This is a genomic window from Bacillus sp. JFL15, assembly GCF_001184225.1.
GTDB classification, from domain to species: domain Bacteria; phylum Bacillota; class Bacilli; order Bacillales; family Bacillaceae; genus Bacillus; species Bacillus siamensis.
On the sequence record NZ_KQ236689.1, the window covers coordinates 1,549,503 to 1,591,199 of the forward strand.

Genomic DNA, 41,697 nt, shown 5'->3' on the forward strand with positions numbered 1-41,697 from the left:
GGCAGCCTTCGAATTGATAAAAAACATTTCAAGTATCATGATAAATACATGTTCTAAAGCTACAATTCCGACGAAAACAGCTGCAATAATGTCCACTGTCTCTCTCCCCTCAGCTTCACTTCAACCTTATTTCCATTGTGCGATCGTTTCGATAGGAAGACGGTAGGAAGCATATCCTTCGTCCGCCGCTTTTCCGATTGATAACAGCATGACCGGTACATAACGCTCTTTATCCATTCCGAAAACCTCGGCGATCTTTTCTTTATCGTAGCCGCCGATCGGGTTTGTGTCATAGCCGTGCGCGCGTGCCGTGAGCATCAGCTGCATGGAAACGAGGCCTCCGTCGATCAGAATCGTTTCACGGTTCACTTGCTCCGGAAGTTTTTCAAAATGTGCCGTCAACGCAGCGATTTGTCTGTCTTTTACTTCCTGCGGCATATAGCCCAGTTCGACCGCTTTTGAATAAATTTCTTCTAAATAGTCATCACTGTTCATATCTGCAAAAACCGCGATCACCGCAGATGATGTGCTGACTTGTGTTTGGTTAAAGCTGGCGAGCGGCGCGAGTTTTTCTTTTCCTTCAGGGCTGTCAATGACAAGGAAACGCCATGGCTGCGCGTTAACTGAAGACGGCGCTGTCGTTGCTTCTTCCAAGATTTGAGTCATTTCTTCTTTGCTGATTGTTACAGCCGGATCGTAATTCCGAATGGAACGGCGGCCTTTCATAATGTCCATAAAGTCGTTTGTTTTCAGTTCTGTTTTCATGTGTAATACACTCCTATGCTTTCATATTTTCTATATTATTCTGCATCTGCGACAATACGTTTTTTAACATACTGCGTTCTTCCGCGCTGACACCGGCAAGCATTTCCTTTATGAAACGCTCCTTCTCTTTTTTGGAAGTCTCAATTCTCTCCCGCCCCTGTTCAGTAAGCCGGACAAGTATAATGCGGTTGTCCTCAGGTTTGCGTCTTCTTGTGACCATTTCTTTGGTTTCAAGCTGTTTCAAGTGTCTTGTCACAGCCGCCCCATCAATATTCACCTTTTTCTGAAGATCGCTTTGACTGATCTCGTCGACGTGAAAGAGCACGGCGAGAAGCTCAAGACGGGATTGGCTGATTCCGGTGCACGCTTCAAACTTCGCTCCGATTACTTTATGCAGTGATTGAAGCTGATATAAAATCTCGCCTTCCTCTGAACAACATGCTGTCAAAACCCATCCCTACTTTCTTTTGCACAATTAATTGACTAGTCAATGTTTGATATATCAATAATATACATCCGTTATTCTTTTTTTGCAAGTGTTTTCTCCTTTTTAAAAAAAGCTGCCGGTGAACGGCAGCTCGCTTCTTAATGATTATGAACTTTTCTGAAATTACTGCCTTTTACTTCAGCCACATCATATACCGTTACAAAGGCGTGCTTATCAATGTCATTAATAATTTCCTTCAGTTTGGTCTCTTCCAAACGGTTGATGACACATGTGATTTCTTTGAACTTTTCATGAGAAAAACCGCCATATGCTTCTTTATACGTAGCGCTTCGGCCTAATTCCTCACGAATGGTTTCGACCATTAATGCAGGCTCGTTGGTGATAATCTGAAATGTTTTCGAACCGCTTAAGCCTTCCTCAACCACATGAATCACCTTAGACGCAATGTAGTAAGCAATCACGGAAAGCAAAGCGCCTTGCAGCCCGAATACAAAAGAAACAAAAATAAACACAAAGATATTTAAAAATAAAATGAGATCGCTCGTGCCGAACGGCAATTTCCGTGACAGCAGCACGGCCAGCATATCAATTCCGTCTAATGCGCCGCCGTTGCGCAATGCCAAGCCCATTCCCAAGCCGAGAATAATCCCGCCTACAACGGTGATTAACAGGGTGTCTCCCTCGATGATAGCCGGCGTGTGATGGAAAAAGCTTGTACCCGCGGCAAGTGAGACAATGCCGATAATGGATAGAAACGCAAAGCCTTTCCCGATTTGCTTATATCCCAACCAGACAAACGGTATATTGATCACCGCAATTAAGATCCCAAGAGGCAAATGAAACAGCTGCGAACCGACAATGCTGAGTCCGGTCACCCCGCCGTCAGATACACTATTCGGAATCAATACGGTTTCCAGCCCATACGCGGCAATAATACCGCCGATGATGACCATGATGGCCCGTACGATGGATTTTGCTCTGAATTTCTTGCGTTTTTGTTTTTCGATTGTATTCATATCATTCCCCGCTTCAATTATTTTGTCTTATTTAAATATACCATAATTGATACTTTTCGTTAAAAATAAGCCTATCAGCCGATTGTGAAGCAGGAACCGAGGAAGGTGATTTTACAGATAAAGTATCCATTTACGGCTTTAATCATTCAAAACATAATCACTCAGCAAAAGGAATTATTATCCATTAATAATCCCTTTTGTTTCCCTTCTTCACATATTCCCAATCATGTTCTATATTTTTTCTCACCCGCTGAAGAAGGCTGAAAATGGTTTCTTTTTCTTCAGATGTAAAGCCGGCCAAGGCTACTTCCGCAGAGTGCTCTCCTTCTCTTTGCAATAACGGATAAACCTTTCTTCCTTTTTCGGTCGGGAACAGTTTTTTTATTTTTTTATTTTGATCATCAGGACGCTTTTCAATAAACCCTTGTATTTCTAGTTTTTTTATCGCTCTCGCCGCTGTTGTTCGGTCAACTTTAATCATTTCCGCCAATTTTTCCTGTATCATTCCCGGGTTTTCACATATACGAACAAGATAGAGATATTGCCCTTTTGTTAAGTCTAATTCTTTAAATTCAATATTGCTGATGGAATCCAATGCCCGTGCAATCATGCCGATTTCCCGCAAAATATCAGTCATATCTTTTCAAACCCTTCGTATTTTTGTTGCATTTACAATATAATTGTTTTATCGTTACTTCTATAAGACCACAAGCAAGCCGTGCAGTCCAGACTAATATGTGAAAAGGATTGGTTAATGATGAGGATAAAAAGAATAACGACGGAAATTGATTTACAAGCAGCGCTCGAGATTAGAAAAGCAGTATTCATTGAGGAACAGCAAGTACCCGAATCCGATGAGTTTGATCAGTTTGATACGCTTCAGGAACAATGCGGGCATGTCTTGGTTTATCATGAAAATCAGCCTGCCGGCACAGGACGCGTCCGCATCGTAAACCATACAGGCAAGCTCGAACGAATCTGCATCCTGAAGCCTTACCGCAAATACGGGTTGGGCAAAGTAATCATACGCGAATTAGAAAACATGATAAAAGAAAAAGGCATCACCCAATGTAAACTGCATGGACAAACACAAGCGGAGGGCTTTTATCACAAACTGGGATATCAGACAGATTCACCGGAATTTATGGAAGACGGCATCCCGCATGTCTTAATGACAAAGGAGTTGGCTTAACCGAATAACAGCAAAACGGCTGTATGAATTATTTACCGAAAGCCTTCTATAAAGGCTTTTTTTCTTATCCTGAAACCCACAACTAAAAGGAATGTATTCGCAGCCGGTGCTTGTCACAAATGGCCGCCCCAACGGTTATCCCATACTTTGCACTTGCATACGTCACTTCAATCGTCGGCGCTTCAGAAGCAGCCATTTCACTTTACGCAACACCCGCTTTATCCTTACTCATTTCCTGGTTTTGGATAGGCGAAGCGCCTGCCTTTATTTCTCTTTTAGGCGGAACAGTTACAGTCGTCGGGGTGTATTTTATCTATTTGGAAGCAAATAAAATCAGGCTTAACTGAATTTTTCAGAATTGTGATATGTTAAGTATATCAATATTAAAAGGAAGAAAATCCATGATGCGATAGGTTGCAGCTTCTTTGCCATGCTTGGCGCATAAAAGGGTTGTAAGGAAAATGAAGATAACAGATAGTATTTATGGCGATTATGTTGTAGATGGAATTCTTGAAGAACTTATTTTCAGTCATCCAGTACAAAGACTAAAAGGTATTTACCAAGGAGGAGCAAGTTATGTTGTGAATCAAAAGTGGAATGTCACGAGGTATGAACATTCCATAGGCGTAATGCTTCTCATAAAAAAATTGGGCGGCTCTTTAGAAGAACAAATCGCAGGTTTACTACACGATGTATCTCATACTGCATTTTCACACGTTATTGATTTTGTATTTAACAATAAAAATGAGGATTATCACGAAAACATTTATCATCAAATCATAACTGTTTCAGAAATCCCCCATATTCTCAGTACATATGGATTAAATTACAAAGACATTCTATTAGACAACTCTAATTGGAATTTGCTCGAACAGCCAGCTCCTGAGTTATGCGCTGACAGAATCGATTATACCTTAAGAGATATGTATCGGTACGAAAACATCACAATGGAGGAAGTTGATCATTTCTTAGATCATCTAATAATTAAAGAAGGAAAAATATACTTAAAAGATATAAAAACTGCTGAATGGTTTGTAAGAATTTATTATAAAGAGGTTATTGATTTCTTTATGAATCCTCTTAATATTTACGGTTATGATTATTTGGCTAAGACTTTAAAAACCGCCTTGGATAAAGAAATCATTAACATAAACACACTGCTCGGAACAGATGAAGAAGTAATGGACATCTTGCGTTCTTCCGGGGATATAGATGTGAAAAATCTTGTAAGCCGCTTACATCGACGAGTCATTGTTAAAGAAGATAAGGCTGATTATCATTTGCATCGTAAGAATAAAATGAGGATTATTGATCCGTCTGTATTCTATGATGACAAACTTATCGCTTCCTCTGCATTATCAAAAGAAATTAAAACGATGAACGAAAATGCTAAGAAAAAAGCTGAGGAGGGGATGTATGTAAAAATAATTTCAAACTGATTTACCTCTTGAGCCTGCTTGATAAAAAAAAATACAGTGTGACAAAGCAATCATTAGGCATGCGCAGGGAACAGTCGATCGTTACTTAAAAAGCAAAACACGAAAACAAGCCGGTCCTTGTCAGCATCGGCTATTTCGACTTGTCATTGACGCCACGCAGATTACCATATAATCCTCTCCAATTCCCTCCATTAAAATTTTTCTATCCAGAGGGGATGCTTTATCTTTAAATTGCTGAATATTATAATGTTGATAAAACCATTTTTTACAGGTTTATTAAGACAAATGAAATCAGAAGGATTATGATCATGAAGAATTTTTTCTCTATCGGAGAGGTATCCAGGTTATTTCACGTCAAAATATCCACTCTCAGATATTATGATGAGATCGGTCTTTTGAAACCTGCATACAAAGACAAGCAAAATAACTACAGATACTATTCTACAGAGCAGTTTGAGAGACTGGATACAATCAAATATTTGCGGGCTTTAGGCTTGCCAATAAACAAACTCCTAGATTTTTATAATTCCCACAATGCAGATACCTTAATTCAATTACTGAAAAACCAAAAAACCGAAATCGATCGTAAAAAAAGGGAATTAGAGCTTATTGAAAAAAAGATCACCCGCCGTTTAAACAAAATAGAAGATGCCGTTAATAAACCGTTAGACAAAATTACAAAAATCAAACTTCCGGAGTTGCGTGTCGCTTATTTACAGCATGAGTATATTCTAGGTCATGATATTGAACACTCTCTAACAGAATTGAGAAATGATCTTACTATTAAAGAAGACATATTTTTAGGAAAGATTGGATTATCGATTTCAGTGTCAAACCTAAAAGCGCATAAGTTTGATCGTTACTCCAGTATTTTTATGATCTTAGAAGACGAGCATGATTTGCCCCCATCAGTAATCACCTTACCATCAAATGAATATTTACAAATCAGGTTTAAGGGGTCGCATAAAGAGGCCAAACAATATTATAAAAAGTTACTGACATATATGAAAAAGCATCATCTGGAGTTAGCGGCCGACTCCATTGAGATAACGTTAATTGATTATGGTGTTACTAATAATCCGGATCATTATGTGACCGAAATCATGCTGCCCATTAAATAATCCCTTGACTCTCTAGTTACTGGAGAGTTTATTTTTTTAAAAGCACACTTTATTGGGGGAGAAAGCACATGATTGGAACAATTTTTAACACATTTATGATCTTCGCAGGATGTTTACTCGGAGGGCTATTCAAGAAAGGAATGAAAGGTGAATATCAAGATATTCTTATGCAAGCGATGGGGTTTGTTGCAGTTGGATTAGGAATAAACGCCATTACACAGCATTTATCGGATAGTAAATACCCTATTCTTTTTATTGTAAGTTTAGCTGTTGGCGGACTACTTGGACAGTTTGTAAATTTGGAACTTAGATTCAACCATCTAGTCAGCAAGTTCTCTAAAAATAACTTAGCTGAAGGCTTATCAACTGCAATCTTATTGTTTTGCATGGGATCATTGTCGATATTAGGGCCCATTGAATCCGCGATCCATGATGATTCCACTTATCTTCTTACAAACGGTATGTTGGATGGCATCACTTCTATTGTTCTCGCATCAGCGTTTGGCTTTGGAATAGCCTTATCTGCTGTTGTGTTATTTGCCTGGCAAGGCTCACTCTATTTATTTGCAAAAGTAATGGAGAGTGCATTAAGTGCAGACATGATTAATGAAATAACAATTGTGGGCGGAATACTGATACTAAGCTCGGGGTTAAGCATTTTGGGAATTAAAAAATGTAAAACCTTAAATCTTCTGCCGTCACTTATCATTCCGCCTGTTGTTATCTTTGTTATGAAAGCTTTTGGATTAGGCGCATAGCTCTATATCAGTTGTCAGGCACCTTGTCCATTCTGTCAACTACAGACTAGTTTTCTTTAGACAGAAACAAATAAAGAATAGACTGCACATCTTTATGGTACAGTAAAGATATATCAACGGTAATACGAACGAAAGAAGGTGATCCCATGCCAAATAAAAAAGTACCCAATAGATTAATCGACGAGAAGTCACCGTACTTACTCCAACATGCTTATAATCCCGTGGATTGGTATCCTTGGTGCGATGAAGCATTTGAAAAAGCGAAACGAGAGAATAAACCTGTTCTCTTATCTATTGGGTACGGGTAGCTTAGCGAACTTGTCATTGGTGTCACGTAATGGCTCACGAGTCCTTTGAGGACGAAGAGGTCGCCGGTATTCTAAATGATAAATTTATAGCCATCAAGGTTGATCGTGAGGAGCGGCCTGATGTCGATTCCGTGTATATGAGAATCTGCCAGCTGATGACGGGGCAGGGCGGGTGGCCGCTGAATGTGTTCATCACACCTGATCAGAAGCCGTTTTATGCGGGGACATATTTTCCGAAGACGAGCAAATTTAACCGTCCGGGCTTTATCGATGTGCTTGAACATCTGTCCGAAACGTTTGCAAACGACCGGCAGCATGTCGAGGATATTGCTGAAAACGCCGCCGCTCATCTTGAAGTCAAGGTTCACCCGGCTGAGGGCATGCTTGGCGAACAGGCGGTTCATGACACGTATCGCCAGCTGGCCGGCGGGTTTGATACGGTATACGGCGGGTTCGGCCAGGCTCCGAAGTTTCCGATGCCGCATATGCTTATGTTTCTGCTTCGCTACTACAGCTATACGGGTAAGGAACAGGCATTGGCAGGCGTAACCAAGACACTCGACGGCATGGCGAACGGCGGTATTTTTGACCACATCGGGTTCGGCTTTGCCCGCTACTCGACTGATAATGAATGGCTCGTGCCGCACTTTGAGAAAATGCTGTATGACAACGCCCTTCTCCTGACCGCATATACCGAAGCCTATCAAGTCACGGGCAATGAGCGCTACAAACAGGTTGCGAGGCAGATCGTGACGTTTATTCAGCGGGAAATGATGCATGAAGACGGCAGCTTTTTCTCAGCCTTAGACGCTGATACCGAAGGCCGTGAGGGGAAATATTACATATGGTCAAAAAAAGAAATCATGGATCTTCTCGGTGATGAACTCGGCTCGCTTTATTGCAAGGTATATAACATCACAGATCAAGGCAATTTCGAAGGAGAAAACATCCCGAACCTTATTTTCACGCGGCGTGAGGCCATCCTCGAAGAGACCGGCCTCACCGGACATGAGCTGACCGAACGTCTTGAAGGCGCAAGAAAAAAATTGCTGGAGGCGCGGGAAAACAGAAGCTATCCGCACACAGATGACAAAGTGCTGACCTCATGGAACGCGCTCATGATTGCCGGGCTGGCAAAAGCCGCAAAGGTATTTCACGAGCCGGTCTTCCTCAGCATGGCGGAAACAGCGATCCGCTTTCTCGAACGTCACCTCATGCCGGACGGGCGCGTCATGGTCCGCTACCGTGAGGGCGAAGTGAAAAACAAAGGATTTATCGATGATTACGCTTTTCTCCTCTGGGCTTACCTTGACCTGTATGAAGCGGATTTTGATGCGTCTTATCTGCAAAAAGCGAAAACGTTATGTACAAGCATGCTGGATCTGTTCTGGGATGAAGGACACGGAGGTTTCTTCTTTACGGGGAATGATGCCGAGACTCTTCTTGTCAGGGAAAAAGAAGTTTATGACGGGGCCGTGCCTTCCGGAAACAGCGCGGCTGCCGTACAGCTGCTTCGCCTCGGCCGCCTGACGGGTGATGTATCACTGATCGAAAAAGCAGAAGCTATGTTTTCTGTTTTCAAACGGGAAATAGAGGCCTACCCGAGCAGCAACGCTTTCTTCATGCAAAGCGTACTGGCGTATACAATGCCGCAAAAAGAAATCGTTGTGTTCGGAAGCAAAGATGATCCGGACAGAAAGCGTTTCATTGAGGCGCTTCAGGAACATTTCACTCCCGCCTATACGATTCTCGCCGCGGAACATCCGTCAGAGCTTGCAGGCATTTCTGATTTTGCCGCGGGTTATCAAATGATTGACGGTAAAACGACGGTTTACATTTGTGAAAATTTTACCTGCCGCAGGCCGACGACGGATATTGATGAAGCGATGAACACATTACAAATCAGCAGCAGAGCCTAGGCGGCCTGCTGCTTTTCTTTTTTCACAAAACGGAACGCGAGCCATGCGAAGATGACATTGATCACCAGAGTCGATATGCAATCATATATTTCATAGCCGCCGGCTGCTGTTGCAAATAGCGACGGAATGCCGCTGTACACCGAATGATCCTCTGTGAGAAAGATAAATAAAAACATATTATTGGCAGCGTGACCGCCCAAGGACATCTCCAGACTGCCTGTTTTAATCGTGATAAAGGTCCAGATCATGCCGATGGTGACATATCCGATTCCCGCCCAGAGCGCCCCGTTTTCCATCTCCGGATTTCCGAAATGAAGTGCGCCGAATAATCCGCCGACGATGACAGTCAAAACCACCGCATTTGCCGTCAGTTTTCCGGCGAACTGAAGCAGAAAACCCCGAAAGAGAAATTCCTCCGCGGAGGTTTGAATCGGCACCAAAAAGATGGATGCCGCTAACAGCAGCAGGAAGCGTGAAGCATGGAATTCCTGAAGCGAGAAGCGACCCGGATGGATTGAAAAATCAATCAGCCCCGCCATAAACATCAACAAAAAGTAAGTGCCGAATCCAAAGAAAATCCGCTTCCAGTTCAGCGACTGATTCGGTGTGATGATGGATAAAAACCGCCGTTTCATAATGAAACGAACTGCTATCCAAATGCCCGGGATGGCTATGAAATAGACGATATGCTGTAAATAAATATCCGCCAGCGGGTCACTTAATGCCCCTTCATCCCAATCTATTGTCAATGAAGGATTGAACTCGGACGTGAGAAACATATAAAACACGGTCAATATGCTTCCAAAAAAGAACAAACCCGCAATGACCAACAGAGAAAGGAGATATCTCCACACACTATTTCTTCCTTCTGCGGGCCTTATAAACATATTCATTTTTATGCATCAACTTCCTTTCCTTCAACATTTTACAATATAAACAGAATCAGATATAGAAAATGTTATATATTTTTAAGAAGAAAGCGCTATGCCGTTTCCTTCGGCTCTGGTTATTTGCACTCTGTTTTTGCCATAAAAAGACCTTTATAATGTATTTGTCAGATGAATTTACAGTATTTTCTGATTACATTTTGCCAAGTCAGGGGGTTTTTTATGAAACATCAGACATTCTCAAATGTGGCGAACCGATTAGACCGTCTCCCCATTTCGAGTGTGCACTATCAAGTATTAACCGCTCTCGGAATCATCTATTTTTTCGATCTCGCTGATCTGTTTACGCTCAGCAACGTCGCTCCTGCGCTGATTGAGCATTGGGGCGTGAAGCTGTCCACCATTGCCGACATCACGGCTGCATCCTTCCTGGGCATGTTTTTAGGCGCCTCGCTCGGCGGCAGGCTGTCCGATCGGATCGGCAGGAAAAAAGCGCTGAATTGTTTTGTTCTTATCTTTTCGATCTCATCTTTTCTGAATGCGCTGGCATGGGACATTCCTTCCTTAATGATTTTCAGGTTTTTGACAGGTCTCGGCGTCGCGGCCGCCATGATTGTCACTAACAGCTACTTGGCGGAATTCTTCCCATCCTCCGTTCGGGGAAAATACATTTCCTTTTGCGCCATGATCGGCTTAATCGGCGTTCCCGTGACAAACGTCGTATCCGCTTTTGTCATTCCGTTAGGCTCAGGGGGGTGGCGGCTCGTTTTTGTATGGGGCGCGGCCGGTCTCATTTATTTCTTTTTTATCCGCCGGCTTGAGGAATCGCCGCGCTGGCACGAAAATCGGGGGGCATATGATCAGGCAGACGCCATTATGAATCGGCTTGAAGCCCGCGTAGAGAAAGAAAAAGGTCCGCTCCCCGCGCCAAAAGAAGCAGCAGAAGTACATACAGTGAAGCACGCCGGCTACTTAGGGCTGTTTCAGGGCAGGAACTTAAAGATCACCATCATCCTGTCTGCAGTATGGATTCTTGAAACCTTTGGCTTTTACGGCTTTGCCTCATGGGTGCCCAGCCTGCTGAAAAGCAACGGCATCACCATGGAAAAAACGCTGTGGTACAATGTGCTTCACTCTGTCGGCGCCCCGCTTGGCGCGTTGCTCGGTTCCATGATATCCGAGACGTTCCAAAGGAAATGGATTCTGGCCGCAAGCGCTTTTCTGACTGCCATTGCCGGACTGTTGTACGGCATGACGTTTATTCCCGTGATGATTATTGTGTTTGGATTTGTCGTCAACGTCACGGAACGGGTTTTCACCTCAAATTTATACGCATACACATCAGAGCCGTATCCGACGGAATATCGTTCGGCGGGCAGCGGGCTGGCGTACGGGCTCGGCCGTTTTTCCAACATATTCGGTTCCCTGCTCGTCGGATTTATTGCCGTAAAACTCGGATACATCAGTGTCTTTTTGTTCATCGGCGGCTGCTGGCTTCTATGTTCCGTTCTGTTAATCCTCTTCGGTCCGAAAACAAATGCACAGCAAATTTAATCAATAAAACAGTGCGGGTTCACCCCGCACTGTTACACTGTGATTTCTATCAAATTGCCTTCCCCATCCTCTATCACGCTCTCATAATATCCGTCACCCGTTACGCGCGGGCCGCTTACAACCTGAAATCCGTCATTTTTAAACGTCTCCGTCAGTTCATTCACCCGCTCCTTGCTGCCTGTAGAAAACGCGAGATGCGCCCATCCGGTCATATTCTGTGACGGAGTTTCATCAACGCCGCCTTTTTTCATAAGTTCCAGCCTGCATCCGGAGTCAAATGAAAGAAAGTACGATTTGAAATCCTTTTTCTCATTATGGTAAAGGTCATTGGCCTTTGCCCCGAAGTATTTCTCATAAAATTCTTTCATCCGTTCTAAATCTTTCACCCATATCGCTGCATGTTCAATTCGCATATGTCCGCCTCCCTTTTTTCCTCAATCTAGTTATAAGGCATGAAATCCATTTCAGCTCAAGACTTTTTCCTCTGAAATTGGTGCATAATTTGTTTTTTAGCGGTTTCTCCGTGCAAAAACAGCAAAAATGCTTCTTTTCCGACCCGTTCTAAATGAAGTTCCAGGGATGGAATATTCAAAACCCGGCTGACGCTCAAATTTCCTTCACCGATGATCTCCGCATCCCACCTCTGTTCTTTCGCAAATTGGTACAAGCCGGCAGCCACATCATCACTATGCGCATAGACGGCCGTCGGCGGCTTGCTGAAACCCCAGAAATGCTCACCCGCACGCTTTCCATCGTCCATATCATGGCAACCGACCAGAATGCGGGTTTCATCAAGAGAACCGAAAACCGCCTTATATGCATTTACCTTGTCGGCCGTACTCGGGCTTTTTTCCGCTTCCCGCACACATGTAAAAGCAACGTCTTGATGCCCGCGGTTTTTCAAATACATAAAGCTCTCTCTGTAAGCCGCCTGCCTGTCATTATAAGCGCAGGGAATCTCTTCGTGCTGTGTATATTCACAAGCGACAATGGGGCCGTATTCAAGGTAAGGCACGGCTGTTTCCCATTCATTCGCGCGGGAGGTGACAATCAGCCCGTCAATCTTTTTCATTTTCAGAAGTTCGAAATACGTCATCTCTATAGCGGGGTCATAATTGGTGGGGAGAAGGGTTGTCACGTAATCATGAGCAAACGCTTCCTTCGTGATACCGTTTACAATTTTGTCAAAGCAGGGATGGTCACTGTACGGCAATATCACACCGATCGTATTGGTCTTTCCGCGAATCAGATCAATGGCAGTTCGATTAGGAGTATAATCCAGCTCCTTCATTACTTGATTCACAAGACGCCTTTTCTCCTCAGATACATACGGGTGTTGGTTTAACACGCGTGATACGGTGGCCACCGACACATTCGCCAGTTTCGCAATCTCTTTTATATTTGCCATGTGCTCCTCCATTTTCGATAATAAAAAAGCAGCAAGAGTGGATTTCTCTTACTGCTATCTCATCATAAATCCACTGTCATTTCAACAGGGCAATGGTCAGAACCCATGATATCGGCACAAATGGCCGCTTGGCTGATCCGGTGCTTCAGCCTGTCTGAAACAATAACATAATCGAGCCGCCAGCCGATATTTTTCTCGCGTGCATTCGTCCTGTAAGACCACCAGGAATACGCGCCTTCCTGATCGGGATATAAATAGCGGAACGAGTCGGTAAATCCCGCGTTCAGCAGAGCGCTGAACGCTTCCCGCTCCTGATCCGAGAAACCGGCGTTCTTTCGGTTGGCTTTCGGATTTTTCAAGTCTATCTCCCTGTGTGCGACATTCAAATCGCCGCATAAGATCACGGGCTTCTTCCGGTCAAGCTTCTGCAGATAATCCTTAAAATCCGCTTCCCATTGAAGACGGTAATCAATTCGCTCTAATCCGCGTTTGGCATTTGGCGTGTAACAGTTGACGACGAACACGTGCTCAAATTCAAGCGTGATCACCCGCCCTTCTTGATCATGGCTGTCAATTCCCAACCCATAGGACACGTGCAGCGGCTCTTCTTTCGAGAAAACAGCCGTGCCTGAGTAGCCTTTTTTCACCGCATAGTTCCAATAGGCGTGATATCCTTCAGGCTGTAATGATACTTGTCCGTCCTGTACTTTTGTTTCTTGCAGACAGAGAATATCGGCTTTCGTTTCCTGAACGTAAGTATTGATATCTCTTTTTTTCATCACGGCACGCAGGCCGTTTACATTCCAAGAAATCAGTTTCATGTGTTCCCTCCCGCCGGCTCAGCCGGTATTACATTCAGCATGTGTCTATTTCCATGTTTTATTGTGCCTGTCCTCTAATGCCAACAGCTGTTTTTTCATTTCTAAACCGCCTCTGAATCCGGTCAGTTTTCCGTTTTTCCCGATGACACGATGGCACGGAACCGTAATCAATACCGGATTTTTCCCGATTGCGGCGCCCACGGCTCTTACGGCTGACGGTTTCCGGATCATTTCTGCTATATCCGAATAGGAGTATGTCTCGCCATACGGTATGTCCATAAGCGCTTTCCATACAGCAAGCTGAAATTCCGTCCCATAAAGATCGAGCGGGACGGAAAATACCGATCTGTCATTTTTGATGTACTCGGACAGCTCTGCTGTGTAAGACGCCAGTTTTTCATCATCACGCACCAATCGGTATTCCGGCATGGCTTTTCCTGCCCACTGCGCAAGTTCTTCAAAGTCACCATGATTTGAACCTATGAAGCAAAGCCCCTTGGAAGTAGCGGCTGTATACAGGCGCCAATCATTCCATGTGAAGCGTGTCCAATAGATCATCGTCTCTTTACTCATAATGAACCTCCCTGTCTCGTTCCGGCAGTTTTTCTGTATTCTGTGGGCGAACTTCCGGTTCTCTTTTTGAAAAGGGTCGCAAAATGCGCTGTGTTTAGAAATCCGACAGTCAGAGCGATCTCCATTACTGTCTTTTCAGTATGCATTAAAAGATCCCCCGCCTTCGCGAGTCTTTTTTTCTGTATATACTCAATCGGGGATATCCCTTTGATTTTTTTAAATGTCCGCTGTAAATGATAGGGGCTGCCGTGACACATATCTGCCAGTACGCTCAGAGTCAGGGGTTCGTGATAATGGCCGTCAATATACTCAGTGATTTGCGCAACCCATTCTTCATCTGGGAGACGAAGGCCGTTCGGCCGGCACCTTTTACAAGGACGAAAATGTCTCTTTAGCGCTGCTTCAGCCGTAGCAAACACCAGTACGTTTTCCTTATTCGGAACCCTCGATTTACAAGAAGGGCGGCAGAAAATCCCCGTCGTTTTTACCGCATAATAAAATACCCCGTCATAGGAAACATCATTGTGTATGATTGCGTTCCACTTCTCATCTGTCAGCATGTTTCTTTCCGTTTCCATCTCAGTCACCCCCTGTTCTTCAGTATAAACAAATTCATTTTATAAGTACGCATATTTGAATAGGCAAGCAAGATAACAAAGATGGGTGTAAGAAGCCCTTCCATGTTTCATGTGAAACATTTCGGCAGGATGGGGACGGAATGACATAAAAAAAGAGCAGGAGCCCGCAGGCTCTTGCTCTTTTCTTTCGGCTTACTCGCCAGTTACGTATGGAAGTAAAGCCATTTGACGTGCGCGTTTGATCGCGATAGTCAATTTACGTTGGTATTTCGCATTTGTTCCAGTTACACGGCGAGGTAAGATTTTACCACGCTCAGAAACAAACTTTCTAAGAAGATCTACATCTTTGTAATCGATGTGCGTAATGCCGTTAGAAGTAAAGTAACAAACCTTACGGCGTTTCGCACGACCGCCTCTGCGTCCTCCTGCCATTGTCATTTCCCACCTTTCTTGTTATGAATATAGCGATAATCTATTAGAACGGAAGATCATCATCCGAGATGTCAATCGGCTTGCCGTCGTTGGCAAATGGATCATCATTAAAGCTGTTCCCTTGATTTCTTCTCTGGCTGTTCTGATTTCCGCCGAACGGATTATCATTTTGGCCTCCGCCAAAGTATTGGCCTCCGCCGCTGTTTCCTTCGTTGTATCCACCTGAACCAGAACCGCCGCTTTTAGGCTCAAGAAATTGAACACTTTCAGCTTGGACTTCTGTCACGAAGACACGCTGTCCCTGCTGGTTTTCATAATTTCTTGTCTGGAGTCGGCCGTCTACGCCGGCAAGGCTTCCTTTTTTAAGAAAGTTTGCAACGTTTTCGGCTTGTCTTCTCCAAGTGACACAATTAATGAAATCGGCTTCACGTTCTCCGGACTGGTTCGTGAAAGTACGATTCACAGCAAGAGTAAACGTGGCGACAGCCGCACCGCTTGGCGTATAACGAAGCTCTGGGTCTTTTGTCAGTCTTCCGACTAATACAACTCGGTTAAGCATATGAAAGACCACCTTTTAACATTATATATTTCAAATTGCTTATTCTTCTTCTTTAACAACGATGTGGCGAATGATATCGTCACTGATCTTAGCTAAACGGTCGAATTCAGCAACCGCTGCAGCTTCAGACTGAACGTTTAAGATTTGGTAGAAACCGTCACGGAAATCGTTGATTTCGTAAGCAAGACGACGTTTACCCCAATCTTTTGTTCCAGTGATCTCCGCTCCGTTAGAAGTCAAAACGTTGTTGAAACGCTCGATAACTGCCTTCTTTGACTCTTCGTCAATGTTTGGACGGATAATGTACATAACTTCGTACTTTTTCATCTGTTTGCACCTCCTTTTGGTCTAAGCGGCCCTTAAATGGGCAAGGAGCAATAATTCTATTACTCACAAGTTTATATTATACCAAAGCTCTTGTCCCTTTACAACTGTGTCCTATACATTAAATCGGAAATGAATGACATCTCCGTCTTGGACGATATATTCCTTACCTTCCAGACGCACTTTTCCGGCTTCTTTGGCTCCGGACATTCCGCCGCCTGCCAAGAGGTCTTCATAAGCAACCGTTTCAGCGCGGATAAAGCCGCGTTCAAAGTCAGTGTGGATGATACCCGCACACTCAGGAGCTTTCATGCCTTTTCTGAATGTCCAAGCGCGCACTTCCTGTTCACCCGCCGTAAAGTATGTCGCGAGACCGAGAAGAGAGTATGACGCTTTAATCAGCTGATCGAGGCCTGACTCTTCAATGCCGAGCTCTTCTAGGAACATTTGCTTTTCTTCGCCTTCCAATTCAGCAATTTCAGACTCGATTTTCGCGCAGACGACGATGACTTCGGCATTTTCATCCGCGGCGTACTCACGGATTTTCGCAACGTATTCATTGTCTGAAGGATCAGCCACTTCATCCTCGCTTACATTCGCCACATAAAGCACGGGTTTTGACGTAAGCAAATGAAGCTGCTTCACAAGCTTTTGCTGTTCTTCCGTAAATTCAACGGAACGTGCAGGCTTTTCTTGTTCGAAAGCTTCTTTTAATTTAGACAGAATGTCAAATTCAAAAACCGCTTCTTTGTCTTTTTGCTTCGCAAGCTTGCTTACCCGTGTGATGCGTTTTTCGACTGTCTCCATGTCGGCAAGAATCAATTCAAGATTGATCGTTTCAATATCATCAATCGGATCGACTTTCCCTGACACGTGCGTAATATTGTCATCAGCGAATGCCCGTACAACGTGACAGATCGCGTCTACCTGACGGATATGAGAAAGAAACTTATTTCCCAGCCCTTCACCTTTAGATGCGCCTTTTACGATCCCCGCGATATCAGTGAATTCAAACGCAGTCGGCACCGTTTTTTTCGGGTTCACCAATTCAGTCAGCTTTTGCAGACGTTCATCAGGCACTTCCACGATTCCCACGTTCGGATCAATTGTACAGAACGGGTAGTTGGCTGATTCGGCACCAGCCTGGGTAATTGCATTAAATAACGTCGATTTTCCCACATTCGGCAAACCGACAATTCCAGCAGTTAAAGCCATTCTTTCATCTCCTCTATATCAAACCATCATCGTATTAAACGTATTGTAAACCTAGAGCAATTATAAGGAGGTTCATAGGAAAAGACAAGCTGAGAAAAAAGCATTTCCCGCCCTCTCTCTCCTTAGATTATCCTTTTTTAACCGCTACCAGACAGTCAAAAAGCGTACTTCCCATTCCATTATCGGAATTTGAATCTTTTGTAAGCATGTTGACCGAGCCTCCGAATGCCGACCACATGCCTTCATCTATATTCACCGTCTTCGGGTGAGCCTGCTTCATGATTTTCACCCTGCCGCGCAGACGTCCGCGGTCATTGTATACCTCTGCCATATCTCCGTCCTGAAGAGAAAGCTCCTCGGCGATATCCGGCGACAGATCCACCTGAATCTGCTGAAGCTTTTCAATAAACGGCACGTGCTGTGAATGATTGGAGCGCTGCGGGTGAATGGACAGCAGCGTATACGGATATTTCCCGGCCAGCCCGGCGTCGTGATAAACGGATTCTTCCGGCACTTCCAATTGAGGGAGGCCGCTGTATCCTTTCTGTTCTGCCAATGACGAGACGAATTCAAACTTTCCGCTCGGGGTTAAAAATTGGAAATCATTCCACGGAACCTGTTTGACCGGAAGCGGCATATGGCCTTTTTCCTTTAATCGCTCAAGGGTGATTCCTTCTTTCTCCAAAGAAGAAAGCCCCATTTTCAAGAAATCTTCCGTACTGTAATCAAACAGCTCTCCGAATCCGAGACGCTTGGCGAGCTCCGTCCAGATCCAGCGGTCTAATTTCGCCTCTCCCTGCGGTTCCGCAAGCTTTCTGCCATACTGAACATAGTGATGGTACATGCTGGAGTAATAAATATCTTCTTCTTCAAAAACAACGGCCGTCGGCAATACATAGTCACAGAGCTTCGCCGTATCGGTCATGACCGAATCAATGGCCACTGTGACCGGTGTTTTTTCAAACGCTTCCTTCACTTTTTTTGTATTCGGCACCTGTGTCAGCGGATTGCCGCACGTCACGATAATCATCTCAATCGGCGGATCGGCTGCGTTCAGCGCCTCTTCGGCCTGTGTCATCATCGAAAACGTTCTCGTGTTTTTCTTCAGGTCAGGACGGGTGAGTTCGGTCTTTGCAAAGCTTTCACCGACTTGGACATTTCCAAAGTTGGCTCCGCCGCCTTTAATACCGACATTTCCGCTCGCTGCCGCTAAAGCGTCAATCCAGCGTATCGTCCCGCCGCCGTTTTTATATCTCTGCATCCCAAGACCCATAAAAGTAGAAGCGGGACCGTCAGCATATCGATCAGCAAGATATTCAAGCACTTCTAAAGACGTTTCGGTTTTCTCAATGATCTCATCCAAAGAAATCGTGTGCAGCAGCTTTTCCATTTCTTCAAAACCGATCGAATGCTTTTGAATGAAATCGGCATCCGTTCTGCCGGTTTGGCATAATATTTTCAAAACACCCGCCGCAAGCCAGCCATCCATTCCGGGTTTAACGGAGATATACCGGTCGGCAAGCTTTGCAGTCGGGTTAAAAATAGGGTCAATGACCGTCAGTGTCGCTCCTTTTTTCTTCACCTGCTGTAAATGATGATAGAGGTGCATATTCGTCCGTGACACGTTTCTGCCCCATACGATCACATGCTTGCTGTGATAAATATCAAGCGGTCCATGCCCGTAAGAACGGCCGAAATCCCAGCGCTGCGCCTCAATTCCGGATCCCCAGCAAATGCTGCCCGCAATCTCCGTCACACCGCCGTATCCATTGAAAAAACGCTGGTCGAGCGCTTTCAAAAGACCGTTATTGGCATAGTCATGACTGTGCAGCACAGCGGCCGTGCCCAGCGTTTCCTTAATCTCCGCCATTTTTTCCGCAATTTCATCTAACGCCTGCTCCCAGGAAATGCGGACAAATTCGCCGTCTTTCTTTTTTAAAGGAAAACGAAGCCGCTCCGGTGCATTCGTTTTCGTCTCCAGCATTCTGCCCCGGCCGCAAATTTTCCCTTCTGTGATGGGGTGATTCGGGTCTCCGTCTACTTTCGTCACCTTTCCATCCTCAACTGTCACCAAAAAGCCGCAGCTGTCCCAGCAATTCAGCGGACACGCTGACTGATGCACTTTGCTCATCTGGCCTCTTCCTCTCCTCTATATGAAAAAGCATGAGCGTCAGCCTTATGATGTAGGCTCCTCATGCTTGACGAGTACTTTTTTCAGCTTTCTCTCAAAATCTCTTCTCGGAATCATGACACTGTGGGAACAACCCGTGCATTTGATCCGAATATCCATTCCCATCCGAATGATTTTCCATCTGTTTTCACCGCAAGGGTGCGGCTTCTTCATTTCAACAATATCATTCAGGCCAAAGTCTTTATCCGCCAAGACCCTTCACCTCTCTCCATAGACTGCTTTATTCATTGTACAAAAAAAGTCAGGATAAGAGCAACGGCCGCACTCAAAATGAGCATTATACTTTTTTCCATCTCCCTAATACAGGGTAAAGAAGAAGACATACCAGCAAATAAAGACTTAAGAGCCCGTAAATGGGATACAAAATGGCGATTAAATCTGAAAAGCCGATTGTCGTAAAAGGCACCATCACAGCTAAAAGAAGAAGAACAAGCGTCCATCTCGGCAATTTCACAAAAACAAGCATGCGGCTGGACAGCCCGAACAGACCAGTCACGGTTGTCGTATAAATGGCTAAAAAAAGCACGGCTGTCATACAAAGAAACAACGGATAAGGAGCACCTTCAAGTACAGCAAAGAGAGGAATCTCATAATGTGTAAGACTGCCTGAGAGCTGTACAAGCGTTTCATTGTAGACAAATGAAATCACACCGAAAATCAGCCCGCTGACAACACTGGCGATTTTCGCTTCCCCAAGTCCTTTCATATCCTTCCCGACAGAAGAAAGAACTGCCACAACAGAAAGGATATTTAATGACGTAAAGGTAATGCTTGCCGGCCAATTATATTGACGGGTCAAATCTATCGTCCACGTATAGTGATGGGTTGTCTGAAAAAAGATCAATGCATATAACAGCCCCGCTACAAGAATCGGTATCAAAATGCTATTCAGAGATAATATTCCTTTTATATCCCAAAAGAATAAACAGATGGTCACAATGCACAGAAGAAAAATACCGATCCAAAACGGCAGCTTGTACATTTGCAGCGTCACACCGCCGCCGGCAATCATGACCGTCGTCGTTGAAAACAAATAAAACATGATAAGAATATCATAGATTTTGGCAAGAGCCGGCCCCATCAAATGCTCAAGCACAGGTAAAAAGTGCGTTGATTGGACCTGATAGCTGATCTTCAGCACAATATAAGCCGAAATGGTGAACATGACTGTAAACAATACAATGGCCAGTCCGCTTTCAACACCGAAAAACTGCCATATTTCCTGCCCGCTTGCATACCCGGCTCCAATCTGGCTGCTTAATATGAGCAGCATCCACCTCATTCCGGCTCTCCACAACCTTATCACCTCATAAAATTTCTGATAATCTCCGCATATTGCTACTATATTGAGCGACAGCGGCAATCATTCATACAAACGGGACAAATATGGTACGATAAAGATGATTGACTACTCAGAAAATTCATTCGTGTAAGGAGCTCAAATCATGTACATCAGGCGTTTAACCGCAAGTGACACCCAGCTTTACTCCAGCATCAGGCTCAAAGCATTAAAAGATCACCCGGACGCATTTGCGGTCAGCTATGATGAGGAGAAAGAATGGCCGCCCGAAAAATTCAAAGCCAGGCTTGAAGCCGACAATGCTATAGTGCTTGGCGCCATTGAGAAAGGCAGTCTTGTAGGCATCATTAAAATATCCAATCACCCGCTTTATAAACTAAGACACATTGCAGTTATCGGTTCTATGTATGTTTCTCCTAAACATCGAGGATCAGGCGCAGGAAAAGCCTTAATGACTGAAGCCATCAGCCAAGCAAAAAAGATGAAAGATACGGAACAGCTCCACCTCTCGGTTACTTCAACCAATGAACCTGCAAAAAAACTCTACGCTCAGTTAGGTTTTATCCTCTTCTCTACAGAAAAAAGAGCGCTGAAATTAGATCACCAACAATATGTCGATGTAGATCATATGGTCTTATACCTTTCATGAACTTGAAGAACAACAGCTTCAGGTTCATTTTTTTACCCGGCAGATTGATTATGACATAAGCATAAAAAAAGACAGTGCTGGATATACTGTAAACAACCATACATCACCACAAACATCAGTGTAATACTCGTATGACATGACAAGGAAGTGAACCCTATGAATCGAAAAGGCGGGCTTTTTTCTCAGGAACGGGCAAAACAATATGTGTCCCACACGGATTCCTCTGCCGCGAATCAAATACAAGCGATCCTTGCTTCATCTTTACGTAAAGCAGGCGGCAGGCCGTTAGTCACCGTGTGTATCGGTACAGATCGATCAACCGGAGATTCATTAGGTCCGCTTGTGGGAACAAAGTTAGAAAACATGAAGTTAGGCAGATTACACGTTTACGGAACACTGTCAGACCCCGTTCACGCCGTAAATATGAAAGACAAACTGAAACATATTCAACATATACATAAAAATCCGTTTATTATAGCGGTTGACGCTTGTTTAGGCCGCGTTAAAAGCGTAGGGTCATTTCAAATCGGCGATGGACCGCTGAAGCCCGGAGCCGGTGTTCAAAAAGACCTTCCTGAGATCGGTGACGTTCATATTAATGGAATCGTCAATGTCAGCGGGTTTATGGAGTATTTTGTCCTGCAGAATACGAGGCTTCATCTTGTGATGAGCATGGCGAATGTTTTGGCAGAGGGATTACAGCTGACGGATAAATCAGAAGGACGGCAGGAACGTCTCAGTCCGTTTCATAAGCTGACAAGACGTATATAAAAAAACCATCTTTTATAAAAAGATGGTTTTTATGCTTCTCTTTCTGACAACAGTTCGAGGATACGTTCAAGGTCTTCATTTGAGAAAAACTCAATCTCAATTTTCCCTTTTTTCTTTTGTCTCTTAATATTGACTGTTGTTCCGAAGTAATTTTGCAAATATGATTCCCGCTCTTTTAACACCACGTCTTGTACAGGTTCTTTTTTCTTTGTTTCACGTGGAACATTATTGTTTAACTGCTGAATGAGCTGTTCAAGCTGACGGACGTTCAGCTGTTCTTCAACCACTTTCTTCACCAGCGGTTCAAGCTTGTTTTTATTTTTCAAACCGAGCAAGGTCCTGCCGTGCCCCATGGATAACGTACCTTCTGCAATAAGGTTTTGGATGCTTTCAGGCAGTGTCAGCAGTCTCAAATGGTTGGCAATATGAGGTCTGCTTTTCCCGAGCCGTTTAGCGAGCTGTTCCTGGGTAATATCCAAATGTTTCAGCAGTGAATCATATGCCAGAGCTTCTTCAAGCGGTGATAAATCTTCACGCTGAAGGTTCTCCAAAAGAGCGATTTCCCGCATCAGCGATTCAGATAACTCCCGCACGATAGCCGGCACTGTTTCTTTGCCGGCAAGCTTTGCAGCGCGATAACGGCGTTCTCCGGCTACAATATCGTAGCCTTTCAGTGATTTTCTCACGATAATGGGCTGAAGAATGCCATGCTGAATGATGGATTCCTTCAGTTCAGCTAATGACTCATCATCAAATTGTTTTCTTGGCTGATAAGGATTGGGGCGCAAATCACTGATTTTAATCTCTTCCACTGTCTCTTCAGACAAATCAACTTGATTAAACAACGCATTAATCCCTTTTCCGAGCCCGCCTTTAGCCATTCGCTGCCACTTCCTTTGCTAAATCTAAATATACTTCCGCACCTCTCGAACGCGGATCGTATAATATGATCGGCTTGCCGTGACTCGGCGCCTCACTTAAACGGACATTACGAGGAATAATGGTTTGATACACCTTATCTCTAAAGTATTTCTTCACCTCTTCTATCACTTGAATGCCGAGATTCGTTCTGGCATCAAGCATCGTCAGAAGCACTCCTTCTATCATTAAGTCTGTATTTAAATGTTTTTGCACAAGCCGAACTGTATTTAATAATTGACTCAATCCTTCAAGAGCGTAGTATTCGCACTGAACCGGGATAACAACTGAATCTGATGCGGTAAGCGCATTAATCGTTAATAACCCGAGAGACGGAGGACAATCAATAATCATGTAGTCGTAATTTTGTTTCACTGATTCTAATGCTCTTTTCAGCCTTACCTCCCGTGAGATCGTCGGAACCAATTCGATTTCCGCTCCCGCAAGCTGGATCGTGGCTGGAATGACATCTAAGTTCTCTACTGAAGTCGGTTTAATAATATCTGTTACATCTGCGTCATCTACTAAAATGTCGTACACACAATGATCCACATCGGCTTTTTCAATCCCTAATCCGCTCGTTGCGTTGCCCTGCGGATCAATATCAACAAGAAGAACCCTTTTACCTATGTAAGCTAAGCAAGCCCCCAGATTAACAGAAGTCGTTGTTTTCCCGACTCCGCCTTTTTGGTTCGTAATTGCTATGATTTTTCCCACGATGTCACCTACCTTCACATGAACATGTACTGTCTTGTTTCTATCTTATCAAAAAAAGAGTAAAGCGTTTTATTTTTTTCATAATTTGTTTATCAGCAAGTGAAAAAAATGCAAACAAAAAAGACACTTTCTCTTATAAATTCTCCGATAAAGTGACTTTTTTGACTGTAAAAAGACAATTCGCGACACAAAAAGATAAATTTTTACATTTATAATACATAGTTCAGAATACATCTATTATTATCTTAAAATAGTTTTTTGACTAAAAATAAAAACTCCCCTGCTGATCAGGAGAGTTTTTATTTAGGTATCCGAATGGTAAGCTGAATGTACTCTTCGAATTCTTCTTCCTCAGTATTCAGTCTGACGCCGCTGTCTTCCACCATGGACAGGGACTGGCGAATCGTATTCATCGCAATTCTTGTATCCCTGCTGAACGCTTTGCGTCTCGGCTTCGGTTTCTGCTTATTCTGTTCAAGCATTTTCACCACTCGGTCTTCCGTCTGCTTGACGTTTAAGCTTTTCTCGATGATTTCCGCAAGCAATGTGACCTGAAGCTCCGGCTGTTTGAGCGGGATCAGGGCTCTTGCATGGCGTTCCGTGATTTTTTTCTCCATAATCGCATCCTGGACGGGTTCAGGGAGCTTTAACAATCGGAGCTTGTTCGCAATCGTTGACTGGCCTTTTCCTAAGCGTTGCGCCAAGGCTTCCTGTGTTAAATCATGAAGTTCTAACAGCCTTGCGTATGCATGAGCTTCCTCAATGGAGGACAATTCTTCTCTCTGCAGGTTTTCAATCAAAGCGACAGAAGCTGTTTCCGTATCAGAGAAGTTCTTTATAATTGCAGGGATATTTTCCCATTCAAGCGTCTGTACCGCTCTCCAGCGCCTTTCACCCGCAATGAGCTCATATTGTCCTTCATCTTCTGTATGTCTGACAACAATCGGCTGAATGATGCCGTGTGTATGGATAGTCATTGCTAACTCTTTGATCTTTTCATCTGAGAAAATGGTGCGTGGCTGAAAACGGTTGGGAACGATAGCATGTACCGGTATTTCGAGTATCTCTTCTTTATTTGTATCATGCTCTGCTATCTCCGGTTCCTCTTCCTTCTCACCAAACCCGAAGAAACGAGAGAATGAATGCTTCATGTACCTACACCACCTTTAAAAACTGCCATTTTTATAATTCTATTTTCTCATGGTTTTTCCTGCTGTATCTTCATCAATTTTGCAGAAAATATGATGGAATTGTCACATCAGGCTGTCTAAATTACCCTTCAATTGGCGATTTATTCGGAGTACCCGGTTTTCTCGGATATTTTTTCGGAGTGCTTTTTGTCTTGCGAATGATCATAATGTTCCGTTCACTTTCTTCGACGGGAAGTGTAAAGGAATGAACTTGTTCAAGTTCTCCTCCCAATACTTTAATCGCCTTTTGCCCCGCTTTCAGCTCTTCATCAGCGGCTGCTGCTTTTAGTGCCGCAAATACGCCGTTTTTCTTGACAAGCGGCAGACAAAGCTCACTCAGGACTGACAGACGCGCCACCGCACGAGCGGTCACGAGATCAAAGCTTTCCCGGAAGTCCTTCCGCTGTCCGAATGTCTCTGCCCTGTCATGGACAAATGTCGTATGCTCTAATTGTAAAGCATCAGAGAGAGTTTCCAAAAACGTAATCCGCTTATTCAGTGAATCGACGATGGTGACATGCAGATGCGGGAAGCAGATTTTGACGGGCAGGCTTGGAAAACCGGCACCGGCGCCAACGTCACAAAGGGTGGTGATCTTTTCAAAATCAATATAAAATGCCGCCGTAATCGAATCATAAAAATGCTTTAGATATACTTCCTTTTTCTCAGTGATGGACGTCAGATTCATTTTTTCGTTCCATTCCACGAGCATCTGGTAATACAACTCGAATTGCTCCAGCTGGCGGTCAGAAAGGGAAATCCCTTTCTCCGCTAAACTGGATGTAAATTCCTCTATATTCATGCCGTCATCCTTTCTATTCAGCTACCTTGGCAATACGGCCCTGCTCCAGGTAAACCAGCAGGATTGAAATGTCTGCCGGATTGACTCCGGAAATACGGGACGCTTGAGCAACTGATAAAGGACGCACTTCTTTCAGCTTTTGACGGGCTTCAGTAGCAATTCCTTTAATGGCGTCATAATCAATCCGATCAGGGATTTTTTTATTTTCCATTTTCTTCAGCTTCTCCACTTGCTGCAAGGATTTTTCGATATATCCTTCATATTTCACTTGGATTTCCACTTGTTCCGCCACATCTTGCGGAACCGGAGAATCAGCAGGCGCAAGTTTTGTCACTGTTTCATAGTTCATTTCCGGACGTTTCATTAAATCTGTGCCGCGCACTCCATCTTTCAGCTCGCTTCCGCCGAGTGAACGGATATATTCCTGATTCTCAGGAGACGGCTTGATAATAACAGACCAGAGACGTTTTTTCTCAGCCTCGATCGCCGCTTTTTTCTTTTCAAACGCTTCATAGCGCTCATCCGAAATTAAGCCGATCTCATGGCCGATTTCCGTCAGACGAAGATCCGCGTTGTCATGGCGGAGCAGCAGTCTGTATTCCGCCCGTGAAGTCAGCAGACGATACGGTTCATTGGTTCCTTTCGTTACCAAATCATCAATCAATACGCCGATATACGCATCGGAACGGCTGAGGATAACCTCTTCTTTTCCAAGCGCTTTGCGGCCTGCGTTAATTCCTGCCATAATTCCTTGCCCGGCTGCTTCCTCATAGCCTGATGTACCGTTAATTTGACCGGCCGTGTACAGGTTAGGGATTTTTTTCGTCTCCAGTGTAGGCCAAAGCTGCGTCGGTACGATCGCGTCATACTCAATCGCGTATCCGGCTCTCATCATCTGCACCTTTTCCAGTCCCGGAATGGTCGCCAGCATCCGCTGCTGAACGTCCTCAGGAAGGCTCGTGGATAAACCTTGAACGTATACTTCCTGCGTATTTCTGCCTTCCGGCTCAAGGAAAATCTGGTGACGCGGTTTATCATTAAACCGAACGACTTTATCTTCAATGGAAGGGCAATATCTCGGTCCTGTTCCCTTAATCATACCGGAATACATTGGTGAACGATGCAGGTTGCTGTCAATGATCTCATGAGTCTCAGGACTCGTGTAAGTCAGCCAGCAAGGCAGCTGATCGGTAATGTATTCAACCGTTTCATATGAGAAAGCGCGCGGAACCGGATCCCCCGGCTGGATTTCCGTTTTGCTGTAATCAATGGAATCGCTTGAGACGCGAGGAGGCGTTCCCGTTTTAAAACGAACGAGATCAAAACCAAGCTCCTCTAAGTGCTCAGAAAGTTTAATAGACGGCTGCTGATTATTCGGGCCGCTTGAGTAAGACAGATCTCCGAGAATGATCCGCCCTCTTAAATACGTTCCGGTTGTCAGCACGACCGATTTTGCCTTATATTCAGCACCGGTTTGCGTAATGACACCGCGGCACTCACCGTCTTCAATGATTAAACGCTCGGCAATCCCTTGAAGAAGTGTCAAATTCGGTGTTTTTTCCAGCGTATGCTTCATTTCATGCTGATATTGGAATTTATCCGCCTGCGCACGCAGCGCCCGTACGGCCGGACCTTTCCCTGTATTCAGCATTCTCATTTGAATATGAGTTTTATCTATATTTCTAGCCATTTCTCCGCCGAGCGCGTCAATTTCGCGGACGACAATCCCTTTTGCGGGGCCGCCGACAGACGGATTACATGGCATAAACGCAACCATATCAAGATTAATCGTCAAAACAAGCGTTTTAGCTCCCTGACGCGCGGATGCGAGGGCAGCCTCAACACCGGCATGCCCGGCGCCGATGACGATCACGTCGTATTGGCCTGCTTCATACCCCATGGTTTTTTCCTCCCTTTTATTTACCTAAACAAAATTGTGAAAAGAGCTGATCAATTAAGCTTTCGTGGACGGCATCACCGATGATTTCGCCCAGCAGCTCCCAGCACCTTGTCAGATCAATTTGCACCATATCAATCGGAACATCCTGTTCAATTCCGTTCAGCGCATCATCAATCGCTTGCTTTGCCTGATGCAGAATTGAGATATGACGGGTATTGCTGACATATGTGAGATCTCCGCTTTCGATCGCTCCTGTATAAAATAGCGACTGAATCGCTTCCTCTAAGTCTTGTATGCCTTCTTCTTTCAGCAATGAGGTCGTGACGACAGGCCGGCCTTTCGCAAGCTCCTTGACGCGCTCAGCGTCAATCTTAGCCTCAAGATCCGTCTTATTCATAATGACTATGACGTCCATTCCCTCAACCGCTTCAAATAATTTCACATCTTCCTCAGAAAGCTCTTCGCTGTGGTTAAGCACAAGCAAAATGAGATCCGCTTCCTTCAGAACCTGGCGTGACCGTTCTACACCGATTCTTTCGACGATGTCTTCGGTCTCACGGATTCCGGCAGTATCGACAAGCCGGAGCGGCACGCCTCGGACATTGACATATTCCTCAATCACATCACGCGTCGTTCCCGGAATATCCGTTACGATCGCCTTCGTTTCATGGACAAGACTGTTAAGCAAAGAGGATTTCCCGACGTTCGGACGGCCGATGATTACGGTAGACAATCCCTCGCGTAAAATTTTCCCCTGCTCAGACGTACGAAGCAGCGCTTCAATTTCTTTCTTCACGCCGCCCGCCTTCTCTACTAGAAGCTGATGCGTCATTTCTTCGACGTCATCATATTCCGGATAATCTATATTAACCTCAACATGGGCAAGTGTTTCTAACAATTCATCCCGAAGACGGCGGACTAGTGCGGAAAGCCGTCCTTCCATCTGGTTCATGGCGACATTCATGGCACGGTCCGTTTTGGCCCTGATCAGATCCATCACCGCTTCCGCCTGTGAAAGGTCAATCCGTCCGTTTAAAAATGCGCGCTTCGTAAACTCACCGGGTTCCGCCAGTCTCGCACCTTCTCTTAAAGCAAGCTGGAGCACCTGATTAACCGTCACAATTCCTCCGTGACAGTTAATTTCAATGACATCTTCCCTTGTGAATGTTCTGGGCGCTCTTAAAACAGACACCATCACTTCCTCAATAATCCGTCCCGTTGTGCTGTCTGCGATATGCCCGTAATGAATGGTATGCGATTCTGCCGAACTGAGCGTTTTGCCTTTCGGACCCTTGTACATTTTGTCGGCAATTTTCACGGCTTCCGGCCCGCTCAGCCGAACGATCGCGATCGCGCCTTCACCCATCGGAGTTGAAATCGCTGCAATTGTATCCATGCTGTTCACCTCTCTTTATCTCTGTTTCCATCTATATAAAAAATTGATTTACGCCAAAATTAAAAGATAACATAGTTTGGTTTGAAGTGGAAGATACGTTATCCACAAAGGCAGAAATTCATCCCTTATTACTTTAACTTATCCACATGTGAATAACAATTAATTTTATTTCCTAAAACCTTTTTTATCAACAGCATACACCGAAAAAGAAAAAACTTAAACGCAAAAAATGCGATTCTGCTTAGGAATAGAGCCATTTTCGCCAATAAAAAAACCGAAGTTCCGATTTTACCCGGACTTCGGTTTTCTGCTATCTTTATGGGAAATAACGAGATGGCGGTACCGGCCTTCACCGGTAGAAAAAGTTTTGATATTTGGGTGCTTCGACAGAGCGTCATGGATGATTTTTCTTTCGCCTGACGGCATCGGTTCTAAATGCACATCTTTTTTTGTTTTCGACACCTGCTTGGCCAGCCTGTTTGCCAGCTGGTCCAGAATTTCTCTTCTTTTCAGACGATAATTTTCAGCGTCGACAACGGCGTGGCGATACTGGCCGGAGCCGCGGTTCAAAACAAGCTGCGTCAATGTTTCCAGAGCATTGAGTGTTTGTCCTCTTTTGCCAATAAGCAACGCTGCTTTTTCACCTTTAATATGAAAACAAACTGTTTTTTTGTTTTCTTCCGTGACAATCTCAGAAGGCCCCGCAATGGAATTGATGATTTCTTCCAGATACGCTTTCGCTTCCTGAACAGGATTTTTTTTCTCTTCCAGTTCTACGATCGCATTCTTTTTTCCGAAAATACCCAAAAATCCTTTAGATTCTTCCTGCACCACCGTTATTTCTACTTGATCTTCCGTCAGTTGAAGTTCCTGAAGGCCTGATTGAACTGCTTCTTTGACATTCCGTCCCGCAGCAGTCACCTTCTTCACTTTTTCTTTCCTCCCGCTTTCTGCGTTTCCGGATCGTGTTTAATGTCAGGCCCTTTAATAAGGAATGTCTGAGCAATCATAAACAGGTTTCCGACTACCCAATAAAGAGAAAGCGCACTCGGGAAGTTGATCGCAAATACGATGATCATGATCGGCATAATCCATACCATCATTGCCATTTGAGGATTCTGAGATGGATTTCCGGCCATCATCAGCTTCTGTTGGACAAAAGTGGCCACACCGGCAACGATAGGAAGAATATAGTAAGGATCTTTCTCTCCTAAATCAAACCATAAAAAGCTGTGCTGTGAAATGGCTTGCGTACGCATAATCGCGTGATAGAATCCGATCAAAATCGGCATTTGAATCAGGATCGGAAAACATCCTGCCAGAGGGTTTACCCCGTGCTTTGAAAACAGGGCCATTGTTTCCTGCTGAAGCTTCTGCTGCGTTTTTTGATCTTTTGAGCTGTATTTTTCTCTAAGCTTCTGCATTTCCGGCTGAAGCGCCTGCATCGCTTTTGAGCTTCGAAGCTGCTTGATCATCAGCGGCAGAATCAGCAGACGGATTAAAATCGTAACGATGATGATCGATAAACCATAGTTATCGCCCGTCAGTTTCGCTACGTACGTAATGACTTCTGACAATGGGTACACAACATATTTGTCCCAGAAATGCGGACTATTCGCCGTAATCGGCTCTTTTACACTCGAGCATCCGGCCAGCAGGACGAGCATACCGACCATACTCAGTAGTAACCATATTCTCCTTTTCAAGAACGTTTCCTCCTATACCATTCTTTATAAACCTTGTATGTATTTTAGCATCTTTCAGTTTTAAATGGCGGTCATTTTTCGCCAAACAAAAGGAAGCGCTTTTAAAAACGTGAAGAAAACAAAATATGAGCTATTTTGACGAAGATTTCTTATATAAAGAGGTTTTTCTGAATAAGTGCTGCAGACTTTTTTTTGTTTCTTCAAAACTGAGGTCGGCGGCGGGTTTTCTGGCGATAATAATAAAATCTTTCGGCTTGAGGAGCTCTTTTTCCTCCTGGACCGCCTGTCTGATTAACCGCTTCACCCGGTTGCGCACGACGGCGTTGCCGATTTTTTTGCTGACAGAAAGCCCTACCCGGAGCTCTTCCTGCTGCGACTGATCAAGCGTATACAGCACGAACTGGCGGTTTGCCATAGACGTTCCGCGTTTAAACACTTTTTGAAAATCTTCATTTTTCTTTAACCGATTTCGCTTCTTCACTTTGATTCACTCCGATATTCACTCGCAGAAACTTTTATTACTATCTAAAAAAAACGGGCCGCCGGAATACTGAAGAAATTTCTCCAGTACCGGGCGACGCATGATCTCTTTTCTCTTAATGTGAAAAAAGACCACTGACATTATTCAGTGGCCTAAGCTGATAATACTTTTCTGCCTTTGCGGCGACGGCGTGCTAATACTAGACGACCGTTTTTTGAACTCATACGGCTTCTGAAGCCATGAACTTTACTGCGTTTACGGTTATTCGGTTGGAATGTTCTTTTCATTTATGACACCTCCCTCGAGGAATAGCTGTTAAAGACAGTCTTACTTATTATATTTGTGCTGCCTATTCATTGTCAACTTCAGCAGTGCTTTTATTTCTTACAACCATAATAGGATAACATACCTTAACCAGATTAGAAACCTTAATTTTCATATTCCTTTTTTTAACGCAAAAACGCCGCGCGCTCTCCAGGAAAAACGGCATGTGGATAATTTTTTGGCCTTTTTTTAATATCCACAACCGTTATCGACAACATTTTCACATTGCTAACCCCTGTGGACAAAGATTTTTCAACAAGTTGTCAGGTTTGTGGATAAGATTACGAGAACCATTGCAAGTCCTCGCTTAATTTGATATTATATTTGTGTTTTAACTCTTAATTACTTATTCACTCCGTTCTCTTTATCCACAAAGTGTGGATAAGTTGTGGATTGTTTTCACACAGCATGTGTAGATTGTTGTCCACAACTTGTGGAATTTGTCGAAAAGCTATTTTTCTACTATACTATATGTTTTCAACATTTCGTGTGTACGAATGGTCAGAGCCATATGCTCTTTTTTTGTGTTCTATAACAGGGGAAGAGCGCTGATTTTAAAGAAAAGGAGGGCTGTGCCGGATAATGGAGAATATATTAGATCTTTGGAATCAAGCTTTAGCTCAGATAGAGAAAAAGTTAAGCAAACCGAGCTTCGAAACTTGGATGAAGTCGACGAAAGCCCATTCACTGCAAGGAGATACCTTAACCATCACCGCTCCCAATGAATTTGCCAGAGACTGGCTGGAGTCCAGGTACTTACATCTCATTGCAGATACCATATATGAATTGACCGGGGAAGAATTGAGCGTCAAATTTGTCATTCCTCAAAATCAGGATGCAGAAGACTTTTTGCCGAAACCGCAAGTGAAAAAAGCGGCAAAAGAGGAACCGTCTGATTTTCCCCAAAGCATGCTCAACCCGAAATATACATTCGACACATTTGTCATCGGATCGGGAAACCGATTCGCCCATGCAGCATCACTGGCTGTAGCGGAAGCACCCGCTAAAGCGTACAACCCTTTATTTATTTACGGGGGAGTCGGTTTAGGAAAAACCCACTTAATGCACGCAATCGGCCATTATGTCATTGATCATAATCCTTCAGCCAAAGTGGTGTACCTGTCTTCTGAAAAATTCACAAATGAATTCATCAACTCAATCCGCGACAATAAAGCCGTTGATTTTCGCAACCGCTACCGGAATGTTGATGTACTTTTGATAGATGATATTCAATTTTTAGCCGGAAAAGAACAAACACAGGAAGAGTTTTTCCATACATTCAATACGCTTCATGAAGAAAGCAAACAAATCGTGATTTCCAGCGACAGACCGCCGAAAGAAATTCCGACCCTTGAAGACCGTCTGCGTTCGCGGTTCGAATGGGGATTGATTACGGATATCACGCCGCCTGATCTGGAAACGCGGATTGCCATCCTGAGAAAGAAAGCGAAGGCGGAAGGCCTTGATATTCCGAACGAGGTCATGCTTTACATCGCGAATCAGATTGACAGCAACATCCGTGAACTGGAAGGGGCATTAATCCGGGTTGTTGCCTATTCATCTTTAATCAATAAAGACATTAATGCGGACCTGGCTGCAGAGGCATTGAAAGATATTATTCCTTCCGCAAAGCCTAAGGTCATCACGATAAAAGAGATTCAGCGGATTGTCGGACAGCAGTTCAACATTAAGCTTGAAGATTTCAAAGCGAAAAAGCGTACGAAATCCGTTGCGTTCCCAAGGCAGATTGCCATGTATCTTTCCAGAGAAATGACGGACTCTTCTTTGCCTAAAATCGGGGAAGAATTTGGCGGGAGAGACCATACAACCGTCATTCATGCTCATGAAAAGATTTCAAAACTGCTGATTGATGACGAGCAGCTTCAGCAGCAGGTAAAAGAAATAAAAGAACAGCTTAAATAAAAGAGCCCTCGGATGAATCGGGGAAATTGTGAATAACTTTTCGCTAGCCATGCACAGTCTGTCCACATGTGGATAGGCTGTGTTTCCTGTCTTTTTCACAACTTATCCACAAATCCACAGGCCCTACTATTACTACTGCTATTTTTAAAATATATTAATTATATTATCCGTTAGGAGGATAAACATGAAATTTACGATTCAAAAAGATCGTTTAGTTGAAAGTGTACAAGACGTTCTAAAAGCCGTTTCATCCAGAACCACAATTCCCATTCTCACCGGTATTAAGATCGTAGCCTCAGATGAAGGAGTATCTTTTACGGGAAGCGATTCTGATATTTCAATCGAGTCATTCATTCCGAAAGAAGAAGATGACAAAGAAATCGTGACGATTGATCAGCCGGGAAGTATCGTGCTGCAAGCGCGTTTCTTCAGCGAAATCGTTAAAAAACTGCCGATGGCGACGGTTGAAATCGAAGTTCAAAATCAATATTTAACAATTATCCGTTCCGGAAAAGCGGAATTTAATTTGAACGGTCTTGATGCAGATGAATATCCGCATCTTCCGCAAATCGAAGAGCATCATGCCATTCAGATTCCGACGGATCTTTTGAAAAACTTAATCCGTCAAACCGTGTTTGCTGTGTCCGCCTCAGAAACACGCCCTATCTTGACAGGTGTAAACTGGAAAGTGGAAAACGGTGAATTATTATGCACTGCCACGGATAGCCATCGGCTCGCTTTAAGAAAGGCAAAGCTTGATATTCCGGAAGACAGCTCTTACAACGTCGTCATCCCCGGAAAAAGTTTAACCGAGCTGAGCAAAATTCTTGATGACAATCAAGAGCTGGTGGATATCGTCATTACAGAAACCCAAGTTCTGTTTAAAGCGAAAAACGTCTTGTTCTTCTCAAGGCTGCTTGACGGAAACTATCCGGATACGACAAGCCTAATTCCGCAGGAAAGCAAAACAGAAATCGTCGTGAACACAAAGGAATTTTTACAGGCGATTGACCGTGCTTCCTTATTGGCGAGAGAAGGCCGCAACAACGTTGTAAAGCTTTCTGCCAAACCGGCGGACTCGCTTGAAATTTCATCAAATTCTCCTGAAATCGGGAAAGTGGTCGAAGCTGTGCTCGCTGACCGGATTGACGGTGAGGAATTAAATATTTCATTCAGTCCAAAATATATGATGGACGCACTGAAAGTACTTGAAGGAGCGGACATCCGTATCAGCTTTACGGGAGCGATGAGACCGTTTCTTATCCGTACGCCGAATGATGAAACCATCGTTCAGCTCATCCTTCCGGTCCGAACGTATTAATCAAACAGAATGTGCTGCCGGCTTAGTTCGGCAGCTTTTCTGTTCATCAGCCTGCTCCCTCAAGTTTTCCCTTTCCTTATTTCAGGATTTTTTAGTACAATTAGATATTAGTGATATTTGAAAGAGGTCGATATTATGGCAAATCCGATTTCGATTGACACAGAAATGATTACGCTTGGCCAGTTTTTAAAATTAGCCGATGTGATTCAGTCCGGCGGTATGGCGAAATGGTTTCTGAGCGAGCATGAGGTGACAGTCAACAATGAACCTGACAATCGCCGCGGCAGAAAGCTTTATGTTGGAGACGTAGTCGCGATTGAAGGATTTGGTTCATTTCAAGTCGTCAATTAAAGCGGGTGACAGCGGTTGTATATCCAAAATTTAGAATTAACATCCTACCGTAATTATGAGCGCGCTGAGCTTCAATTCGAAAACAAGGTGAATGTGATCATCGGAGAGAATGCCCAAGGCAAAACCAATCTGATGGAAGCCATCTATGTCCTTTCGATGGCAAAATCACACCGCACCTCAAATGATAAAGAACTTATACGGTGGGACGAAGACTATGCTAAAATAGAAGGAAGAGTGATGAAGCGCAACGGGGACATCCCGATGCAGTTAGTCATCTCCAAAAAAGGTAAAAAGGGCAAGGTCAATCACATAGAACAGCAAAAACTCAGTCAGTATGTCGGAGCGCTGAACACCATTATGTTCGCCCCGGAGGACTTAAATCTCGTCAAAGGCAGCCCGCAGGTCAGGAGGAGATTTCTTGATATGGAGATCGGGCAGGTTTCTGCCGTTTATCTGTATGATTTATCTCTTTATCAAAAAATCCTTTCCCAGCGGAATCATTTTCTGAAACAGCTGCAAAGCCGGAAACAGACTGACCGGACTATGCTTGACGTTCTCACTGATCAGCTGATTGAGGCAGCCGCAAAAGTTGTCGCCAAACGTCTGCAGTTTACGGCGCAGCTTGAAAAATGGGCGCAGCCGATCCATTCCGGCATTTCCCGGGGGCTTGAGGAACTGACGCTTAAGTATCACACGGCGCTTGATGTATCAGATCCTAAAGATTTGTCGAAAATAGGTAACAGCTACCAGGAGTCTTTTTCGAAATTAAAAGAAAAAGAAATAGAACGGGGCGTCACCTTATTCGGACCGCATCGGGATGATGTCCTTTTTTATGTGAACGGACGCGATGTGCAGACTTACGGTTCGCAGGGACAGCAGCGTACGACGGCTTTGTCTTTGAAGCTGGCCGAAATAGATTTGATTCATGAAGAAATCGGAGAATATCCCATTTTACTTTTGGATGATGTACTAAGCGAGCTGGATGATTACCGCCAGTCCCATTTGCTTCATACAATCCAAGGCCGTGTGCAGACATTTGTCACCACGACGAGCGTGGATGGCATTGACCACGAAACCTTACATCAAGCAGGAATGTTCCGTGTGGAAAACGGTGCGTTAGTGAAGTGAAGAAATGAGGTGAGCGATTGTATATTCATTTAGGTGACGACTTTGTCGTTTCAACACGCGATATCGTCGGCATTTTTGACTGCAAGGTCAATGTATCGCCGATCGTTGAAGAATTTCTGGACAGACAGAAAGAAAAAGTAGTGCCGTCCGTAAACGGCACGCCAAAGTCTATCGTAGTCACGACTGAGAATATATATTACTCTCCCTTATCTTCCGGCACACTGAAGAAACGTGCGCAATTTATGTTAGAAATAGATTCTTAGCGGATCTTTACAATGAATATATCGTTTAAGAAAAGTGTAGGTGAATGTGCATGGCTATGGAACAGCAGCAAAATAGTTATGATGAGAATCAGATACAGGTATTAGAAGGGTTGGAAGCTGTTCGAAAGAGACCGGGGATGTACATCGGATCAACTAACAGCAAAGGCCTTCACCATTTGGTATGGGAAATCGTCGACAACAGTATTGACGAAGCCCTGGCCGGTTATTGTACAGATATTAACATCGTGATTGAGAAAGATAACAGCATTACCGTTACAGACAACGGGCGCGGAATTCCGGTCGGTATCCAAGAGAAGATGGGCCGCCCTGCGGTTGAAGTCATCATGACCGTTCTTCACGCCGGCGGTAAATTTGACGGAAGCGGATATAAAGTATCCGGCGGTCTTCACGGTGTAGGGGCGTCTGTCGTAAACGCCTTGTCGACCACTCTTGATGTTACGGTTCATCGTGACGGGAAAATTCATTATCAGGTGTATGAACGCGGTGTGCCGGCGGCTGATCTTGAAGTGATCGGTGACACTGACAAGACCGGGACGATTACGCACTTCGTTCCCGATCCGGAAATTTTCAAAGAAACAACTGTATATGACTATGATCTGCTTTCAAACCGTGTCCGCGAATTGGCCTTCCTGACAAAAGGCGTAAACATTACGATTGAAGACAAACGTGAAGGACAAGAACGGAAAAACGAGTACCACTACGAAGGCGGAATCAAGAGCTATGTTGAGTACTTAAACCGTTCCAAAGAAGTCGTTCACGAAGAGCCGATTTATATCGAAGGCGAGAAAGACGGCATCACGGTTGAAGTTGCATTGCAATACAACGACAGCTATACAAGCAATATTTATTCTTTCGCGAATAATATCAACACATACGAAGGCGGCACGCACGAGGCCGGATTTAAAACCGGTCTGACCCGTGTCATAAACGACTATGCAAGAAGAAAAGGGATTTTCAAAGAAAATGATCCGAATTTAAGCGGGGATGATGTGAGAGAAGGGCTGACTGCCATTATTTCAATTAAGCACCCTGATCCGCAATTCGAAGGGCAGACGAAAACGAAGCTCGGCAACTCTGAAGCGAGAACGATCACTGATACGCTGTTTTCTTCTGCGCTGGAAACATTCCTTCTTGAAAATCCGGATTCAGCCCGCAAAATCGTTGAAAAAGGCTTAATGGCCGCAAGAGCGCGGATGGCGGCGAAAAAAGCGCGGGAATTGACCCGCCGCAAAAGCGCGCTTGAGATTTCCAATCTGCCGGGCAAACTGGCGGACTGTTCTTCTAAAGATCCGAGCATTTCCGAGCTCTATATCGTAGAGGGTGACTCTGCGGGCGGATCAGCGAAACAGGGACGGGACCGCCATTTCCAAGCCATTCTGCCGCTGCGCGGTAAGATTCTGAACGTTGAGAAAGCCAGACTTGATAAGATTCTCTCAAATAATGAGGTCAGATCAATGATTACGGCTCTCGGCACGGGTATTGGAGAAGATTTTAATCTTGAAAAAGCGCGTTATCATAAAGTAGTCATCATGACAGATGCCGATGTCGACGGCGCCCACATCAGAACGCTTTTATTAACGTTCTTCTACAGATACATGCGGGAAATTATTGAAAACGGCTATGTCTACATTGCTCAGCCGCCGCTTTATAAAGTGCAGCAGGGAAAACGGGTGGAATACGCTTATAACGATAAGCAGCTTGATGAGCTTTTAAAAGAGCTTCCGCAATCGCCTAAGCCCGGCCTCCAGCGTTATAAAGGTCTTGGAGAAATGAATGCGACTCAGCTTTGGGAAACGACAATGGATCCGGCGACCAGAACGCTTCTGCAAGTCAATCTTGAAGATGCGATGGATGCTGATGAGACGTTCGAAATGCTGATGGGCGACAAAGTAGAACCGCGCAGAAACTTCATAGAAGCAAACGCCAGATACGTGAAAAACCTTGATATTTAACCATGAAAGCCTTATTTTCGTTAAGAAATAAGGCTTTTTTCTCAAAGCGGCTTCAAGCAGCCTCTGAAAACCCGCAAAACCCGTATATTCTGCTAAATTAATGTGTATAAACACAAGTTTATTGATATAATGGAGAATAGTGAAATCGTATTGAAGATCATAATGGACAATCTACTCCCACATTATTTCATGTGATACTTCAGGGAGGTTTTTTTAATGAGTGAACAAAACACACCACAAGTACGTGAAGTCAATATCAGCCAGGAAATGCGGACATCCTTCCTGGACTATGCAATGAGCGTTATCGTATCCCGGGCGCTTCCGGATGTGCGTGACGGTCTGAAGCCGGTTCACAGACGGATTTTGTACGCAATGAATGATTTAGGCATGACCAGTGACAAACCATATAAAAAATCTGCCCGTATCGTCGGCGAAGTTATCGGTAAGTACCACCCGCACGGTGATTCAGCGGTTTACGAATCAATGGTCAGAATGGCGCAGGATTTTAACTACCGCTACATGCTTGTTGACGGACACGGCAACTTTGGTTCGGTAGACGGCGACTCTGCGGCTGCGATGCGTTACACAGAAGCGAGAATGTCAAAAATCGCAATGGAAATTCTGCGTGACATTACGAAAGACACGATTGACTATCAAGACAACTATGACGGTTCAGAAAGAGAACCTGCCGTCATGCCTTCGAGATTTCCGAATCTGCTCGTAAACGGAGCTGCCGGTATTGCGGTCGGAATGGCGACAAACATTCCCCCGCATCAGCTTGGAGAAGTCATTGAAGGTGTGCTTGCCGTAAGTGAGAATCCTGAGATCACAAACCAAGAGCTGATGGAATATATCCCGGGCCCGGATTTTCCGACAGCCGGTCAGATTTTAGGCCGGAGCGGCATCCGTAAGGCATATGAATCCGGACGGGGATCAATCACGATCCGGGCTAAGGCTGAAATCGAAGAGACATCCTCAGGAAAAGAAAGAATTATTGTCACGGAACTTCCTTATCAGGTCAACAAAGCGAGATTAATTGAAAAAATCGCAGATCTCGTCCGGGACAAAAAAATCGAAGGAATCACCGATCTGCGTGACGAATCCGACCGTAACGGAATGAGAGTCGTCATCGAGATCCGCCGTGACGCCAATGCTCACGTCATTCTGAATAACCTGTACAAACAAACGGCCCTGCAGACGTCTTTCGGAATCAACCTGCTGGCGCTCGTTGACGGACAGCCGAAGGTATTAAGCCTGAAAGAATGTCTGGAGCATTATCTTGATCACCAAAAGGTCGTGATCCGCCGCAGAACGGCTTACGAACTTCGCAAAGCGGAGGCGAGAGCTCATATTCTGGAAGGGTTAAGAATCGCTCTCGATCATTTAGACGCGGTGATTTCTCTTATCCGTAGTTCTCAGACGGCTGAAATTGCGAGAACGGGTTTAATCGAACAATTTTCACTGACTGAAAAACAGGCGCAAGCCATTCTGGACATGCGTCTTCAGCGATTAACCGGTCTGGAGCGCGAAAAGATCGAAGAGGAATATCAATCACTTGTTGCGCTTATCGCCGAGCTGAAAGATATTTTAGCCAATGAAGAAAGAGTGCTCGAGATCATCCGTGAAGAACTCAACGAAATCAAAGAGCGGTTCAATGATGAGAGACGCACTGAAATCGTGACGTCCGGTCTTGAAACAATTGAAGATGAAGATCTCATCGAGAGAGAAAACATCGTCATCACGCTGACTCATAACGGCTATGTTAAACGCCTCCCAGCGTCCACATACCGCAGTCAAAAACGGGGCGGAAAAGGCGTGCAGGGAATGGGAACGAATGAAGATGACTTTGTGGAACACTTAATTTCTACATCGACGCACGATACGATTCTATTCTTCTCTAATAAAGGGAAGGTATATCGTTCAAAAGGATATGAAATTCCTGAATACGGCCGTACCGCAAAAGGCATTCCGATTATTAACCTCCTGGAGGTTGAAAAAGGCGAATGGATTAATGCCATTATTCCGGTCAGCACATTTGATGAGGAGCTTTACCTCTTCTTCACGACCAAACAAGGGGTGTCGAAACGTACGGCACTGTCCCAGTTTGCGAATATACGGAATAACGGACTGATCGCTTTAGGTCTTCGGGAAGACGATGAACTGATGGCCGTCCGTCTGACTGACGGCAAGAAACAAATCATCATCGGAACGAAGAACGGCTTGCTGATCCGTTTCCCTGAAGAAGATGTAAGACAAATGGGGCGCACCGCTGCAGGTGTCAAAGGCATCACGCTGACAGATGATGATGTCGTGGTAGGCATGGAGATTCTTGAAGAAGACTCCCATGTCCTCATAGTGACAGAAAACGGCTACGGCAAACGCACGCCGGCCTCAGAATACAGAGTCCAAAGCCGGGGCGGAAAAGGCCTTAAAACATGTAAAATCACTGACAGCAACGGCCCGCTAGTAACAGTAAAAGCCACAAGAGGCGAAGAAGACTTAATGATTATTACGGCAAGCGGCGTGTTAATCAGAATGGATATTAACGATATCTCCACTACGGGACGTGTAACACAAGGCGTCCGTCTGATCCGCATGTCCGATGAAGAGCACGTGGCCACTGTGGCACTAGTGGAAAAGAATGAAGAAGAGCCGGAAGAAATGGAAGAAGAATAGATGAAAAAGCGCAGCTGTAACAGGCTGCGCTTTTTCTATATAAAGAAACGAAAAAAGCTTTGACACACAGCGATGATGCTGATATAATTCTTTTTGTTGTCTTTTCAACACAAAGACAGTCTGCTAAAAATGTTTTTTTAAAAAAGTATTGACCTATCAAACTGAAAATGTTATGATTAAGAGGTCGCTTCAAGAGAAGCAAAAAAGTTCTTTGAAAACTAAACAAGACAAAACGTACCTGTTAATTCAAAGTTTTAAATAAATCGCACAGCGATGTGCGTAGTCAGTCAAACTACTTATCGGAGAGTTTGATCCTGGCTCAGGACGAACGCTGGCGGCGTGCCTAATACATGCAAGTCGAGCGGACAGATGGGAGCTTGCTCCCTGATGTTAGCGGCGG

43 protein-coding genes and 2 pseudogenes (1 of these 45 cut by a window edge) are annotated in these 41,697 nt (G+C 44.4%); 17 read left to right on the top strand and 28 right to left on the bottom strand.

Annotation, left to right across the window (positions count from 1 at the left end; translation table 11 throughout):
* The 5 genes from AD710_RS07755 to AD710_RS07775 form a co-directional block, all read right to left on the bottom strand.
* Positions 1–96, bottom strand: partial view of a DUF1304 domain-containing protein gene (locus AD710_RS07755; RefSeq protein ID WP_049627728.1) — the 5' portion only. The gene continues 273 nt to the left of window position 1, outside the view; only the first 96 of its 369 coding nucleotides appear in the window; its start codon is at positions 94–96; the stop codon falls past the left edge of the window.
* 30 nt (positions 97–126) lie between these two features.
* Entirely contained in the window at positions 127–765 is a 639-nt protein-coding gene (locus tag AD710_RS07760; RefSeq protein ID WP_049627729.1) for a nitroreductase family protein, read from the bottom strand.
* Between the two features lie 13 nt (positions 766–778).
* On the bottom strand, positions 779–1,213 hold the full coding sequence (locus AD710_RS07765; protein ID WP_016937339.1) for a MarR family winged helix-turn-helix transcriptional regulator: 435 nt from the start codon (positions 1,211–1,213) through the stop codon (positions 779–781).
* 137 nt (positions 1,214–1,350) lie between these two features.
* A complete protein-coding gene (locus AD710_RS07770; RefSeq protein WP_049627730.1) occupies positions 1,351–2,229 on the bottom strand; it encodes a YitT family protein in 879 nt (292 codons plus the stop codon).
* A 184-nt stretch (positions 2,230–2,413) separates the two neighbouring features.
* Positions 2,414–2,866 (bottom strand): MarR family winged helix-turn-helix transcriptional regulator, encoded by a 453-nt coding sequence (locus AD710_RS07775; protein WP_045925748.1) that lies wholly within the window; start codon positions 2,864–2,866, stop codon positions 2,414–2,416.
* A gap of 120 nt (positions 2,867–2,986) precedes the next feature.
* Between AD710_RS07775 and AD710_RS07780 the strand changes: the two genes are divergently transcribed.
* From AD710_RS07780 to AD710_RS07805, 7 genes and pseudogenes are all read left to right on the top strand, one after another.
* Positions 2,987–3,421 carry a GNAT family N-acetyltransferase gene (locus tag AD710_RS07780; RefSeq protein WP_049627731.1) on the top strand — a complete coding sequence of 145 codons (435 nt, stop codon included), beginning with the start codon at positions 2,987–2,989 and terminating at the stop codon, positions 3,419–3,421.
* A gap of 128 nt (positions 3,422–3,549) precedes the next feature.
* Positions 3,550–3,768 (top strand): annotated as a pseudogene (locus AD710_RS07785) (EamA family transporter); the annotation flags it as partial.
* 114 nt (positions 3,769–3,882) lie between these two features.
* A complete protein-coding gene (locus tag AD710_RS07790; RefSeq protein WP_049627733.1) occupies positions 3,883–4,860 on the top strand; it encodes an HD domain-containing protein in 978 nt (325 codons plus the stop codon).
* Between the two features lie 308 nt (positions 4,861–5,168).
* The gene (locus AD710_RS07795; protein ID WP_048367898.1) at positions 5,169–5,981 is read left to right on the top strand and encodes a MerR family transcriptional regulator; all 813 of its coding nucleotides are present in this window, start codon (positions 5,169–5,171) and stop codon (positions 5,979–5,981) included.
* 68 nt (positions 5,982–6,049) lie between these two features.
* Complete coding sequence (locus tag AD710_RS07800) at positions 6,050–6,739, top strand: DUF554 domain-containing protein (protein WP_049627734.1); 690 nt, start codon at positions 6,050–6,052, stop codon at positions 6,737–6,739.
* A gap of 146 nt (positions 6,740–6,885) precedes the next feature.
* Positions 6,886–7,041, top strand: a pseudogene (locus AD710_RS20200) (DUF255 domain-containing protein); the annotation flags it as partial.
* 35 nt (positions 7,042–7,076) lie between these two features.
* Positions 7,077–8,966, top strand: coding sequence for a thioredoxin domain-containing protein (locus AD710_RS07805; protein ID WP_049627735.1), 1,890 nt, complete (start codon positions 7,077–7,079; stop codon positions 8,964–8,966).
* Here the strand turns inward: AD710_RS07805 and AD710_RS07810 are convergent.
* Positions 8,963–9,859 (bottom strand): CPBP family intramembrane glutamic endopeptidase, encoded by an 897-nt coding sequence (locus tag AD710_RS07810; protein WP_049627736.1) that lies wholly within the window; start codon positions 9,857–9,859, stop codon positions 8,963–8,965. The genes AD710_RS07805 and AD710_RS07810 overlap by 4 nt on opposite strands.
* A 216-nt stretch (positions 9,860–10,075) precedes the next feature.
* On the opposite strand from AD710_RS07810, the gene AD710_RS07815 reads away from it, so the two are divergent.
* Positions 10,076–11,407: an MFS transporter gene (locus tag AD710_RS07815; protein ID WP_049627737.1), complete on the top strand. Its 1,332-nt coding sequence runs from the start codon at positions 10,076–10,078 to the stop codon at positions 11,405–11,407.
* Positions 11,408–11,439: 32 nt separating this feature from the next.
* Here AD710_RS07815 and AD710_RS07820 read toward each other — a convergent pair whose 3' ends face one another.
* From AD710_RS07820 to AD710_RS07875, 12 genes are all read right to left on the bottom strand, one after another.
* On the bottom strand, positions 11,440–11,820 hold the full coding sequence (locus AD710_RS07820) for a VOC family protein (RefSeq protein WP_045925740.1): 381 nt from the start codon (positions 11,818–11,820) through the stop codon (positions 11,440–11,442).
* Between the two features lie 56 nt (positions 11,821–11,876).
* Positions 11,877–12,815, bottom strand: a complete 939-nt coding sequence (locus tag AD710_RS07825; protein WP_049627738.1) for a LacI family DNA-binding transcriptional regulator — start codon at positions 12,813–12,815, stop codon at positions 11,877–11,879.
* A 62-nt stretch (positions 12,816–12,877) separates the two neighbouring features.
* The gene (gene xth / locus AD710_RS07830) at positions 12,878–13,636 is read right to left on the bottom strand and encodes an exodeoxyribonuclease III (RefSeq protein ID WP_016937327.1); all 759 of its coding nucleotides are present in this window, start codon (positions 13,634–13,636) and stop codon (positions 12,878–12,880) included.
* Positions 13,637–13,681: 45 nt separating this feature from the next.
* Positions 13,682–14,209, bottom strand: coding sequence for a methylated-DNA--[protein]-cysteine S-methyltransferase (locus AD710_RS07835; RefSeq protein ID WP_049627739.1), 528 nt, complete (start codon positions 14,207–14,209; stop codon positions 13,682–13,684).
* Positions 14,206–14,787 carry a bifunctional transcriptional activator/DNA repair enzyme AdaA gene (locus AD710_RS07840; protein ID WP_049627740.1) on the bottom strand — a complete coding sequence of 194 codons (582 nt, stop codon included), beginning with the start codon at positions 14,785–14,787 and terminating at the stop codon, positions 14,206–14,208. The genes AD710_RS07835 and AD710_RS07840 overlap by 4 nt, the downstream gene beginning before the upstream one ends.
* A gap of 192 nt (positions 14,788–14,979) precedes the next feature.
* The gene (gene rpsR / locus AD710_RS07845) at positions 14,980–15,219 is read right to left on the bottom strand and encodes a 30S ribosomal protein S18 (RefSeq protein ID WP_004392983.1); all 240 of its coding nucleotides are present in this window, start codon (positions 15,217–15,219) and stop codon (positions 14,980–14,982) included.
* A 43-nt stretch (positions 15,220–15,262) separates the two neighbouring features.
* Positions 15,263–15,778, bottom strand: coding sequence for a single-stranded DNA-binding protein SsbA (gene ssbA, locus AD710_RS07850; RefSeq protein WP_016937325.1), 516 nt, complete (start codon positions 15,776–15,778; stop codon positions 15,263–15,265).
* 39 nt (positions 15,779–15,817) lie between these two features.
* Complete coding sequence (gene rpsF, locus AD710_RS07855) at positions 15,818–16,105, bottom strand: 30S ribosomal protein S6 (protein ID WP_004392977.1); 288 nt, start codon at positions 16,103–16,105, stop codon at positions 15,818–15,820.
* Between the two features lie 111 nt (positions 16,106–16,216).
* A complete protein-coding gene (gene ychF, locus AD710_RS07860) occupies positions 16,217–17,317 on the bottom strand; it encodes a redox-regulated ATPase YchF (protein ID WP_049627741.1) in 1,101 nt (366 codons plus the stop codon).
* Positions 17,318–17,444: 127 nt separating this feature from the next.
* Positions 17,445–19,448: a molybdopterin-dependent oxidoreductase gene (locus AD710_RS07865; RefSeq protein WP_049627742.1), complete on the bottom strand. Its 2,004-nt coding sequence runs from the start codon at positions 19,446–19,448 to the stop codon at positions 17,445–17,447.
* Positions 19,449–19,493: 45 nt separating this feature from the next.
* Positions 19,494–19,700, bottom strand: a complete 207-nt coding sequence (locus AD710_RS07870) for a DUF951 domain-containing protein (protein ID WP_004392973.1) — start codon at positions 19,698–19,700, stop codon at positions 19,494–19,496.
* A gap of 85 nt (positions 19,701–19,785) precedes the next feature.
* Positions 19,786–20,790 (bottom strand): YkvI family membrane protein, encoded by a 1,005-nt coding sequence (locus AD710_RS07875; RefSeq protein WP_016937322.1) that lies wholly within the window; start codon positions 20,788–20,790, stop codon positions 19,786–19,788.
* Positions 20,791–20,953: 163 nt separating this feature from the next.
* On the opposite strand from AD710_RS07875, the gene AD710_RS07880 reads away from it, so the two are divergent.
* Together AD710_RS07880 and yyaC are read left to right on the top strand one after the other, a co-directional pair.
* Complete coding sequence (locus AD710_RS07880; protein ID WP_049627743.1) at positions 20,954–21,457, top strand: GNAT family N-acetyltransferase; 504 nt, start codon at positions 20,954–20,956, stop codon at positions 21,455–21,457.
* Positions 21,458–21,613: 156 nt separating this feature from the next.
* Positions 21,614–22,228 (top strand): spore protease YyaC, encoded by a 615-nt coding sequence (gene yyaC / locus AD710_RS07885; protein ID WP_049627744.1) that lies wholly within the window; start codon positions 21,614–21,616, stop codon positions 22,226–22,228.
* Between the two features lie 29 nt (positions 22,229–22,257).
* Here yyaC and AD710_RS07890 read toward each other — a convergent pair whose 3' ends face one another.
* The 10 genes from AD710_RS07890 to rpmH all read right to left on the bottom strand — a co-directional run bounded on the left by AD710_RS07890 (position 22,258) and on the right by rpmH (position 31,625).
* Complete coding sequence (locus tag AD710_RS07890; protein WP_016937319.1) at positions 22,258–23,109, bottom strand: ParB/RepB/Spo0J family partition protein; 852 nt, start codon at positions 23,107–23,109, stop codon at positions 22,258–22,260.
* Positions 23,102–23,863: a sporulation initiation inhibitor protein Soj gene (gene soj / locus AD710_RS07895; RefSeq protein WP_007409899.1), complete on the bottom strand. Its 762-nt coding sequence runs from the start codon at positions 23,861–23,863 to the stop codon at positions 23,102–23,104. The genes AD710_RS07890 and soj overlap by 8 nt, the downstream gene beginning before the upstream one ends.
* Positions 23,864–24,162: 299 nt before the next feature.
* Positions 24,163–25,014 carry a nucleoid occlusion protein gene (gene noc, locus AD710_RS07900; protein WP_016937318.1) on the bottom strand — a complete coding sequence of 284 codons (852 nt, stop codon included), beginning with the start codon at positions 25,012–25,014 and terminating at the stop codon, positions 24,163–24,165.
* 121 nt (positions 25,015–25,135) lie between these two features.
* Entirely contained in the window at positions 25,136–25,855 is a 720-nt protein-coding gene (rsmG, locus tag AD710_RS07905) for a 16S rRNA (guanine(527)-N(7))-methyltransferase RsmG (protein WP_049627745.1), read from the bottom strand.
* A gap of 13 nt (positions 25,856–25,868) precedes the next feature.
* Positions 25,869–27,755, bottom strand: a complete 1,887-nt coding sequence (gene mnmG, locus AD710_RS07910) for a tRNA uridine-5-carboxymethylaminomethyl(34) synthesis enzyme MnmG (RefSeq protein ID WP_016937316.1) — start codon at positions 27,753–27,755, stop codon at positions 25,869–25,871.
* Positions 27,756–27,771: 16 nt separating this feature from the next.
* A complete protein-coding gene (mnmE, locus tag AD710_RS07915; protein ID WP_014419389.1) occupies positions 27,772–29,151 on the bottom strand; it encodes a tRNA uridine-5-carboxymethylaminomethyl(34) synthesis GTPase MnmE in 1,380 nt (459 codons plus the stop codon).
* Between the two features lie 288 nt (positions 29,152–29,439).
* Positions 29,440–30,081 carry an RNA-binding cell elongation regulator Jag/EloR gene (jag, locus tag AD710_RS07920; RefSeq protein WP_049627746.1) on the bottom strand — a complete coding sequence of 214 codons (642 nt, stop codon included), beginning with the start codon at positions 30,079–30,081 and terminating at the stop codon, positions 29,440–29,442.
* Positions 30,078–30,827, bottom strand: coding sequence for a YidC family membrane integrase SpoIIIJ (spoIIIJ, locus tag AD710_RS07925; protein ID WP_014471334.1), 750 nt, complete (start codon positions 30,825–30,827; stop codon positions 30,078–30,080). Before spoIIIJ ends, jag begins: the two co-directional genes overlap by 4 nt.
* 160 nt (positions 30,828–30,987) lie before the next feature.
* Positions 30,988–31,338, bottom strand: coding sequence for a ribonuclease P protein component (gene rnpA / locus AD710_RS07930; protein ID WP_049627747.1), 351 nt, complete (start codon positions 31,336–31,338; stop codon positions 30,988–30,990).
* Positions 31,339–31,490: 152 nt separating this feature from the next.
* Positions 31,491–31,625 (bottom strand): 50S ribosomal protein L34, encoded by a 135-nt coding sequence (rpmH, locus tag AD710_RS19050; RefSeq protein ID WP_003178075.1) that lies wholly within the window; start codon positions 31,623–31,625, stop codon positions 31,491–31,493.
* Positions 31,626–32,244: 619 nt separating this feature from the next.
* Here rpmH and dnaA point away from each other — a divergent pair.
* The 7 genes from dnaA to gyrA all read left to right on the top strand — a co-directional run bounded on the left by dnaA (position 32,245) and on the right by gyrA (position 41,297).
* Complete coding sequence (dnaA, locus tag AD710_RS07935; protein ID WP_016937312.1) at positions 32,245–33,585, top strand: chromosomal replication initiator protein DnaA; 1,341 nt, start codon at positions 32,245–32,247, stop codon at positions 33,583–33,585.
* A 184-nt stretch (positions 33,586–33,769) separates the two neighbouring features.
* The gene (gene dnaN / locus AD710_RS07940) at positions 33,770–34,906 is read left to right on the top strand and encodes a DNA polymerase III subunit beta (protein ID WP_021494589.1); all 1,137 of its coding nucleotides are present in this window, start codon (positions 33,770–33,772) and stop codon (positions 34,904–34,906) included.
* 135 nt (positions 34,907–35,041) lie between these two features.
* Positions 35,042–35,257, top strand: coding sequence for a ribosome maturation protein RlbA (gene rlbA / locus AD710_RS07945; protein ID WP_004392910.1), 216 nt, complete (start codon positions 35,042–35,044; stop codon positions 35,255–35,257).
* 15 nt (positions 35,258–35,272) lie between these two features.
* On the top strand, positions 35,273–36,385 hold the full coding sequence (gene recF / locus AD710_RS07950) for a DNA replication/repair protein RecF (RefSeq protein WP_013350724.1): 1,113 nt from the start codon (positions 35,273–35,275) through the stop codon (positions 36,383–36,385).
* 17 nt (positions 36,386–36,402) lie between these two features.
* Positions 36,403–36,648, top strand: a complete 246-nt coding sequence (remB, locus tag AD710_RS07955; protein ID WP_004392908.1) for an extracellular matrix regulator RemB — start codon at positions 36,403–36,405, stop codon at positions 36,646–36,648.
* Between the two features lie 56 nt (positions 36,649–36,704).
* Complete coding sequence (gyrB, locus tag AD710_RS07960) at positions 36,705–38,621, top strand: DNA topoisomerase (ATP-hydrolyzing) subunit B (protein ID WP_049628787.1); 1,917 nt, start codon at positions 36,705–36,707, stop codon at positions 38,619–38,621.
* Between the two features lie 216 nt (positions 38,622–38,837).
* Positions 38,838–41,297 carry a DNA gyrase subunit A gene (gene gyrA, locus AD710_RS07965; RefSeq protein ID WP_045925728.1) on the top strand — a complete coding sequence of 820 codons (2,460 nt, stop codon included), beginning with the start codon at positions 38,838–38,840 and terminating at the stop codon, positions 41,295–41,297.
* The last annotated feature ends 400 nt before the right edge of the window (positions 41,298–41,697 follow it).

What these genes read in the sequence shown, in the direction of transcription:
- AD710_RS07760 (WP_049627729.1), bottom strand. Translation starts at nt 765, where the DNA reads ATGAAAACAGAACTGAAAACAAACGACTTTATGGACATTATGAAAGGC.
- AD710_RS07770 (WP_049627730.1), bottom strand. Translation starts at nt 2,229, where the DNA reads ATGAATACAATCGAAAAACAAAAACGCAAGAAATTCAGAGCAAAATCC.
- AD710_RS07775 (WP_045925748.1), bottom strand. Translation starts at nt 2,866, where the DNA reads ATGACTGATATTTTGCGGGAAATCGGCATGATTGCACGGGCATTGGAT.
- AD710_RS07780 (WP_049627731.1), top strand. Translation starts at nt 2,987, where the DNA reads ATGAGGATAAAAAGAATAACGACGGAAATTGATTTACAAGCAGCGCTC.
- AD710_RS07790 (WP_049627733.1), top strand. Translation starts at nt 3,883, where the DNA reads ATGAAGATAACAGATAGTATTTATGGCGATTATGTTGTAGATGGAATT.
- AD710_RS07795 (WP_048367898.1), top strand. Translation starts at nt 5,169, where the DNA reads ATGAAGAATTTTTTCTCTATCGGAGAGGTATCCAGGTTATTTCACGTC.
- AD710_RS07800 (WP_049627734.1), top strand. Translation starts at nt 6,050, where the DNA reads ATGATTGGAACAATTTTTAACACATTTATGATCTTCGCAGGATGTTTA.
- AD710_RS07805 (WP_049627735.1), top strand. Translation starts at nt 7,077, where the DNA reads ATGGCTCACGAGTCCTTTGAGGACGAAGAGGTCGCCGGTATTCTAAAT.
- AD710_RS07810 (WP_049627736.1), bottom strand. Translation starts at nt 9,859, where the DNA reads ATGAATATGTTTATAAGGCCCGCAGAAGGAAGAAATAGTGTGTGGAGA.
- AD710_RS07815 (WP_049627737.1), top strand. Translation starts at nt 10,076, where the DNA reads ATGAAACATCAGACATTCTCAAATGTGGCGAACCGATTAGACCGTCTC.
- AD710_RS07820 (WP_045925740.1), bottom strand. Translation starts at nt 11,820, where the DNA reads ATGCGAATTGAACATGCAGCGATATGGGTGAAAGATTTAGAACGGATG.
- AD710_RS07825 (WP_049627738.1), bottom strand. Translation starts at nt 12,815, where the DNA reads ATGGCAAATATAAAAGAGATTGCGAAACTGGCGAATGTGTCGGTGGCC.
- xth (WP_016937327.1), bottom strand. Translation starts at nt 13,636, where the DNA reads ATGAAACTGATTTCTTGGAATGTAAACGGCCTGCGTGCCGTGATGAAA.
- AD710_RS07835 (WP_049627739.1), bottom strand. Translation starts at nt 14,209, where the DNA reads ATGAGTAAAGAGACGATGATCTATTGGACACGCTTCACATGGAATGAT.
- AD710_RS07840 (WP_049627740.1), bottom strand. Translation starts at nt 14,787, where the DNA reads ATGGAAACGGAAAGAAACATGCTGACAGATGAGAAGTGGAACGCAATC.
- rpsR (WP_004392983.1), bottom strand. Translation starts at nt 15,219, where the DNA reads ATGGCAGGAGGACGCAGAGGCGGTCGTGCGAAACGCCGTAAGGTTTGT.
- ssbA (WP_016937325.1), bottom strand. Translation starts at nt 15,778, where the DNA reads ATGCTTAACCGAGTTGTATTAGTCGGAAGACTGACAAAAGACCCAGAG.
- rpsF (WP_004392977.1), bottom strand. Translation starts at nt 16,105, where the DNA reads ATGAAAAAGTACGAAGTTATGTACATTATCCGTCCAAACATTGACGAA.
- ychF (WP_049627741.1), bottom strand. Translation starts at nt 17,317, where the DNA reads ATGGCTTTAACTGCTGGAATTGTCGGTTTGCCGAATGTGGGAAAATCG.
- AD710_RS07865 (WP_049627742.1), bottom strand. Translation starts at nt 19,448, where the DNA reads ATGAGCAAAGTGCATCAGTCAGCGTGTCCGCTGAATTGCTGGGACAGC.
- AD710_RS07875 (WP_016937322.1), bottom strand. Translation starts at nt 20,790, where the DNA reads ATGAGGTGGATGCTGCTCATATTAAGCAGCCAGATTGGAGCCGGGTAT.
- AD710_RS07880 (WP_049627743.1), top strand. Translation starts at nt 20,954, where the DNA reads ATGTACATCAGGCGTTTAACCGCAAGTGACACCCAGCTTTACTCCAGC.
- yyaC (WP_049627744.1), top strand. Translation starts at nt 21,614, where the DNA reads ATGAATCGAAAAGGCGGGCTTTTTTCTCAGGAACGGGCAAAACAATAT.
- AD710_RS07890 (WP_016937319.1), bottom strand. Translation starts at nt 23,109, where the DNA reads ATGGCTAAAGGCGGGCTCGGAAAAGGGATTAATGCGTTGTTTAATCAA.
- noc (WP_016937318.1), bottom strand. Translation starts at nt 25,014, where the DNA reads ATGAAGCATTCATTCTCTCGTTTCTTCGGGTTTGGTGAGAAGGAAGAG.
- rsmG (WP_049627745.1), bottom strand. Translation starts at nt 25,855, where the DNA reads ATGAATATAGAGGAATTTACATCCAGTTTAGCGGAGAAAGGGATTTCC.
- mnmG (WP_016937316.1), bottom strand. Translation starts at nt 27,755, where the DNA reads ATGGGGTATGAAGCAGGCCAATACGACGTGATCGTCATCGGCGCCGGG.
- mnmE (WP_014419389.1), bottom strand. Translation starts at nt 29,151, where the DNA reads ATGGATACAATTGCAGCGATTTCAACTCCGATGGGTGAAGGCGCGATC.
- spoIIIJ (WP_014471334.1), bottom strand. Translation starts at nt 30,827, where the DNA reads ATGGTCGGTATGCTCGTCCTGCTGGCCGGATGCTCGAGTGTAAAAGAG.
- rpmH (WP_003178075.1), bottom strand. Translation starts at nt 31,625, where the DNA reads ATGAAAAGAACATTCCAACCGAATAACCGTAAACGCAGTAAAGTTCAT.
- dnaA (WP_016937312.1), top strand. Translation starts at nt 32,245, where the DNA reads ATGGAGAATATATTAGATCTTTGGAATCAAGCTTTAGCTCAGATAGAG.
- dnaN (WP_021494589.1), top strand. Translation starts at nt 33,770, where the DNA reads ATGAAATTTACGATTCAAAAAGATCGTTTAGTTGAAAGTGTACAAGAC.
- rlbA (WP_004392910.1), top strand. Translation starts at nt 35,042, where the DNA reads ATGGCAAATCCGATTTCGATTGACACAGAAATGATTACGCTTGGCCAG.
- gyrB (WP_049628787.1), top strand. Translation starts at nt 36,705, where the DNA reads ATGGAACAGCAGCAAAATAGTTATGATGAGAATCAGATACAGGTATTA.
- gyrA (WP_045925728.1), top strand. Translation starts at nt 38,838, where the DNA reads ATGAGTGAACAAAACACACCACAAGTACGTGAAGTCAATATCAGCCAG.